The organism is Nocardia rhizosphaerae, from assembly GCF_042650365.1.
GTDB classification, from domain to species: Bacteria; Actinomycetota; Actinomycetes; order Mycobacteriales; family Mycobacteriaceae; genus Nocardia; species Nocardia rhizosphaerae.
Map to the genome: position 1 here is coordinate 115,344 of NZ_JBHSBA010000003.1, position 57,671 is coordinate 173,014.

The 57,671-nt window shown below is 69.2% G+C and carries 48 protein-coding genes and 1 pseudogene (2 of these 49 cut by a window edge); 21 read left to right on the forward strand and 28 right to left on the reverse strand.

What is annotated here, in order from left to right; translation table 11 throughout:
- From ACFOW8_RS02085 to ACFOW8_RS02095, 3 genes are all read right to left on the reverse strand, one after another.
- Positions 1-3, reverse strand: the 5' portion of a protein-coding gene (locus ACFOW8_RS02085) for a PE-PPE domain-containing protein (RefSeq protein WP_378544565.1). The gene continues 777 nt to the left of window position 1, outside the view; 3 of the gene's 780 nt are visible here — the first part of the coding sequence; its start codon is at positions 1-3; its stop codon lies off the left edge, out of view.
- 280 nt (positions 4-283) lie between these two features.
- Entirely contained in the window at positions 284-883 is a 600-nt protein-coding gene (locus tag ACFOW8_RS02090) for a hypothetical protein (RefSeq protein ID WP_378544568.1), read from the reverse strand.
- A gap of 703 nt (positions 884-1,586) precedes the next feature.
- Positions 1,587-2,336: a hypothetical protein gene (locus tag ACFOW8_RS02095; RefSeq protein ID WP_378544571.1), complete on the reverse strand. Its 750-nt coding sequence runs from the start codon at positions 2,334-2,336 to the stop codon at positions 1,587-1,589.
- Positions 2,337-2,638: 302 nt separating this feature from the next.
- Between ACFOW8_RS02095 and ACFOW8_RS02100 the strand changes: the two genes are divergently transcribed.
- Positions 2,639-3,028 carry a helix-turn-helix domain-containing protein gene (locus tag ACFOW8_RS02100; protein ID WP_378544574.1) on the forward strand — a complete coding sequence of 130 codons (390 nt, stop codon included), beginning with the start codon at positions 2,639-2,641 and terminating at the stop codon, positions 3,026-3,028.
- Positions 3,029-3,091: 63 nt separating this feature from the next.
- On the opposite strand, the gene ACFOW8_RS02105 is transcribed toward ACFOW8_RS02100, so the two are convergent.
- From ACFOW8_RS02105 to ACFOW8_RS02115, 3 genes are all read right to left on the reverse strand, one after another.
- Positions 3,092-3,478, reverse strand: coding sequence for a hypothetical protein (locus ACFOW8_RS02105; RefSeq protein WP_378544577.1), 387 nt, complete (start codon positions 3,476-3,478; stop codon positions 3,092-3,094).
- A gap of 607 nt (positions 3,479-4,085) precedes the next feature.
- A complete protein-coding gene (locus ACFOW8_RS02110; RefSeq protein WP_378544580.1) occupies positions 4,086-4,955 on the reverse strand; it encodes a MaoC family dehydratase in 870 nt (289 codons plus the stop codon).
- Positions 4,955-6,310: a 3-oxoacyl-ACP reductase gene (locus tag ACFOW8_RS02115; protein ID WP_378544583.1), complete on the reverse strand. Its 1,356-nt coding sequence runs from the start codon at positions 6,308-6,310 to the stop codon at positions 4,955-4,957. Before ACFOW8_RS02115 ends, ACFOW8_RS02110 begins: the two co-directional genes overlap by 1 nt.
- 241 nt (positions 6,311-6,551) lie before the next feature.
- On the opposite strand from ACFOW8_RS02115, the gene ACFOW8_RS02120 reads away from it, so the two are divergent.
- On the forward strand, positions 6,552-7,883 hold the full coding sequence (locus tag ACFOW8_RS02120; protein ID WP_378544586.1) for an acetyl-CoA C-acetyltransferase: 1,332 nt from the start codon (positions 6,552-6,554) through the stop codon (positions 7,881-7,883).
- Between the two features lie 67 nt (positions 7,884-7,950).
- On the opposite strand, the gene ACFOW8_RS02125 is transcribed toward ACFOW8_RS02120, so the two are convergent.
- A complete protein-coding gene (locus tag ACFOW8_RS02125; RefSeq protein ID WP_378544589.1) occupies positions 7,951-9,147 on the reverse strand; it encodes a type II toxin-antitoxin system HipA family toxin in 1,197 nt (398 codons plus the stop codon).
- Complete coding sequence (locus ACFOW8_RS02130; protein WP_378544592.1) at positions 9,144-9,344, reverse strand: helix-turn-helix domain-containing protein; 201 nt, start codon at positions 9,342-9,344, stop codon at positions 9,144-9,146. Before ACFOW8_RS02130 ends, ACFOW8_RS02125 begins: the two co-directional genes overlap by 4 nt.
- 399 nt (positions 9,345-9,743) lie before the next feature.
- Between ACFOW8_RS02130 and ACFOW8_RS02135 the strand changes: the two genes are divergently transcribed.
- Together ACFOW8_RS02135 and ACFOW8_RS02140 are read left to right on the forward strand one after the other, a co-directional pair.
- Positions 9,744-10,043, forward strand: a complete 300-nt coding sequence (locus ACFOW8_RS02135) for a hypothetical protein (RefSeq protein WP_378544595.1) — start codon at positions 9,744-9,746, stop codon at positions 10,041-10,043.
- A complete protein-coding gene (locus tag ACFOW8_RS02140) occupies positions 10,037-10,459 on the forward strand; it encodes a hypothetical protein (RefSeq protein ID WP_378544598.1) in 423 nt (140 codons plus the stop codon). The genes ACFOW8_RS02135 and ACFOW8_RS02140 overlap by 7 nt, the downstream gene beginning before the upstream one ends.
- Positions 10,460-10,846: 387 nt before the next feature.
- Here the strand turns inward: ACFOW8_RS02140 and ACFOW8_RS02145 are convergent, their stop codons facing one another.
- From ACFOW8_RS02145 to gnd, 3 genes are all read right to left on the reverse strand, one after another.
- A complete protein-coding gene (locus ACFOW8_RS02145) occupies positions 10,847-11,833 on the reverse strand; it encodes an alpha/beta hydrolase (protein ID WP_378544601.1) in 987 nt (328 codons plus the stop codon).
- Between the two features lie 117 nt (positions 11,834-11,950).
- Positions 11,951-12,652, reverse strand: a complete 702-nt coding sequence (locus tag ACFOW8_RS02150) for a hypothetical protein (protein WP_378544604.1) — start codon at positions 12,650-12,652, stop codon at positions 11,951-11,953.
- 277 nt (positions 12,653-12,929) lie between these two features.
- A complete protein-coding gene (gene gnd / locus ACFOW8_RS02155; protein WP_378544607.1) occupies positions 12,930-13,961 on the reverse strand; it encodes a phosphogluconate dehydrogenase (NAD(+)-dependent, decarboxylating) in 1,032 nt (343 codons plus the stop codon).
- Between the two features lie 336 nt (positions 13,962-14,297).
- On the opposite strand from gnd, the gene ACFOW8_RS02160 reads away from it, so the two are divergent.
- Positions 14,298-16,166 (forward strand): VanW family protein, encoded by a 1,869-nt coding sequence (locus ACFOW8_RS02160; RefSeq protein ID WP_378544610.1) that lies wholly within the window; start codon positions 14,298-14,300, stop codon positions 16,164-16,166.
- A 7-nt stretch (positions 16,167-16,173) separates the two neighbouring features.
- Here the strand turns inward: ACFOW8_RS02160 and ACFOW8_RS02165 are convergent, their stop codons facing one another.
- The 3 genes from ACFOW8_RS02165 to ACFOW8_RS02175 form a co-directional block, all read right to left on the reverse strand.
- Complete coding sequence (locus tag ACFOW8_RS02165) at positions 16,174-17,442, reverse strand: DUF5685 family protein (protein WP_378544613.1); 1,269 nt, start codon at positions 17,440-17,442, stop codon at positions 16,174-16,176.
- 75 nt (positions 17,443-17,517) lie between these two features.
- Entirely contained in the window at positions 17,518-18,117 is a 600-nt protein-coding gene (locus tag ACFOW8_RS02170) for a TetR/AcrR family transcriptional regulator (protein ID WP_110037727.1), read from the reverse strand.
- 86 nt (positions 18,118-18,203) lie between these two features.
- On the reverse strand, positions 18,204-19,379 hold the full coding sequence (locus ACFOW8_RS02175; protein ID WP_378544616.1) for a glycoside hydrolase family 3 N-terminal domain-containing protein: 1,176 nt from the start codon (positions 19,377-19,379) through the stop codon (positions 18,204-18,206).
- Positions 19,380-19,492: 113 nt separating this feature from the next.
- Here ACFOW8_RS02175 and ACFOW8_RS02180 point away from each other — a divergent pair, with 113 nt between their 5' ends.
- The 4 genes from ACFOW8_RS02180 (at position 19,493) to ACFOW8_RS02195 (ending at position 25,708) form a co-directional block, all read left to right on the forward strand.
- Complete coding sequence (locus ACFOW8_RS02180; protein ID WP_378544619.1) at positions 19,493-19,960, forward strand: universal stress protein; 468 nt, start codon at positions 19,493-19,495, stop codon at positions 19,958-19,960.
- Between the two features lie 205 nt (positions 19,961-20,165).
- Positions 20,166-21,278 carry an isochorismate synthase gene (locus tag ACFOW8_RS02185; protein ID WP_378544622.1) on the forward strand — a complete coding sequence of 371 codons (1,113 nt, stop codon included), beginning with the start codon at positions 20,166-20,168 and terminating at the stop codon, positions 21,276-21,278.
- Between the two features lie 67 nt (positions 21,279-21,345).
- Positions 21,346-21,516: a DUF2613 domain-containing protein gene (locus ACFOW8_RS02190; protein ID WP_022566695.1), complete on the forward strand. Its 171-nt coding sequence runs from the start codon at positions 21,346-21,348 to the stop codon at positions 21,514-21,516.
- Positions 21,476-25,708, forward strand: a complete 4,233-nt coding sequence (locus tag ACFOW8_RS02195) for an alpha-(1->3)-arabinofuranosyltransferase (RefSeq protein ID WP_378548383.1) — start codon at positions 21,476-21,478, stop codon at positions 25,706-25,708. The genes ACFOW8_RS02190 and ACFOW8_RS02195 overlap by 41 nt, the downstream gene beginning before the upstream one ends.
- Positions 25,709-25,839: 131 nt before the next feature.
- Here the strand turns inward: ACFOW8_RS02195 and ACFOW8_RS02200 are convergent, their stop codons facing one another.
- Positions 25,840-27,006: an acyltransferase family protein gene (locus tag ACFOW8_RS02200; RefSeq protein WP_378544626.1), complete on the reverse strand. Its 1,167-nt coding sequence runs from the start codon at positions 27,004-27,006 to the stop codon at positions 25,840-25,842.
- Positions 27,007-27,153: 147 nt separating this feature from the next.
- Between ACFOW8_RS02200 and ACFOW8_RS02205 the strand changes: the two genes are divergently transcribed.
- Together ACFOW8_RS02205 and ACFOW8_RS02210 are read left to right on the forward strand one after the other, a co-directional pair.
- On the forward strand, positions 27,154-28,350 hold the full coding sequence (locus ACFOW8_RS02205; protein ID WP_378544628.1) for a DUF3068 domain-containing protein: 1,197 nt from the start codon (positions 27,154-27,156) through the stop codon (positions 28,348-28,350).
- 107 nt (positions 28,351-28,457) lie between these two features.
- Positions 28,458-29,039 (forward strand): TetR/AcrR family transcriptional regulator, encoded by a 582-nt coding sequence (locus tag ACFOW8_RS02210; protein ID WP_378544630.1) that lies wholly within the window; start codon positions 28,458-28,460, stop codon positions 29,037-29,039.
- Between the two features lie 12 nt (positions 29,040-29,051).
- Here ACFOW8_RS02210 and ACFOW8_RS02215 read toward each other — a convergent pair whose 3' ends face one another.
- Positions 29,052-30,476: a polysaccharide biosynthesis protein gene (locus ACFOW8_RS02215; protein ID WP_378544632.1), complete on the reverse strand. Its 1,425-nt coding sequence runs from the start codon at positions 30,474-30,476 to the stop codon at positions 29,052-29,054.
- Between the two features lie 119 nt (positions 30,477-30,595).
- Between ACFOW8_RS02215 and ACFOW8_RS02220 the strand changes: the two genes are divergently transcribed.
- Both ACFOW8_RS02220 and ACFOW8_RS02225 read left to right on the forward strand, forming a co-directional pair.
- Complete coding sequence (locus ACFOW8_RS02220) at positions 30,596-32,830, forward strand: hypothetical protein (RefSeq protein WP_378548386.1); 2,235 nt, start codon at positions 30,596-30,598, stop codon at positions 32,828-32,830.
- A gap of 35 nt (positions 32,831-32,865) precedes the next feature.
- A complete protein-coding gene (locus ACFOW8_RS02225; RefSeq protein ID WP_378544634.1) occupies positions 32,866-33,747 on the forward strand; it encodes a hypothetical protein in 882 nt (293 codons plus the stop codon).
- On the opposite strand, the gene ACFOW8_RS02230 is transcribed toward ACFOW8_RS02225, so the two are convergent.
- The gene (locus ACFOW8_RS02230) at positions 33,737-34,918 is read right to left on the reverse strand and encodes a glycosyltransferase family 4 protein (protein ID WP_378548389.1); all 1,182 of its coding nucleotides are present in this window, start codon (positions 34,916-34,918) and stop codon (positions 33,737-33,739) included. The two genes, ACFOW8_RS02225 and ACFOW8_RS02230, sit on opposite strands and share 11 nt — an antisense overlap.
- Before the next feature lie 99 nt (positions 34,919-35,017).
- On the opposite strand from ACFOW8_RS02230, the gene ACFOW8_RS02235 reads away from it, so the two are divergent.
- Positions 35,018-35,818, forward strand: coding sequence for a class I SAM-dependent methyltransferase (locus ACFOW8_RS02235; RefSeq protein WP_378544636.1), 801 nt, complete (start codon positions 35,018-35,020; stop codon positions 35,816-35,818).
- 1 nt (position 35,819) lies between these two features.
- Here ACFOW8_RS02235 and ACFOW8_RS02240 read toward each other — a convergent pair whose 3' ends face one another.
- Positions 35,820-36,116, reverse strand: a complete 297-nt coding sequence (locus ACFOW8_RS02240) for a hypothetical protein (RefSeq protein ID WP_378544639.1) — start codon at positions 36,114-36,116, stop codon at positions 35,820-35,822.
- Between the two features lie 212 nt (positions 36,117-36,328).
- On the opposite strand from ACFOW8_RS02240, the gene ACFOW8_RS02245 reads away from it, so the two are divergent.
- Entirely contained in the window at positions 36,329-37,777 is a 1,449-nt protein-coding gene (locus tag ACFOW8_RS02245) for an aldehyde dehydrogenase (protein WP_378544642.1), read from the forward strand.
- Between the two features lie 70 nt (positions 37,778-37,847).
- On the opposite strand, the gene ACFOW8_RS02250 is transcribed toward ACFOW8_RS02245, so the two are convergent.
- Positions 37,848-38,027: a hypothetical protein gene (locus ACFOW8_RS02250; RefSeq protein WP_378544645.1), complete on the reverse strand. Its 180-nt coding sequence runs from the start codon at positions 38,025-38,027 to the stop codon at positions 37,848-37,850.
- Positions 38,028-38,457: 430 nt separating this feature from the next.
- On the opposite strand from ACFOW8_RS02250, the gene ACFOW8_RS02255 reads away from it, so the two are divergent.
- Positions 38,458-39,201, forward strand: a complete 744-nt coding sequence (locus ACFOW8_RS02255) for an HD domain-containing protein (protein WP_378544648.1) — start codon at positions 38,458-38,460, stop codon at positions 39,199-39,201.
- A gap of 51 nt (positions 39,202-39,252) precedes the next feature.
- Here ACFOW8_RS02255 and ACFOW8_RS02260 read toward each other — a convergent pair whose 3' ends face one another.
- The 3 genes from ACFOW8_RS02260 to ACFOW8_RS02270 form a co-directional block, all read right to left on the reverse strand.
- Positions 39,253-41,085, reverse strand: a complete 1,833-nt coding sequence (locus ACFOW8_RS02260; protein ID WP_378544651.1) for a phosphoenolpyruvate carboxykinase (GTP) — start codon at positions 41,083-41,085, stop codon at positions 39,253-39,255.
- 225 nt (positions 41,086-41,310) lie between these two features.
- Complete coding sequence (locus ACFOW8_RS02265; protein WP_378544654.1) at positions 41,311-43,119, reverse strand: hypothetical protein; 1,809 nt, start codon at positions 43,117-43,119, stop codon at positions 41,311-41,313.
- The gene (locus ACFOW8_RS02270) at positions 43,106-44,206 is read right to left on the reverse strand and encodes a hypothetical protein (RefSeq protein ID WP_378544657.1); all 1,101 of its coding nucleotides are present in this window, start codon (positions 44,204-44,206) and stop codon (positions 43,106-43,108) included. Before ACFOW8_RS02270 ends, ACFOW8_RS02265 begins: the two co-directional genes overlap by 14 nt.
- A 166-nt stretch (positions 44,207-44,372) precedes the next feature.
- On the opposite strand from ACFOW8_RS02270, the gene trmB reads away from it, so the two are divergent.
- The 3 genes and pseudogenes from trmB to ACFOW8_RS29125 form a co-directional block, all read left to right on the forward strand.
- The gene (gene trmB / locus ACFOW8_RS02275) at positions 44,373-45,206 is read left to right on the forward strand and encodes a tRNA (guanosine(46)-N7)-methyltransferase TrmB (protein ID WP_378544660.1); all 834 of its coding nucleotides are present in this window, start codon (positions 44,373-44,375) and stop codon (positions 45,204-45,206) included.
- 23 nt (positions 45,207-45,229) lie between these two features.
- Entirely contained in the window at positions 45,230-45,925 is a 696-nt protein-coding gene (locus tag ACFOW8_RS02280; protein ID WP_378548392.1) for an NYN domain-containing protein, read from the forward strand.
- Positions 45,926-48,577, forward strand: a pseudogene (locus tag ACFOW8_RS29125) (MMPL family transporter); the annotation flags it as partial.
- 1,695 nt (positions 48,578-50,272) lie between these two features.
- On the opposite strand, the gene ACFOW8_RS02290 reads toward ACFOW8_RS29125, so the two are convergent.
- Positions 50,273-50,773, reverse strand: a complete 501-nt coding sequence (locus tag ACFOW8_RS02290; RefSeq protein WP_378544666.1) for a MarR family winged helix-turn-helix transcriptional regulator — start codon at positions 50,771-50,773, stop codon at positions 50,273-50,275.
- A gap of 101 nt (positions 50,774-50,874) precedes the next feature.
- Here ACFOW8_RS02290 and ACFOW8_RS02295 point away from each other — a divergent pair, with 101 nt between their 5' ends.
- Both ACFOW8_RS02295 and ACFOW8_RS02300 read left to right on the forward strand, forming a co-directional pair.
- Complete coding sequence (locus ACFOW8_RS02295) at positions 50,875-51,849, forward strand: EamA family transporter (RefSeq protein ID WP_378544669.1); 975 nt, start codon at positions 50,875-50,877, stop codon at positions 51,847-51,849.
- A 56-nt stretch (positions 51,850-51,905) separates the two neighbouring features.
- On the forward strand, positions 51,906-52,547 hold the full coding sequence (locus ACFOW8_RS02300; RefSeq protein WP_378544672.1) for an NAD(P)-dependent oxidoreductase: 642 nt from the start codon (positions 51,906-51,908) through the stop codon (positions 52,545-52,547).
- A 111-nt stretch (positions 52,548-52,658) separates the two neighbouring features.
- On the opposite strand, the gene ACFOW8_RS02305 is transcribed toward ACFOW8_RS02300, so the two are convergent.
- From ACFOW8_RS02305 to ACFOW8_RS02325, 5 genes are all read right to left on the reverse strand, one after another.
- The gene (locus ACFOW8_RS02305; RefSeq protein WP_378544675.1) at positions 52,659-54,992 is read right to left on the reverse strand and encodes a DUF2339 domain-containing protein; all 2,334 of its coding nucleotides are present in this window, start codon (positions 54,990-54,992) and stop codon (positions 52,659-52,661) included.
- 81 nt (positions 54,993-55,073) lie between these two features.
- Entirely contained in the window at positions 55,074-55,739 is a 666-nt protein-coding gene (locus ACFOW8_RS02310; RefSeq protein ID WP_378544678.1) for a DUF1707 SHOCT-like domain-containing protein, read from the reverse strand.
- A gap of 72 nt (positions 55,740-55,811) precedes the next feature.
- Positions 55,812-56,465, reverse strand: a complete 654-nt coding sequence (locus tag ACFOW8_RS02315) for a response regulator (protein ID WP_378544681.1) — start codon at positions 56,463-56,465, stop codon at positions 55,812-55,814.
- 13 nt (positions 56,466-56,478) lie between these two features.
- Positions 56,479-57,654, reverse strand: coding sequence for a MacS family sensor histidine kinase (gene macS, locus ACFOW8_RS02320; RefSeq protein WP_378544683.1), 1,176 nt, complete (start codon positions 57,652-57,654; stop codon positions 56,479-56,481).
- Positions 57,635-57,671, reverse strand: the final stretch of a protein-coding gene (locus ACFOW8_RS02325) for an AI-2E family transporter (RefSeq protein WP_378544687.1). 1,208 nt of this gene lie beyond the right edge of the window; only the last 37 of its 1,245 coding nucleotides appear in the window; its start codon lies beyond the right edge, outside the window; its stop codon occupies positions 57,635-57,637. Before ACFOW8_RS02325 ends, macS begins: the two co-directional genes overlap by 20 nt.

Sequence of the window (57,671 nt, forward strand, 5' to 3'; positions counted from 1 at the left end):
CATGGGAGTACCTCTCTCGGGTGTGACGTGGTGGTCCCGCCCCGGACGTCCGGGTCCGGGGCGGGACCGATTCGCCCCCGCGCGGCGTCGACGTCGTGCACCAGCCGCTGTGGCGGGGAGACGGGCGCGTCAGGGGCGGGCATGCGGCGAGCTCTGAACCCGCGGGTGTTCGTGTGTTCTTCGGGGGCCGACCGCATGTGTTCACAGGCCGGCGCTGGGTGCGCCGACGGAACAGCCCCCGTTTCGCTGCTGCGAAACGGGGGCTGAAAGTATTGCTGACCTGCTATTTACGATGTCTTCCCGGCGCGATCCTGCGGAGGAGTGCGCCCGAACTGGCCGTCGGCCACAGGCAGCGGTAGGGATAGGGGGAGCCCATGCCCGGCGCCCAGCCGAGCCGATCGAGCAGAGCAACCGGAATCGCGTCGAGTTCCGTGTCGGTGAGGTGCTGTAGTCGCCAACCGAGCAGGAACTCGGTCACGCCGAGAGCGGCGGCCACACCGCCGAATTCCTTGGCGAACTCCAGGGCATCACGCAGGTCGCTGAGCTCCACGAGGCGGTGCGCGACCACATCGTGCACCTGCGATTCGATCCTGCCCCGCCATACTTCACCGTCGAGAGCAGCGGCCAGTTCAGGCGAACCGTCCATCTCGATATGGGCGACCGAGTGCATGATCACCTCATTCCTGATGTGCCCCGGCAAGTCCGCTTGGACCAGCATCGCACGATCCGCGACGGACCAGTACGACGTGAAGCTCGCGGTCACCGCGAACTCCACCCGGATACGCCGCTGAAACGCGTACTCCTGAGCGTTGAACCTGCTGCTCTGCAGGGGAATACCGAGCCGTTCCAGCTCTAACGCATCAGGATCGTCATCAACATCCATAGGGGAACACAACTCTCACAACTCGCCACTGATCATGCGCTGTTGCGTCCGCACCCCGACAGTGTTGGACGCAGGTATTCAGGCCACCCGCTAGATGTGTTGCGTCACAGTGACAGATGACCGCAGCGAGTGCCAGCGATCCATCGCGGCCGCTACTACCCGAAGGTCCTCCAAGCAGATATCCGCCATGTCGAGGTGACCGGCATGAAAACGCACCGCCGACGTCGCCACAAGGCCTCGGGTGGATTCGTTCCCGTCGCGGCTCGACTCGTCGGTCGGGTTGCTTGGGTCGTCGGAGTCGTACGATCCGAAATCACCTGACACGAAAACCTCACCCAACAGCAGAAAGCGCGACTCTCGGACGAGAGCGCCCAACCACTCTACCGAGGGCATCTACCCCCGGCTCTACCAGGACCCTCCGGAGCGACGCCTGAGTGGGAAGTCGAAGTCCCGTGTGTGCCACTGATTTTGGGCACAAGAATTCCCGCTGCCACTATCTTGCAACAGCTTTCGCCGCATGTCAACCATTGCGGCGAACTTTCACAAACCCGCAGGTCGAAGCGCTTGGGCGAGGTGCGACTGCAGGGCATAGGGGGCGAAACAAGGCTTGGCGTAAGGGCTTTCGAGTCGGGTTCGGCCGCCGAAACGGCGGTGGGGGCGCCGGCCGCATCGGCCGACGCCCCCACCGGGACCGCGAGAATCTCTAAGCTTCTTTGACGCGCTGGCGCGATGGTAGGGCGCGGTGCGCATCGAGCACCTCGCCGACGACGAACAACTCGGGCCAGTCGGGCGACCACGGGCCTGGCACCGGACGGACCAGGCCGGCCTCACGCAAGGTGCGCAGTCGCCTGGCGTTGAGATTGAGATAGCCCTCCCCCAGCTTCACCGCCAGTTTGGCGATGCCGGACGCGTTGAGCCGGACCGCCCTGGCCCGAACTACCAGATCGGCATCGGCGGCGAACACGTCGACCGGCGGACACACCACCGCGATCGCCGTCTCGATCGCGGCCGCGATGTCGGCGGGCGCCGCATCGACACCCTCGGTCATGGCGAAGGCGACGATATTGCGTTGCAACCATTCGGCCATGCCCGCGATGCTCGCCGCACCGTCATAGGCGTACGCGCGCTGCTCGCAGACCACTCGAACCCACGACACCAGGACAACGCGCAGGTGATCCTCGGCCTGGGCTGCGGCCGTATTGAACGGAAGCCGCCGCTCCCCCGCTCCGTTGCGGGTGCGGTAGTCGACCGCGCCGAACCGGGTCTGCCGTGTTCGAGCGTCTTCCAGGTCTTCGGCGAGGTCGGGGATATCGCCGAGCATTCGCGCCAGCTCCCACGCGGCGTCGCGATCCAGGTACAGGTGGGTGTCATCGGGCCACCTGTCCAACGGGGTGACGCCGCACGAATCCTCCCGCGTGCGGTTCGACGCCGTTGGGGCATCGCTCGTGACCATGTACATGCTCCTTCAGTCGATGGCAGGCCGTTGCCTCATCACGCCCACTCCCAGGGCGCCGGCAGCGTCGACTGGATCCTCTGGCGAGTCCCCCAAATCAACACTGATTGTATGCAACGTTGTTGGAGCGCACATGTCAAGCCGAGGCCGCTCCGGCGGCGTTCCGATTATGTTTCCGCACAGTTTTGGCGCTCCGCCACCGTCAGGACTCACCGCCATGGCCACCCACCCCCAGCTGCGAGTCACCCATTCTGCTACATACACTTAAGGCTTCGGTGCAAACAATCTGCTAGCCTGACTACATGGTGAGACAACGGAGCGCGGTGGTCCCGCCCGAGGTCAGCGCCACCCTGCGGCTTGCTCGCAAGGAGCGCGAGATGTCGATGGACCGTGCCGCCAAAGCAGCACAGATCAGTACCAGCCTGTGGACGCAGGTGGAGAACGGGACTCAGTACAAGCGCGGAGAGAAGGTGCGGGCCAGCACCACGGCGGAAACGCTGCAGGCCATGGCGGCGGCGGTGGGGCTCGATGCCGAGCCGCTGCTGCGGCAGGCCGGGCTGGAGCCGGTGGAAGTGAACCGCGCGGCGACGCAGGCGCAGAGCGGGATCGTCGACCTCTCCGGACTGTCGGAGGGTGATCTGCAGATGGTCGCGGCCTACGTCAACGGGATTCGGGCAGCTCGGCGCGGTTGAGGCCGACCGGAAACGACGAATGCCCTGCCTGGTGGCAGGGCATTCGTCGAGAGAACGGAATTCTCAGCTGGTGGCGTCGGCCGGATCCTCGGCGGCGGCCGAACCGGTGACCAGCGCCTCGAGAGCGGCGGCCAGACCTTCGGCCGAACCGGTGTCAGCACCACCCTCCTCCGGCTCCGGATCCACCTCGGCAACCGTGGTCGCACCGGCATCAGCGTCACCATCACCCGGATCAGCGGCACCAGCCGAACCCGTCACCAGCGCCTCCAGCGCAGCGGCCAGACCCTCGGCCGAACCGGTGTCAGCACCACCCTCCTCCGGCTCCGGATCCATCTCGTTGATGGCGATGGCCGGCGCCGGGACGGGCGCCGCGGTGGCGATGCCCGCGCCGAACATGGCCATTCCGGCCGCGATGACAATACCGAATCCGACGGTCCGGATCTTCTTCATGAAGTAATTCCCCTTGCTGGAAAGCATGATCGCTGACGTATTCGTCGAGCCGCATCCGTTCTAACACGCAGGGCGTTTCCCGCCCTAGCCCGATGTTTTCGGGGCATTCGCGATGCGGTAGCTGTGAAGTTGCCCGACAAATCGGTGTGAACTCCTCGCACCGAGGGTTTCACATCGATTCATCATCGAGCAGCGTGATTCGGCCTCTCCGGCGGGGCTGTCGTCGAGGTATTTTCGCTGGACGAGCGCCCAGCACGGCAAGAACGCCCGTCTCGCCCTCCGTCATGCCATGGACATAGAGCCGCATACTGTCCGTTAACTATGGCGATACTCAGCTAACGCCTGGTTGAAAACATGAGACACATCACTGTAACGCGACAATTCCATCGGACGATTACCTCACATGCATCTGGAACATGTATGACTCAAATTGTTCGATGATGTTGCGGAGCACGGTACTTCATTACGCGGGTAGTGAACTACCCCAGCGTAGCGGGCGCAGTGCGGATCGCATCCGGCTATCGACATCCGCAGATCACGATCGAGCCGCGCCACAATGCGACAGGGCCGCACATCCGGCGGATGTGCGGCCCTGTTCCGAAACGGCTCAGCGCAAGGTGGCGGTGAGGTGGGGGTAGCCCTTCTTGGGGTGCAGCATGGCGAGATCCCAACCGGTGCCCTGGTGGTCGGCATAGATATTGACCGCGGACGGGAGGAAGACCGGCTTGCCGAATTTCACCGTGTAGGTGGTTTTCTCGGGAATGCGGCCCTCGATGGTGGCGAGGATATTGGCCGCCGACCACATGCCGTGGGCGATGGTCTTCGGGAAGCCCATCGCCTTGGCGCCGAGACCGGAGACGTGGATGGGGTTGTGGTCGCCGGAGGCGGCGGCGTAGCGGTTGATCGTCTTCTGATCCACACGCTGCACGCGCAGCGGCGGCGGGGGGACCTCATCCGGCGGGGGTGCCGACTTCGGGCCGCCCGACAGCGAGGTGCGCTGCTGGTGCAGGAAAGTGGTGACCTGACGCCACACCAGTTCCCGACCGACGTGGATCTCCGTGATCGCGTCCACCAGCAGGCCTTTCGGATGCTCGCGGAGATTCTCGATATGCGCGGTGAAATCGAGCGGCTCGGCGACCGAGATTTCCCTGGTGCGTTCGATGATGTTCTCGAAATGCACCGCGCCGACCGCGCTGAACGGGAAGTCCCTGGCCACCACCAGCTGCATCATCAGCGGGAAGCTGAGGATGAACGGGTAGGTGAGCGGCAGGGTGTCGCTGAACCGCAGGCCGGTGGCGTGGCAGTACGCGGCCAGATGATCGGGGTCGACCTGGAATCCGTCCAGGACCACCCGACGGTCGGGCAGGGTGGGCTTGCGGCTCGACAGCGGGCCGGGCAGCGGGATGGCGCCCAGCGCCGCCTTCGCGTACAGGCCGCCGTTCTTGGGAACCTCGGTGAGGGTGATCGTCTGGCTCATCAGGCGCCGATCAGGCTCTGCCCGCAGACGCGAACCACGTTGCCGCTCACTGCGTTCGACGCCGGGCTGGCGAAGTAGGCGATGGCCTCGGCGACGTCGACGGTCTGGCCGCCCTGCAGCAGCGAGCTCATCAGGCGGCCCGCCTCACGGGTGCCCATGGGGATGGCGGCGGTCATCGCGGTCTCGATGAAGCCGGGGGCCACCGCGTTGATGGTGACACCCTTCTCGGCCAGCAGCGGGGCCTCCGCGTCGACCATGCCGATGACGCCGGCCTTGGACGCGCCGTAGTTGGTCTGGCCGCGGTTGCCCGCGATGCCGGCGATGGAGGACACGTCGATCACGCGGCCGCCCTCCTTCAGCACGCCCTTCGCGACCAGAGCCGAGGTGATGCGGTGCGGGGCAGCGAGATTGACGTTGATGACCGAGTTCCAGCGACCCTCGTCCATATTGGCGAGCAGCTTGTCGCGGGTGATGCCTGCGTTGTGCACGACGATGTCGATGCCGCCGAAACGTTCGGTGGCGAACTCGGCGAGGCGCTCGGCGGCGTCGGGGGCGGTGACATCGAGGGCCAGGGCGGTGCCGCCGATCTTGTTCGCGGTCTCGGACAGTGCCTCGCCCGCGGCGGGGATGTCGGCGACGATCACGGTGGCGCCGTCGCGGGCGAAGACCTCGGCGATGGTGGCGCCGATGCCGCGGGCGGCACCGGTGACCACGGCGACCTTGCCGTCCAGCGGCTTGTCCCAGCTGGCCGGGGCGACCGAATCGGCCTTACCGACGCGGATCACCTGACCGTCGACGAACGCCGACTTACCGGAGAGCAGGAAGCGCAGGGTGGACTCCAGGCCGGTCGCCGCGGCGCCCGCCTCGGGGTGCACATAGACGAGCTGGGCGGTCGCGCCGCGCAGCAGCTCCTTGGCGACCGAACGGCTGAAGCCCTCCAACGCGCGCTGGGCGATCTGCTCGTCTACCGAGCCGACCAGCTCGGGGGTGCTGCCGAGCACGACGACACGCCCCGAAGGTGCGAGACTACGCATCGCGGGCTGGAAGAATTCGAACAGCTGGGACAGCTTGTCGATGGAGTCGATGCCGGTGGCGTCGAAGACCAGGGCGCCGTACTTGGTGCCGGAATCGAGCGAGTCCGCGACGGTGTAGTCGGAGAGCAGCGCGCGCACCGGCTCGGCGAGGCGGCCCTTGCCGCCAAGCAGGACCGGGCCGGGCAGGGCGGGCTCGCCCGCCTTGTAGCGGCGCAGCTCCGCCGGCTGGGGCAGGCCCAGCTTGCTCGCGAGGAACGCGCCGGGGGCGGAGTGGATGAAGGATCCGTAGAGGTTGGGTGCACCCTTGCTCTTGGCTGCCACTGTTCCTACCTTCTCTGTTTCGACTGGATGCCGGTGGTCGTCACCCAGTGTTTCGCACGGTCGGCGCGGCGCCCTGCGGGACAGGGCCGCGAGTCCGCGTGAAGCACATTTTGCGGGTACGGTGTCGACAACGAACTTACTCCAGAGTAAGTTTAATGTAAACCGATCCGATATGGCGCCGGTACCGCAGGGGAACCAGAGCACCGGCGCATCCGGAACCGACGAGACCATGGAGACTCGAGTGACAAGCAAAGCCCGTTCGGCGAAGCCGGCTGCCAAGGCCACCCCGACCGGAAAGTCCGCGCGTCCGGTCGCGATCGTGGGCGGAAACCGTATCCCGTTCGCTCGCTCCGACAAGGCCTACGCCAAGGCCTCCAACCAGGATATGTTCACCGCCACGCTGGACGGACTGGTCAGCCGGTTCGGCCTGCAGGGCGAGCGCCTCGGCATGGTCGTCGGCGGCGCGGTGCTCAAGAAGGTCGGCGAGCACAGCCTGATCCGCGAGAGCGTGCTCGGCTCCAAGCTCTCGCCCTACACCCCCGCCCACGACCTGCAGCTCGCCTGCGGCACCGGCCTGCAGTCGGTGGTCACCGTCGGCGACGCGATCGCCATGGGCCGCATCGACTCGGGCATCGGCGGCGGCGCCGACACCACCTCCGACGCGCCGATCGGCGTCAGCGAGGACATGCGGGAGTGGATGCTCACCGCCAACCGCGCCAAGACCAACAAGGACCGGCTCAAGCTGGTCGGCCAGCTGCGGCCCTCGATGCTCGGCATCGAGATCCCGCGCAACGCCGAGCCGCGCACCGGCCTGTCGATGGGTGAGCACGCCGCCATCACCGCCAAGGAGTTCGGCATCGCGCGCGAGGCGCAGGACGAGCTGGCCTACCTCTCGCACAAGAACATGGCCGCCGCCTACGACCGTGGCTTCTTCGACGACCTGATCACCCCGTTCCTCGGCCTGACCCGCGACGACAACCTGCGTCCCGGCTCCACGGTGGAGAAGCTGGCCACGCTGAAGCCGGTGTTCGGCACCAAGCTGGGCGAGGCCACCATGACCGCGGGCAACTCCACCCCGCTCACCGACGGCGCGTCGGCGGTGCTGCTGTCCAGCGACGAGTGGGCCGCGCAGCGCAACCTGCCGGTGCTGGCGCACCTGGTGGACTCCGAGGTCGCCTCGGTCGACTACATCCACGGCCCCGACGGCCTGCTGATGGCGCCCACCTACGCGGTGCCGCGCATGCTGGCCCGCAACGGCCTGACCCTGCAGGACTTCGACTACTACGAGATCCACGAGGCCTTCGCCTCCGTGGTGCTGGCCACCCTGGCCGCGTGGGAGTCCGACGCGTACTGCAAGGAGCGCCTCGGCCTCGACGGCGCGCTCGGCTCGATCGACCGCAGCAAGCTCAACGTCAACGGCTCCTCCCTCGCCGCGGGCCACCCGTTCGCCGCCACCGGCGGCCGCATCGTCGCCTCCACCGCGAAGATGCTGGCGGAGAAGGGTTCCGGGCGTGCGCTGATCTCCATCTGCGCGGCGGGTGGACAGGGCGTGGTCGCCATCATCGAACGGTAGTCGACACCGATCCGTGCCGACGGCGGGTGCTCTGGCGATCGCTGGAGACCACCCGCCGTCATCGTTCTCAGCGGGATTCGAACGACTGTTCCAGTTCAGCGCGACGCAACCGCAATTCGCGCACTGTCCGGTTCTTCGGTGAACCTGTGAATGGAAGATTCTCGAAATCAACTGCGGTAGCAGCACGTAGAGCCAACCGCTGCGCCGAGACTGCGGCTTTGCGGGGCAGTCCGATCTCCCCCGCGAAGTCCAGCCAATGCCTCACCCTCAGGTTCTTCGTTCGCCCTGCGATCGGCAGTGCCATCGATTCGTCGCCATAGATCAGCGTGCAGGGTATGTCGTACATCGGTGCGATCACCCAGCGCCCGGCGCTGTTTCGCAGCACGCCAACGTTCTTTCCGTGTAGATCGCCGTTACCTGTCAGCCAGGCAAAGAGAAACTGCAGGTAGAGGTTTCGGACAGCGACCAGTGGTGCTCCAGCCAGCCCCGACAGGGCTGCAACAGCTTCAACAGCATCAATGTTGTATTTGGCTGACGGCGGCAATCCGAGAACCTGCGTAGCGTCCTCGAATGCTAGTCGCTGCCACACACCATTCTCGTAGGCGCGATCGAATCGGTGGACAAGGAGACCGGGTAGGCCAACCCGGTCATGCACGAGATCCGCCTTCGCGATCGGGAGCTTCATCACCCGCGCGGCAGTCAAATGTGCCGCCTCGTTCTCGATCAGGTAGGGATAGCTCGCCTGCGACAACTTCAGGATGAATCGACCGAATCCAGCTGCAAGTGGCGTGCTGATCATCGAAGCACTCGCCTTGTTCTGCACTCCGGGAATCGCCTGCCGGTCGACATCGTCGACCAGCTGGTTGAAATCCAAGTCCTCGGCCGATGCGCAATTTACCAGCGCGGGAACATCAGCTAGCTCTTCACCTGCCGGAATGACCTGAACATCGCCCGGCACGTCCGATCCGACGGCGAGCAGCAGACTGAGTTCGTCGTCAGCGCTGGTTTTCACCGCCCGGCGCAGAACCGTCAGGCGGTGCCCCTCTGGGAGCAGACCCGCGAAGAATGGCGGTAGCGAGCCCGATCCACTCCTGACCGCCGCCATACCGATCGGGAGAGTGGATGCCACTGGCTCTCCTGCATAACCAGGTCGATACGCGAACTCGGTCCCCCCGGTGCTTGTTCGATTGATCGAGGCCGCGAGGTGGCCCGCCTTGTAGACATCGGCACCACCGACGCGACGCAACGATTCGAGGTCCGTCATCGTGCCACCTGCAGCGTCAGTCCCACCGCACGAGCAACGGCAGCTACCGTCCCGATGCCGGTCGAGCCCGTACCGTGCTCGATGTCGCGTATGGTCCGCGTGGAGGTGTCGGCGATCTCCGCGAGCTGTTCCTGCGTCAGCTCGAGGCTGCGACGCTCAGCACGAATGCGGGCGCCGATTTCGCTCAATACCTCCACCAGACCTCCCATTATCGGCAGAATCCTGCCGAACCATCCCCTAGACCCATGAAGGCTACGTCAGGATCTGCGATTCGGCAATATTCTGCCGATGAATGTCTCCGAAGTTGGAGGAGCAGAAGCCTCAACGCCAGTTCGGCAGAATCCTGCCGAACGCAATGACGGCGGAGTTCTGCTGCAGCCGACACCGAGGCTGGTCGCCATCATCGATGACCCACGCCGAGCTGGGGATGGGCGGCACACAGGGCCAACCGCTGCGCCAGACTGCGGCTTGACGAGGGCGCTCCGATCTATGATTGCGCTGTGGGCCGGGGACAGCGGGGAGTCGGGTGGCTCTATCGGGGTGGGTACGGCGATGTGCTTGCTGGGGCGTCGTTCGTGGCGCTCGGGGTTGGGGTAGTGTTCGTCGTGGTCGGGTTTCTGGTGGGGGATTCGATCTTCGCGCGGGTGAGTTCGTTGCTCATTCCGTGCGGGCTCGTCGGGGTGGCCCACTACTACGCGGACAAGGCTGAAGGCTCGCCGGTGGTGTGGCGGCAGGCCGGGGAACCCGGGACGGTGGTGTTGCGGCATCGGCCGTACCGTGCGCTGCCGATGACGGTCGGGTTGGGGAGCTTCGGTGGGGTTATCACGCTGTTCGGTGCGCAGCAGGGTGCTTGGTATCCGTCTTTCACGGTGCTGTGCTCTGCGCGATCGTGTTGATACTGACCGTGTTGGCGGTCGCGGCACGCCGGTCGGCCTACCTTGTGCTTTCGCCGGCAGCGCTGCGCCAGCGGAACTTCCTGCGCGACCGCGAATTCGACTGGCACATGATCTCGGATATCAGCGCCGCGGAGGAGGATCACGGCGATGTCATCACGATTACCTGCGACCGATCCGGTGTGCGTCAGTACCGCCGGGTCAAGTTCTCCGGGTGGCGGCGCGACACTGGCAGACCCGATGGCACGTTGAAACTTCCGGCCCTCAGCCTGGGGGTGGAATCGGTGGGCCTGTACGAGGCATTGATTTGCCTGCAGCGAGATCCAGCTCTCCGCGAGCGGCTATCGCCCGAACTGATGACCGAATTGTTGATCGACGGATTCGAGTCACCGGTTCTGGTCTCGCGCTCGGACGGCTGAAGGGGTGACTTCGGATCTCGAAGCCACCCCGCTTCGTGATCGTCAGCGGCACATCGGCATCGGGTGTGGCTCCGGGGAGGCCCAAGGGCCGCAGACGATGAGCTTCAGGAAGCCGAGCGGGAGGTCTACAAGGGCGGAACCCGTTCCTGCGGAACCTGTTTCGGCGATGACGTCGGCGGTGTTGGTCGGGGCGGCGACGGCGGGGGATGCGCCTGCGGCCAGGCCGGCGACGGCAGCGGAGGCAATGAGGATTCGGGCGAGACGACGGTGCATGGGGTGCCTTTCGTTAGCACTTTGCGAAGCTAACAATCACATCGGGCGCCTCAGATGTGGTGTTACGACTGTTTCGGATTCGCGGTGCCCCCAATTCCTTTGTCATCCAATCTTTTAGCTCGCGCCTATCGCCTCGGCGAGCAGCGGCCACGACTGGTGGAGATCCTCCTCCCAGTAGTCCCAGGTGTGGGTGCCCGCGGGGCGGAAGACGGTGTGGGCGGGGATGCGCAATTCCTGTAGGCGGGCCGCCAGGCGCTGGGTGCAGATATTGGCGGCGGCTTCGATGACGCCGCCGAGCAGGATCTGGTCGGTCATGCCGATGACCTTGCCGGGGGTCGCGCCGGCCGGAATGGCCTCGGCGGGCCCCGGGAGGCCGGTGGCGCTGGAAAGGTAGATCGCCTTGCCGCGCAGGCGTTCGGCGTTGCGATACGGGTCGTTGAGCCGCCAGGCGGGGGCGCCGGGGTCGCCCCACATATTCACGGGGTCGGCGCCGGCGCGGGCCAGCACCAGTTCGACGGCGGTGCGGCCGAGTGGATCGTCGACCGAGGCGCAGCCGCTGTAGGCGCCGACGGCGCGGTAGCGGTCGGGGGCCGCGATCGCGAGGTTGAGCACGGCAGTGGCCGCCATCGACAGTCCCGCAATGGCGTTGACGCCGGTGGTGTTGAGGGTGTCGTCGATGATCGGGGGCAGCTCCTCGGTGAGGAAGGTCTGCCACTTGTTGCGGCCGAGTTTCGGATCGTCGCGCAGCCAGTCGGTGTAGTACGAGAACTTGCCTGCCGCCGGGGTGATCACGTTGACGTTCTTGTCGGCGAAGAACTGGACGATGTCGGTCTGGTTGTACCAGTTCGCCACGTCCTCGCCACCGCCCGCGCCGTTGAGCAGGTACAGGGTGGGTCGCGGAGCGCTGGTGTCGTGCGGCGTGATCACTTGGAGCGGGATCACCCGGTCCATGGCCGCCGAGTAGACATGCAGTATCTGCTGCCGCTGCCCGGGGCGTTCGATCCGGTCGAGCCGCGAGCCGTCGGCACCCGCCGCGCCGGGCGCGGTCACCGACATGAGCAGGGCCAGCAGGGACGCCGCGACGGCCCGCACAGTGAACATCACGACGTTTCCTTCAGCGAGTCGGCAACCGGAAGCGGCTGCGGAGAAAAGACTTTCGAGAATCCAGACCGCCGGGACGGCAGCGCGAGACCGTCCCGGCGACCAGATGCTGGGCGATCAGCTACCGATCAGATTGCCCAGCACGTCGGTGAGGATGTCGGTGACCGAACCGGTGGAGCTGAGCTGCCCGTCGGAGGAGCCGAGGCCGTTGTCGCCGAGGCTGCCGAGCAGGGACTCACCCGCGTTGGCGCCGCGTGCGGTGAAACAGGCGGTGAGACCGGGCATCTCGTTGCTGACGCCGACCGTGCCGGCGACGCCGACGCCACCGCTGGTGACCTGCTGGCCGACGGAGAGGTTGCTCGGCACCGGGTAGGTGATGGTCAGGGTGACCGGGTTGCCGGAGTTGACGAACCAGCCGGTGCTGGTGACCTTCCAGCCGCCCGCGTTCGGCTCGGGCGTGACCTCTTCGGTGACCTGGCCGCCGACCGCGTGGTATGCGGTGATGGTGGTCTTGGTGGGGGCCCCGAAACCGACGGGCGGGAAGTCGGTGATGGTGTTGACGTACGGGTTGCCGATGCCGGTGGTGCCGACGACGACCTTGTAGGTCACCGAGGTGCCTACGCCGATCTGTTCGGCGCTGGCGGTCTTGTCGTAGACGTGGGTGACACCCCACGTGCTGGCATCCTTCTTCTCGGCGTGACTGCTCACCGCGCAGGTGGGCGCGGCGGTGGCGACGCCGGTGCCGAGCCCGACACCGACTCCGGCGACGACCAGAGCGGTGGTGGCGACGCCTGCGGCGATACGCGAAGTCCGGAACATTTTTCCTCCAATGTCACGGCCGGTCCGGCCGGGACGAGTCCTCATCAAGCGATCTACCCCCTCTGACCTCGAAGGTATCCGGCGGACTGGACAGTTGTCCTGGAAAACAAGAACATGTTCTCATCTATGTGGAACATTCACGTTTTACTCTCCGGCGCGGGTCGTCCGGCGTAAGATCTGAGAGTTTTCGGTGCGGTCCGATCGCCCCGAAAGTCAGCGAATCGGCCTCCCCCTGAACAGCGGAAGGCCGATTCGGTCCGTCAATCCACCTTTACGGCTAGTTCCCCGGCAGCTCGTTGTGCCCGCCGAACGCCTTGCGCATCGCCGAGAGCATCTTGTCGGCATAGAGCGCCTCGCCCCGTGAGGAGAAGCGCTGGAACAACGCCGCCGAGAGCACCGGGACCGGCACCGCGGTATCGATCGCGGCGTCGATGGTCCAGCGACCCTCGCCGGAATCGGAGACCCGGCCGCTGTAACTGTCCAGATTCGGGTCGGCGTAGAGCGCGCCCGCGGTGAGATCGAGCAGCCAGGAGGCCACGACCGAGCCGCGGCGCCACACCTCGGTGATGTCGGGCAGGTTCAGGTCGTACTGGTAGTACTCGGGGTGCTCCAGCGGGGTTTCCTCGGCGGAGTGCTCGCCGCCGTCGTGCCCGGCGCCCATATCGGCGTGCTCGAGGATGTTGAGCCCCTCGGCGTAGGCCGCCATGGCGCCGTACTCGATGCCGTTGTGCACCATCTTCACGAAGTGGCCCGCGCCGGCGGGGCCACAGTGCAGCCAACCCTGCTCGGCTGGGGACGGCTCGCCGGTGCGGCCAGGCGTGCGCGGCGCCGCGTCGACACCCGGCGCGATCGACTTGAACAGCGGTTCGAGGTACTTCACCTGCTCGGCCGCACCGCCGATCATCAGGCAGAAGCCGCGCTCGAGGCCGAACACGCCGCCCGAGGTGCCCACATCCAGGTAGTGGATACCCTTGGGCGCCAATGCCTTCGACCGCTTGATGTCCTCGTGGTAGCGGCTGTTGCCGCCGTCGATGACGATGTCGCCCGGCTCGAGCAGCTCGGCGAGTTCGTCGATGACGGCGCCGGTCGCCCCGGCCGGGATCATCACCCAGACCACGCGGGGCGCGTCGAGCATGCCGAGGAATTCCTTCAGGTCGGTGCTGCCGGTGAAGCTGTCACCGAGCTCGGCCGACAGCTCGTCGATGTGGCCCTGATGGCGTTCGTGACCGACAGCGGTGTTCCCGTCCCGCACGATGCGGCGCACGATATTGGCGCCCATCCGGCCCAGGCCGATCATTCCCAGCTGCATCAGTTCTCCCTCGTTGTCCGGTGCCTGGTGTCGAGTCTCACCTCCGATTGTCCCGGTTGGCTGGACCGGCGCGCTCGGCAGCGTCACCTGGGCGCGGAAAATAATCTGCGGACAGGGTGTAACACCCCGGTAGGAGGGGCGATAAACAGGTTGGCTCCGTGTAGTTGCCAGACCCCCGACCCGGCAACTACGCGGAGCCTTCCTGCTGTCCACCCACTCCTCGCCGGGCTGCCGGGACCGACCGACCCCGCTACCCTTGGCCGGGGGCCCGCGAATATCCGGGGCCAGGCGCACCTGATCCAGGACGACGCCATCACTCACGACGGAAGGACCTCCGTGCCCAGCGAGTCGAACGCCGGACACCCGGCAGGCCGGCAACAGGGCGAGGTCGGACTACGCAAGCTGCTCGAAGCTAACCGCACGTTCGATGCCGACACCACTGTTCTGCCCGTCCAGCCGATCAGCAACCCCTCCGGTGACCGCTGGTCGGCCGCGCGCGCATCGCAGCCGCCGACCGGTTCGGGCAACCAGCAGCTGGCCAAGCGGATCGGCATCGCCGTCGGCGCCGCCTTCGCGGTCGGTACCGCCGCCTACCTGGCCGACCTGGCGCTGACCAGCGGCGAGGTGCCGCGCGGTGTCGTCGTCGCCGGGGTGGAGATCGGCGGCATGGACAAAGCGGGCGCCGACGCCCTGCTGCGCGCCGAACTCGACCCGAAGGCCGCGCAGGTGCTCCCGGTGCACATCGGCGATGTGGCCGACACCATGATCCCCGCCGAAGCCGGACTCCAGGTGGACTACGACGGCACCTGGACCGCGATCGGCGACCAGCCGCTCAACCCGGTACGCCGTCTGATCTCGCTGTTCGGCACCAGGGAGGTGCCGGTGGTGAGCACCGTCGACGCCGCGGCGCTCGACCGGCAGGTGGCCGAGTTCCAGACCCACGACGACCCGACCGTCGAGGGCACCGTGCGGTTCGAGAACGGTACGCCGGTCGCCGTACCGCCGGTGCCGGGCCGGGTGCTCGACACCGCCACCGCGCGCACCGTCATCACCGAGCGCTGGGCCGCGAGCAGCGAGCTGCACCTGCCGGTGGTCGCGGCGCCCGTCGCGGTCCGCACCGAGGCGGTGCAGGCGGCGCTGCGTGATATCGCCGCCCCCGCCGTCGCCGCGCCGGTCACGGTGACCGGGAAGGACGCGGAGGGCAAGGACGTCGCGGGCGTGCTCGCCCCGGAACAGATCGCGACCGTGCTCGGCTTCGTCCCGGACGGGAACGGTGGCCTCGCGCCGCGGATCGACAACGACGCTGCCATCGCCCTGCTCGCCCCGCAGCTGGCCGCCGCGGAGATCGAGCCGAAGGACGCCACCTTCGCCGTCGGCGCGGGCAAGCCGACCGTGGTGCCCGCCGTGGTCGGGAACAAGATCGACTGGCCCAAGACGCTGGAACAACTGCCCGCGCTGCTCACGCAGCAGGGCGACCGGACCGTCGAGGCCGTGTTCACCCGGGTGGAGCCCGAGCTCACCACCGAGGCGGCCGAGGGACTCGGCGTCAACGAGGTGGTCGGCGAGTTCACCACCGGTGGGTTCAGCGGGCCGTCCGGGGTGAACATCCGCACCGTCGCCGCCAAGGTGAACGGCGCGGTGGTGAAGCCGGGAGATACGTTCTCGCTCAACGGCTTCACCGGTCCGCGCACCGCCGCGGAGGGCTACGTCGAATCCGGCATCATCGACAAGGGCAGGCCGAGCACCGCGGTCGGCGGCGGCATCAGCCAGTTCGCCACCACCCTCTACAACGCCGCCTACTTCGCCGGCATGGAGGACGCGGGCCACACCGAGCACAGCTACTACATCTCGCGCTATCCCGCGGCGCGCGAGGCCACCGTGTTCGACGGCGCGATCGACCTGGCGTTCCGCAATACGTCCGCCAGCGGTATCTACATCGAGACCATCACGACCAGTTCGAACATCACGGTGCGGCTGTGGGGCACCAAGACCGTGAACGTGGAGTCGATCACCGGCGAGAAGTCGAAACCGACCGAGCCGGAGGAGATCACGCTGCCCGAGGGCCCCGACTGCATCGCCACCGAGGGCGCACCCGGCTTCACCATCTCCGACACGAGAGTCATCACCGATCTGACCGGCGCGCAGGTGTCGCGCCACACCAGGACCGTCAAGTACGACCCGATCCCGGTGGTGAAGTGCGAGTGAGGATTTCCTAGCAGTCGCAGCCGCAGCAGCCGTCCTCGCCGCAGCAGCTGCAGCAGTCACCGCAACTGCCGCAGTCGCAGCCGCAACGCTGTGCCCAGGACGGCTTGCGCTCGCCGGTGCACGGGTTGGTGTGCTCGGCGCAGCAGGCGACGCCGGTGCAGTAGACGCCGAGCACGAGCCCGCCCGCCTGCAGCGGACCTGGCCTGGTCGGCCGCCGCGACGGACGCGAAGTGCGCTGGGCGACAGGCGAAGTGCGGCATGCGCGCCCGACCGCGAAGCCGAGACCGTGCCCGATGCGGTGCAACAGGGCGGTCAGCGGGTCGAGCAGGGCCCAGCGGACCGCGGGCAGCCGGTCGAGTTCGGCCGCCTTCGCCGCGTACCGGATCTTGGATTCGCTCTCGCGCAACAGGTCGAAGGCGCGCGGCAGCGTGGTCCCGGTGGCGTCGAGCGGATTGAAGCGGCCGCGCTCGCGGTCGCGGTCGAGGTCTTCGACGGCGTCGGCCAGGTGCGCGATCCGGCCGATCTGGCTGCCGATTTCCCGCAGTGCCGCAACGTTTTCCGGGCGACCGGCCAGGACGGCGGTGTGACCGAACAGGGTCGCGGCGCAGAGCTGGCTCGGGGCGGTCAGGTTGTCGAGTGTCACCGAGGTGCGATCCGTGGCTGGAAGCGCCGGGGGCCGAACCACCGAGGACACCGGCCTCGGATGGCCCGCCGGCGCCATCGCCCCCGCGCCGACCGTGTCGGCGGTCGTCCCGGTGGCGGGCATCGGGGCGGATCTTGCACTCGGGCCGAGCGTCCTGGCCTCGATCTCCGCCTGACTCGCGATGGCGGTGCGCAAGGGACCGATGTCGAGTCCGATGCGGTCGGCCTGCGCCTGCGCGGCGGCCGACCAGCGCCCGGCTAGCCCGCGCATCGGCCTGCGCGCGAATCGCCCTGCGTCGCCGTCGTCGACGTGATCGCCGACCGCGGCCGCGCCGAGCAGCAGCGATGCCGTCGCGGCGAGCTGGATGCCCGGAGCGTCCCCCGCGACCACCGTTGCGCGCCGCATGCCGCGCAGTGGGCACGGGCCTGCGGCCGTGCGCGAGCCGGTCGCGCCGGACTGGGCTTCGGTGAGCACGCTGAGAACGATCGCGTCGGTATTTGTCGCCGCGCGGGCCAGCTGACCGTGCCCGTCACGCAGGCCGAGACACAGCCCGCACATGTGCGCCTGCCACTGCCCCGGATCGATGCCGTACTTCGCCGCACCGTGCGCACACGGCCTCAACACACCGAACACTGCCACCCCGTCTGCCGTGCGAGATCCAACGGTGCAGCTTCGCACCTGGGGCAGAGCTCGGCAACAGCTGGCGGGCTACTCGGTCTTCTTGCGACCGGCCAGACCACGCCAGGCCAGGTCGTCGAGCAGATCGACGGCCTCGGCCACCTCGATCCGGCCGCCCGCGACCCGGTCGGCGATCGCCTCGCCTGCCCCGATCACCGCGGCCGCGACCACCTCGAAATTGGTGCCTGGATCGGCGTGCTTGGCGCTGGATTCCAGCAGCTTCGCGGTGAGCTCGATGACCCGCTCGCGCGCGTTGTCGATTTCCGAGGCGAACGCTTGCTGCCCGATTGCCTGCCGGTAGAGCACCTGCCAGGACTGCCGGTTGCGGTCGACGAAATCGAGGAACCCCTCGAGGGCGGTGCGGACCTGCTCGTGCGGGGTGAGCTGTGGATTGCCCGCGGGCGCCACGGCTTCGATGAACCGCAGGCCCTCGCGCTGGATGCACGCGCGGAACAGCTCGTCCTTCGAGCCGTAATACAGGTAGAGCATGGGCTTGGAGATCTTGGCCTCGGCCGCGATGGCGTCCATGGACGTATCGTGGAAGCCCTTGCGTGCGAACACCTCGACCGCGGCATCGAGCATCTGTTGCTCACGAACCGCCCGGGGAAGTCGCTTCGTTCCGCCCGCCATCCACTCTCCTACCGCAGGGTGAAACACCTATCTTACTCCAAGGTAAGTTCACCCGTACCCATTTGCCGCGGAGTCGCCGGACGACCTCAGCAGCCCAGCGGCACGCCCTTGTAGCGCGCCATCCGCAGAACCGAGGCATCGACCCGGTCGGCGGGCAGTTTGCCACCAGCCACCGACTGTTCCAAACGGTCGAGCACCTGCGGCACCGCGTCGGTGCTGATCCACAGGGCATTGTCGGCGCCTGCGACGAGCGCGGCCTCGACCGCCTCGGCGATGGACATCCGGGCCGTGATGGCGGCCATACCACCCAGATCGTCGGTGAAGATCGGACCGTCGAACGGCGGTGCGCCGTAGCCGGTGCCCTCGCGCAGCAACGTCATCGCGGCGGGGCTGATGCTGGCGGGGGTGTCGGGTTCGGTCAGGCCGGGCACGTCGAGGTGACCGACCATCACCGCGGCACCCGAGTTCACCAGGTTGCGGAACGGGACGAGGTCGGAGTCCTGCAGTTCCGACAGCGAGGGCGTGCGGACCGCGCCGGTGTGCGAATCGCCGGAGCCGGAGCCGTGACCGGGGAAATGCTTGATCACCGAGCCGAGCCCGACCTCGTTGGACGCGCGGATGTAGGCGTCGGCGTAGGTGGTGACGACCTGCGGATCGTCGCTGTAGGAGCGGTCGCCGATCACGCTGTTGGCGGGCTGGCTGCTCACATCGGTGTCCGGCGCGAAGTCGACGGTGATGCCGAGGTCCTTCAGCGCCTGCGAGCGAGTGAGCGTGTTCTGGTAGTGCTCCTCCGGCGTCTGGGTCTGGGCGACCACCCGGGCCGACGGCGCGGCGCCGATCAGGTTCTTCGCCCGCGAGACCCGGCCGCCCTCTTCGTCGATGGTGACCATCAACGGCGCCTTGGCCAGCGCCTGCACCCCATCCAGCGCGGCCTTGTTCATCAGGGCCGGATCGGTCCAGCTGCCGATGAAGATGCCACCGACCTGTTCGGTGCTCACCACATTCGACGCGTCCGCCGCGCCGGTGATGCCGACGGTCAGCAGTTGGGCCAGCTTCTCGCGCTGCGTGAATCGCGCGAGATAGTCCGCGCCGCACGGGCTTTGGACCGGCGTGGCGGTGGCGGGCGAACCCGGCTCGCCGGACGCCGACGCGGGCACACCGGTGCCGCTCGCCGCGGGCGTCGGCTCGGTGGACGAGCCACCCGAGCAGGCCGTGGCGACGGCTGCCAGGACTGCGAACACGACCACAGGCGATTTCCGCATGCGCTCCACGGTAGCCCGATCCCGCGGCGAACCGCCGCACGGATACCGATTGGAACCGCTCGCGCGCGGGTAATCTGTGCAGCACAGACGCTGTACCAGCGCAGGAGGTCGTCATGGCTTGCGATCGGATGCTCATCGCCTACGACGGTTCCGAACATGCCAAACGCGCCATCGAGTACGCGGGTCGTTTCCTCACCGCCGAGCGCGCCATCCTGCTCACCGCCTGGGAGCCGATGGTGCGTCAGGCCGCCCGCATCTCCGGGCTGGCCGGGGTGATGCAACCGGAATGGGTGCCCGACGAGGAGATCGAGGACATCGCCTACACCGATGCCCGCCGGATCAACGCCGAGGGCGCGCACCTGGCCCACCTGGCAGGCATCACCACCGAGGCGCGCACCGTCGAGTGCACGACGACGATCTGGAACGCGATCGTCGACACCGCCGACGAGCTCGACGTAGACATCATCGTCGCGGGCACCCGCGGGGCGAGCGGACTGCGCGCGCTGCTGCACAGCAGTGTCGCCGAGGCGGTGCTCAAGCACGGACACCGGCCGGTCTTCCTGGTGCCGCCCGACCACTGAGAGTTCGATCGCTGTCCGGCCGCGCTCGCCCGTCGCGGCGCTATGGTCGAGACATGGAACGGACCGCCCGCTCGACGTCGAGATCGCGCTTCACCAGCGCCGGAGCCGTGTCCGGCGCGACGACCGCGCGCCGGCTGAGACGATCCGGGCCGGAACGCCCCGGCCCCGCGGTGTCCCCCGGTACCGGACGGGCGGTCGTGGCGAGGTGAACCGTTTCCTGCTCGCCCGCCCCGACTCGGTCCTGCGCGCCACCGGTGAACGCACGAGGTTCCCCGACCCGGAGCAGGCGGTCGCCGCGTTGCGCAAACGGCGGTCCGGCGCGGGTGCCGGGCCGCGACTGGTGGTCGGCGCGCTGCCGTTCGACCCGACCGAACCCGCCGCGCTCTGGCAGCCGGAGACCGCGCTGCACACGGCAGGTCCGTGGCGGCCCGCCGCGCTACCCCCGTTACCCGACGTGCGGGTGATCGCGCAGGTGCCGAGCCCGGCGGATCATCTGGCTCGAGTCGAAAAACTGGTGCGCACGCTCGGTGAACCCGGCGCCGACCTGCGCAAGGTGGTCGCGGCGCGGACGATGCTGATCGAGGCCGACGCGGTGCTGGAACCGGAAGTGGTGGCCGGTCAGCTGCTGACCAGGTATCCGGGCGCGAACGTGTACGCGGTCGACCTGACCGCGGCGGGCAGGCCGGGCGAGACGCTGCTCGGCGCGACCCCCGAGGTACTCCTCGCGCGGCACGGCGCCCGCGTGAGCCTGCATCCGCTGGCGGGCACGCTGCCCCGGCTCGCCGATCCGGCCGCCGATGCCGAGCAGGCAAGGCAGCTGCTCGCCAGCGGCAAGAATCACGACGAACACCGCTACGTCGTCGAGTGGATCCGGGAGCGGCTCACCCCGGAGTGCGCCGAACTACACATCCCCGCCGTCCCCGAACTGCTGAGCACCGAGCAGGTCTGGCACCTGGCCACCCCGATCCACGGCGTACTGCGCGACCCGGCGCGCACCGCGCTCGAGCTGGCGCTGCTGCTGCATCCGACGCCCGCCGTGAACGGCACGCCGTTCGCCGCCGCGCTCGCCGCCATCACCGCCGACGAACCGCGCCGCGGCTTCTACGGCGGCGCTGTCGGCTGGTGCGCCGAGGACGGCGACGGCGAATGGGTGGTCGCCATCCGGGGCGCCGAGCTCGCCGCCGACCGGCGCACGCTGCGGGCCAGCGCCGGTGGCGGCCTCGTCGCCGCCTCGGAACCCGAGGCCGAACTGGCCGAGACCACGGCCAAGTTCCGCACCCTGCTCGGCGCGCTGGGATGCCACGTCCCCGAAGACTGACCAACGGGGGCGGACCTGCTAGGTTGACCGGAGTACCACCCGACGTCGAGCGGAATTGGAGTGCGCGATGAAGTTTGCTGTTCCGGCTGTTGCCAGCGCGGTCGGCGGCGCCCTGCTGAGCGCCATCGCCGTCTTCGCGATCACGGCCGCGGTACAGCAGAACACTGCGCCCTCGATCGACCGCAGCGGTGACAAGGATTCCTCGCTGCTCAACGCTCCTGAATACGGCAGCCGCTGAGTCGCGGGGCCGCGCGGCTCCCCTGGGTTGGCGCTGGTTCGTCGGCTCGGTTCTCGCCGCTTTCGTCCTGACCTTCGCGCAGGCCCCCGGCCTGACCGTCGCGGACACCAAGTACGACCTCGCCGAGAATCCGCTCGGCTTTCTCGCGCGCGCCGCACACCTGTGGAGCAGTCAGGCCCCGATGGGCCAGGTGCAGAATCAGGCCTACGGCTACTTCTTCCCGCACGGCGCGTTCTTCTCCGCCGGTGACCTCCTGCACATCCCCGCCTGGGTGACCCAGCGCGTCTGGTGGGCGCTGCTGCTGCTCGCCGGGTTCTGGGGTGTGGTGAAGCTGTGCGAGACGCTGGGGATCGGCGCGCGCGGATCACGGGTGATCGCCGGCATCGCCTTCGCGCTGTCGCCGCGGGTACTCACCACGCTCGGTTCGATCTCCTCGGAGACGCTGCCGATGATGCTGGCGCCGTGGGTACTGCTCGCCCCTGCCGCGCTCGGGATGACGTTGCGGCGCGGTTCGAATGACGTTGCGGCGCAATCGGATACTGTCCGCCGTGGCGGCGCGCGTTCCCCCGCGGGCAGCGCGCTGGCCCTGGCGCTGATGGGGTCGGTGAACGCCGTCGCGACCGTGGCCGCCTTCCTGCCCGCCGCGCTGTGGTGGGCCTCGTACCGGCCCAACCGGCGGTGGTGGCGGTTCACCGCGGCCTGGATTCCGCTGCTGGTACTCGCCACCTTCTGGTGGGTGGTGCCGCTGCTGCTGCTCGGCCGGGTGAGCCCGCCGTTCCTGGACTACATCGAGTCGTCTGGTGTGACCACGCAGTGGGCTTCGCTGGCCGAAGTGCTGCGCGGCACCGACAGCTGGACACCCTTCGTCTCCCCCGAGCGGATCGCGGGCGCGGTGCTGGTGACCCAGCCCGCCGCGGTGCTCGCCACCGGGCTGCTCGCGGCCGCCGGTATGGCCGGGCTGGCGAGATCGTCGATGCCGTACCGCGGGCGGTTCACGCTGATCCTGTGTGTCGGGCTGGCCGGCATCTGCGCCGGGTACGTCGGCACGCTCGGCGGCCCTTTCGCCGACGCGGTGCGGGTGTTCCTGGATTCTGGTGGCGCGCCGCTGCGCAACGTGCACAAGCTCGAGCCGCTGATCCGCCTGCCGCTGGTGGTCGGCCTCGCCCATCTGCTCGGGCGGGTGGCGTTGCCGGCCTCGGTACCGATGCGCCAGTGGCGCGACGCCTTCGCCCATCCCGAACGGGATCGGCTCGTCGCCGTCGCCGCGCTGATCCTGGCCGCGCTCACGCTGGCCACCTCGCTGGCATGGACCGGCAGGCTCGCCCCGCGCGGCGCCTACGACCGGGTGCCCGCGTACTGGACCGATACCGCCGACTGGCTGGCCGACAACGCCGCCGATACCCGCGCGCTCGTGGTGCCCGGCGCCCCGTTCGGCAGCCAGATCTGGGGACTCACCCGCGACGAACCGCTCCAAGCGCTGGCGAGCACGCCGTGGGCGGTGCGCGACGCGGTGCCGCTGAATCCGCCCGGCACCATCCGCGCGATGGATTCGGTGCAGCGGCTGATCGCCGACGGCAGGCCGTCGGCCGGACTCGCCGCGACCCTCGCCGACCAGGGCATCGGGGTGCTGGTCCTGCGCAACGACCTCGACCAGGAGACCTCGAGATCCACCCGGCCGATGCTGGCGCATCGGGCGATCGAGGGTTCGCCGGGACTGACCAAGGTGGCCGAGTTCGGCGCGCTGATCGGACCGAAGGCCGCCGACGCCGGGCTGGTGGTCGACAACGATCTGCAACCGTCGTATCCGGCGATCGAGATCTACCGGGTCGAGGTGCCGCCACCCGGAACACCGGTCGAGGTGCGGTCCGGCACCGGCGCACCCCCGGAATTCCCCGGCGCGTACACGGTTCCGCTCGACGCGGTGCCGGTCGTGCACGGCGGCCCAGAAGTGCTCGAGCGCGTCCGGCGCGGCACCGCGGACCCCGCCGTCCCGATGCTGCTCACCGCCGACGCCGCGCGTGCCGGACTACCGGCGGAGCCGATGCTGGTGACCGACACGCCGATGGACCGGGAAACCGACTTCGGCCGGGTCGACAACCACAATTCGGCGGTGCGCGCCGCCGACGACGCGCGGCGCACCCACAATCTGGTGCCCGACTACCCGGTCGACGGCATTCCGCTGGTGCGCGGGGAATGGTCGGGCGCGAAGGTGACCGCGTCGAGTTCGGCCGCCGACGCCACCCAGATCGGTGGCAGCGCGCCTGGCAGTTCCACCGCCGCCGCTGTCGACGGCGATCCGAGCACGGCGTGGATCAGCAACGGTGCCGAATCCGCACTCGGACAGTGGCTCCGGCTCGATCTGGACCAGCCGATCAGCACCGGTTCGCTGCGCTTCACCACCACCGCGGCCGCGCTCGGCGACCCGGTGAAGTGGGTCGAGGTGCGTACCGCGCGCGGCACAGTGTCGGTGCGAATCACCAGACCCGGTGCGCCCGTGAGCGTCCCGCTCCCCGCGGGCAGTACCGACTGGGTGCAGATCACCGCCGCCCGTACCGAAACCGGTACCCGCGGTGGCCAATTCGGGATCAGCGAACTCACCCTCGACGACTACACCGTGCGCGACGCGCCGATCCGGGTCGATATCCGGCATCGCGTGGTGCTGCCCGATCTCCCGGCGGGGACCACAATCACCGGGTGGGACCTCGGCCAGGAATTCCCCGGTCGCAGCGCCTGTTTCGACGGACCGCTCCGGGTGCACTGCAGCAAGGGGCTCGGGCTGCCCGCCGAGGAACCCGGAGTGTTCGGCCGCACGCTCGCGGTGCCGGAACCGCTCACCGTCGCCACCGACCTGACCGTCCGCACCAGACCGGGACCGGCGCTGGAAGCCCTGCTCACCGACCACGCAAGGCCGGTGGCGCGCGGCAACGCCGATGTCGCCGATCTGCGCGGTGCCGCCTTCGCCGCCACCGACGGCGACCCGAGGACGACATGGACCGCGCCGGAATCGACCGTCCGCGAGCTGGCGGGCGCCAAACCGACGCTGGTACTGGAACTTCCGGAACCAGCGGAGGTCAACGGGCTCGACCTCACCACCGCGCTCGGCGGCCTGCCCGCGACCGCTACCTCGGTGGCGGTCGATCTCGGCAACGGACCGCAGGTACGCGAGCTGCCCGAACGCGAGCACGGCGAACCCGCCCGGATCTCCCTGCGCCCCACCGTCACCGACCGCATCGAGCTCAGCATCCTGACCTGGAACGAGGTGCTCGACCGCACCGCGCTCGGCTTCGTGCTCACCCAGCCCGCCGGACTCGCCGAGGTGGAAGTGCTCGGACCGGAGTATCCGGCGCCGGCGCCCGGCGACCGGCTCGTCACCATCGGTTGCGCGGACGGCCCGGTGATCGCCGTCGGTGGGCGCACCGTGCACACCACGGTCACCGCCACGGTCGACGAACTCCGCTCGGGCGCACCGGTTTCCGCGCGGGCCTGCACCGAGGACACGGCCGATGTCGAGCTGCTGCCCGGCCATCCCGACCTCACCGTGGCGCCCACCGAACTGTTCACCGTCGACCGGCTGCGACTCGTCCGCACCGATCCGGTCGCGCCGGCTCCCGCCAGCCCGGATACCGAGCTGCTGGTCCTGCCGCTGAGCACCAATGTCGGCTGGCAGGCGCACACCGGCGACGGGCGGGAATTGACGCCGGTCGTGGTCGGCGGCTGGCAGCAGGGCTGGCTGGTGCCAGCCGGTTCGACCGGGGACATCACCGTGTCGTTCCCCGCCGACCGCTGGTACCGGCTGGCGATCTTCGGCGGTCTGCTGCTGCTGATCCCGCTGGTACTACTGGCGATTCCGCGGCGGGGCCCGATCCGTCAGGTCGGCCCGGCACCTGGGACCTGGGGCGCGCGGTGGACCGGCGCCGTCGGCCTGACCGGGGTGGTCACGGTGGTGGCCGGACCGATCGGAGCGGCGCTCACGCTGATCACGCTGGGGTGCAGCCACTTCCGCTCGGCACTCACGGCGCGGGTGCTGCCGTACGTGGCCGGACTCGGGACCATGCTGTCGGCGGCCGCGCTGTCGACGGGGCCCTGGCGATCCGGGACACCGTATATGGGCGGCTCGATCTGGGCGCAGGCGCCGGCCGTCATCGCGGTCGTCGCCGTCGGCGTCGCGGCCCTGCCGCCCCGTCGGCGCTGACTCGTCGGTGGTCGAGCCGTCGCGACCCCTTCACCGTCCGGCGCCGGTCCCGCGCCGGCCACACACTTTCCGTCGAACTCGCGCGAATCACGACAACAATCGAGATAAGTGGACGCGCAGCGCGGCGCGGATCACCGAGCCGCGCCGACCCCCCGTTCGGCGGCGGCTTTGTCCCACCGCCGGGCCAGCTTGCGAGCTGGTTCCTCGATCAGCGCGAAGCTCGCGGCCGCGAGCGGCATCGTCAGGCCGACGGTCAGTACCAGGACATAGAGGAACCGGCCGCTGAACGGGAGCACGCTGAACACCGGGAAGACCATGGTGAGCACCACCAGATGCCAGAGGAAGATGCCGTAGGACCAGCGGCCGAGCGTGGCGGCGGTCGGCGACTCCAGCCAGCGGTGTGGCGCGGCGTCGGCTGGACGCAGCACCAGCGGGGCGAGCAGGCCGAAGCCCATGATCATGCCGAGCAGCATCTTCATCGCGTACTGCCACGGCTCGGCACGCTCCAGCCCGGCCGGCCCACCGAACTCGGTCGCCGAGACGAGGAAGGCCAGCAGGGCCACCGCCCACATCAGCGGCTGCGAGGAACACAGCCGGACCCACCACATCCCGGCACGGCCCTGATAGATCAGCTCGGCGAGCACCATGCCCGCGGCGAACCACGGCAGATATCCGGGTAGCCAGTTGTCGGAGTGGATCGCGTCCGGGGTCGGCACCGGCCACAGATTCCAGGTCAGGCTGACCACGATCAGCCCGCCGAGCGCGGGTACCCGCCACCGTGCCAGGGGACCGCGCAACCACATCACCGTCACCGCGAGCAGCGGCAACACCAGGTAGAAGGCCATCTCCACCGACAGGCTCCACATCTGGGTGAGCCCCTCGGTGAGTGTCAGCGGCACGAAGACCTGCAACAACAGCAGATTCGACACCCATACCCGCAGGTTCGCGGTCTGCGCCGCGCCGGGCAGCAGCACCAGTACGAACACCACCACCGCCCAGTACGCGGGCATGATCCGCAGCAGCCGGTGCCGCAGGTAGCGCCGGGCCGACGGCGCGGTACCCAGCCCGCGCGCGGCCGCCGCGTGCGGGCGCCACAGCAGGAATCCCGACAGCGCGAAGAACACGGCGACGGCCATATCGAAGCGTTCCAGGATCGGGCCGAGCACCGGAACGTCACCGGTGCCGGTCTGGAACGCGACATGGGTGACCACGACGCCGAGTGCCGCCATCCCGCGCATGCCTTCCAGGGCCGGGATGAAGGCGCGCGGCGGCGAAACGGGGGCGGTCACGGTCGTCATCACGGTCCAGTTTGCCCTGTCGGCGATTTCCGGGGCGCAGCACGGCCCTACGCGCGGTCGGGCTGTTAGTGTCGGGTCTCACGAGGGCCTAGGGTGCAATACCAGACCACCGCAAGGATCCGGGTTCGAACGACGAGGAGAGTTTGCATGGCACTGAGTGCCGGTACCAGAAGGACGGTTGCCTGCGTGCTCGTGGGTCTGGGCGCGGCATTACTCGTCGCCGCGCTGATGATCCCCACCTACACCGTGAGCAAGGTGGCCAAGACTCCGCTCGACCTCGAGATCACCACCATCGCGCAGAATCAGCCGGGCGAGGACAGCCTCGTGCTCGATTCCAAGTCGCTCACCACCGGTGACGGTCCCGCCGTCGTGAACACCGACGTGCCGCTGATCTCGCAGCGCTTCCTCACCGTCGAAGAGCCCTCCGACGCCGACCAGATGACGGTGCAGGCCGGTTCGACCCTGCGCCGCACCGATGTCCAGGGCGACACCGGGCTGCTCACCGCCAATGTCGACCGGGTCACCATCGACCGCGTCGACGGCATGCCGGTGGACACCGAGCCGAACGGGTCGATCGCCGTCACGGTGAACCAGGAGGGCGGCAGCGTGATGGAGCCGGTGCAGCACACCGGCCTCGGCTACCGCTTCCCGATCGGCACCGAGAAGAAGACCTACCCCTACTTCGACATCAATGTGCGCAAGGCGTTCGACGCCAAGTTCATCGAAGAGACCGAGATCAACAGCACCAAGGTCTATCACTTCCAGATGACGGTGCCGGTCACCAGCACCTGGGACGTCGTGCAGTCGCCCACCAACCGGCTCACCCTGCCCGCGGGCAAGTGGGGCGTCACCGACGTGCCCGCCGACGAACCGGTCACCATGACCAGGTACTACACCAATGTGCGTGACCTGTGGATCGAGCCGCAGACGGGCACCGTGGTCAAGGGCGGTGAGTCGATCCACCTGTTCTACGCCCGTGCGGCCGACAAGCCGGAGGTGACCGCGCTCAAGTCGCACATCGTGTTCAACGAGGAGACCGTCGAATCGCAGCTCGCAGTGGCCAAGGAGAACATCGACAAGCTGTCGCTGTTCGGCCGTATCGTGCCGATCGTGCTCGGTGTGCTCGGTGTGCTCGCGCTGATCGCCGGGCTGTTCCTCGGCCTGCGCGGCGGGAGCAGCTCCGCGCATGCGGGCCCGCGCGGCAACCGTCCGACCCCGGCTCCGGCGGCGGCCCCGAACGATGCCGGGTCGAGCTGGGGCGGCGACGACGCGCCGACCACCCAGTTCACCCGCGGTGACTACGACGCTCCGACCGAGCAGATCGACATCGAGAAACGTCCCTGACCGTAGGAGACACCAACGGCCCCGGTCATGCGACCGGGGCCGTTCGATGTTTCAGGCCTGGTAGAGCATCCACGCTCGGCCGATATCGCGGTTGATACTCTCGAGAAGTGCCGCGCACCAAGGAATTCGACCCCGAGGTGGTGCTCGACCGCGCGCTCGACCTGTTCTGGCAGCGCGGGTACGAGTCCACCTCGATCGCCGATCTGATCGAGCATCTCGGCATCGCCAGAGCCTGCATCTACGCGACCTACGGAAACAAGCACGACCTGTTCACGCAGGCGCTGCGACGGCATCTGGAGATTGTCGACGCGCGGATCACCGGGGCACTGTCGCAACCAGGTCCGGCGCTGCCCGCGGTCAAGGCGCTGATCGAGCAGTTCGTCACGGATTCCTGCACCGAGAACCGGTTCCTCGGCTGCCTGGTCACGACGGCCGCGGTCGAGCTGGCCGCCCGCGATGCCGATGTCGCCCGGCTGGTCGAATCCAGCTGGGCCCGTACCGAAACCGCGTTCGCCGCCGCGCTCACCCGCGCCGAGGCGCAGGGCGAGCTCGGGCCTGCGGCCGACCCGTCCGCCATGGCACGGTTCCTGCTGGTGTTCCTGCAAGGGGTCTGGGTACTGGAGCGCGCGCCCGATTCCGCGGCCCGCCTCCGGGACGCGACGCGCGTCGCACTGGCCGCACTGGACTGAGTACTCCGGTATTTACGGGAGCACGGCACTCGGCACCGGGCGGGCGGCGGTCCGCAGCACCACCAGCGCGACGAGCACGGTGGTCACCGCGGCCACCGAGACCGCGGTGGCGATCAGGGTGCCTATCGAATCGGCGAGGGTGAGCATCGAGATCACCTCCACCGCGAGACCGATCCAGGTGACGGCGGCCAGCGCCGTGCGTTCGACGGCGATCGCCGACAGCAGCGCGCCCTGCAGCACCGCGAGGATCGCACCGTGCAGCGCGAACACCCACAGCAGGTTCTGGATCGGCGCGTAATCCTGACCGGCGAACAGCGGCGCGAGCGGGGCGGCGACCGCGGCACCGAGCACCGCGAAGACACCGAGCACCGACAGCACCGCGAGCGCGTCCCTGATCGCCCTGCTCGACTGCGCGACCTGCGCCATCCGCGGATACAGCACGACGCCGACCGCCTGCGGCAGCCAGAACGCGATCTTGGTCGCCACGGTGCCGAGGGAATACTGGCTGGCCGCGGTGTCGTCGAGGACGATCCGGACGACGATCAGATCCGCCGAGGACAGCGCCATGAGCGCCGCTTGGACCTGGACCGCGCGCAGCACCGGAAGGACACCGATCGCGGATCGGCCGGCACGCGCTCGGCCGGCGACCACCGACCGGAACGGCCGCCACCGTGCCCGGCGGTCAGGCACAGCCGCGACGTCGGAGGGCACAGCCGTGACGTCGGAGGGTCCGGCCGTCGACCCCCGCATCGAATCCGCTGTGTGCTCCCCCATCCGCTGGCGCGGGTCCGCTACCGAGCCGGATATCGAAGACGTGTCGCTCCCGGGCACAGTCCCGCCGCCGCTTGCCACGCTACCCAGCGCCGACCTGGCGATCCGGCCCGCGATGATCGCCGCGCAGATGATGCCCGCCGCCGCGGCGAACAGCGCCCCGGTGGCGCCCCCGCCCAGTGCCAGCGCGATCAGCGCGGGCGCGACCCGCGCCGTGCCCGCCAGCCCGAGGACAGCGGCCAGCGCGCGGAAGTGGTTGCTGCCCTGCAGAATTCCCTGCTCACCCGACAGGATCACCAGCGCGGGTGCCGCGCCGAGCGCCGCGGCCGCCGCCCACACACCCACATGCAGCACCGCGGCGACCACCGGCACCAGCACCACGGCGACGGCGGCGACCAGCGCCGCACACCGCCACTGCATGCCGCGGACCGCCCCGATCTCCGCGCCACGCACCACCTCGCGCGCCACCACGTTCTGCATGGCCAGCGCGGGCACGGCGCACAGCAGCTGCACCGCGAGCAGGCTCGCGAACTCGCTGAAACCCGCGACACCGAGCCAGCGACTGGCCAGCAGTTGCAGCAGGTACCCGGCGACGTTGGCGGTCATCGCGCCTGCCGTCACCCAGGTCAGGTCGGCGATGACGGGGGGGCGACGGACCGAGGACACGCCTCATCGTCGCACCTCGCCACCGCGGGCTTCAGCACAACCCCGAAAATGTGAGTCCGAGCGGACTCACCTTGCCGCACGCGGGACCACGGACCCGGCACGTAAGGTGCAGTGGCGTGATGGGAATCGGGCGGGCGCGAGCCTGGGTGGCGGGATACTGCGCGGTACTCGCGCTGATCATCGTCGGCCCCCTGGCCGGGTCCGGCTACCTGCTGCTCCGCGATGCCGTCAGCACGCCACGGTCCTATCTCACCGATTCCGCCCTCGGCCTCGGCGCCGCCGCACCGCGCGCTGTGCCCCAGGACGCGATGCTGGCCGTGCTCTCCCCCTTCGTCGACGGCGGCCTGCTGGTGAAGACGATCCTGCTAGTCGCGCTGTGGGCGGCGGGCTACGGCGCCGCTGTCCTCGTCCGGGATGTCCTCCACGCGCCGGCCGCCGCCCAACTCGTCGCCGCGACCATCGCGCTGTGGAATCCCTTCGTCGCCGAACGACTGCTGCAGGGGCACTGGAGTCTGCTCGCCGGGTATGCCGCGCTGCCGTGGACGGCGGTGGCAGCGGCACGCCTGCGGCGGCGGCCACCGGCATTCCGGCACCGCGAACCCACCACTCGAGTCGATTCCGCGCACGCCACCGTGGCGGACGACGACATCCGCGACTCGGCATCGGCCGCAACCGATCCGACCGTCCCTGCGATCCCCCCGACGAGGCCGTCCCAGTCGAAGGAGACCGGTCAGCGCGCAGCGTCACGTGGCGCGGCGAGCGCGCGCCCACTCGCAGACTCGGCGCCACCGAGACACGGCACCGGCGCATCCGCACCAGCGACGACCACGGTGCCACCACAGGACGGCACATCGACGCGCATCGATGGGCCGTCGCGCCGTGGCACGGTCGGCGCATGGGCGGCGCTTGTCGCGAGCTTCGCCGCTGCCGGACTCACACCGACCGGATCGCTACTGGCCGCCGTCATCGGGCTCGCGCTGGTCGGATGGCGCAGGTTCCCGGCCGCGCTGCTGCTGTGGTTCGCCACCTGCGCGCCCTGGTTGACCGCGACGGCGCTCGGCTCCGGCGCCGAACCGTCGGACCCGGCCGGGGTCACCGCGTTCGCGGCGCGTGCCGAACCGTGGCTCGGCACGCTGGGCAGCCTGGCCGGACTAGGCGGGATCTGGAACAGCGAGGCCGTTCCCGCAAGCCGGACCACGCCCCTCGCCTTCCTCGGCACCCTGCTGCTGCTCGTGATCGTGGCGCTCGGGGCGCGGACGGTGTGGGCGAGCGGGCGCGACGGGCGGACGCTGCTGGTGATCGCCTGCGTTGCCGTCGTGCTGCCCGCGCTCGGCGCGACCGGCGCCGGGATCGCGGTCGGCGAATGGCTGGTGGTGCACGTTCCCGGAGCCGGACTGCTCCGCGACACCCAGAAGTACGTGGCCCTCGCCTTGCCCGCCTACGCGCTGTGCGCCGGTGCCGCCTGCCTCGCCGTGACCGGACGGCTTCGCCGCGAACGTACCGGTTCCGGCGGCCGCGTCGCGGGTGACGACCGCGCCTGGTCGCCACCCGCGACTTCGTCCCCGACCGACGACCACGGCCCCGACTCGCGCGCCCGGCATGCTGCGACGGCAGACCCGTTCGTCCCCGCATCGGATCGCGAGGTCGAAGCCGGTCAGCCGATGGACATGACCAGCGACGCCGACCGCCGCGCGACCGGAGTTTCGGTAGCGGCAGCACTTCTCATCGCACTACTGGTACTTCCGCTGGCCGATCTGGCCTGGGGTGTCGGCGGGCAGATGCGGGCGGTGCATTACCCGGCCGGGTGGGGGCAGGTGGCCGCGCGAATCGACGGACCTGGCGATGTCGCCGTGCTCCCCACCGGCATGTTCCGCGTATTCCCCTACAGCGGAACAGCTCCCGTTCTCGATCCGGCCCCACGCATCCTCCCCAACGACGTCCTGCAGACCGGCGAACTCCTCGTACGCGGCCACGCCGTCACCGGCGAGGGCAACCGCGCCCGCACCATCGAGGAAGCCCTGCTCCGCGGGGCCGACCCCACGGCCATCGCAGACCTCGGCGTCGGCTGGATCCTCCTCGAACGCACCACCCCCGGCCCTCACGGCGACTCCGAGAGAACACTCGCCGCAACCGAACTGGTCTACGAAGACCAACACCTCGCCCTCTACCGGATAGCGTCTCCGACTAGCACGGACACCGCCACACCCACCCAACGCCGTCTCTCCACCGCCGCCCACACCCTCTGGGCCGCCCTACTCCTCGGCAGCCTCATCGCCGCCACCCTCCTGAGCCCCTACTCCAGGCGCGTCTCCCGGTGTGTCATCGGCGAGTTACAAGACACACCGAGCAAATGAAACAGAATAGCCATTAGCAACCATACTCGTTCGCTATGGTCAGCTCAGAGCACGAGGCGATGCACCGGATCTTCCGGCACAACCCAGCCACCTTCGCCCGCATCTTCCATGCACTCGGACTACCATTCGCCGACCCACAGGAAGTGGAACACCTCTCGGTCGACCTGACCGAGATAGAACCGATCGAGCGCCGCGCCGACACGGTCTTGCGGATCACCACGGCCGAATCCCAGTTTCTGCTGATCGTCGAGTCACAGCGCAAGAAGGAACCGACGCGCCCCGCAGCATGGGCGTATTACCTGGCATTCCTGCAGGCCAAGTACGGCATTCCGGTGGTGCTCGTTGTCGTGTGCCGTAACTGGGCAACTGCCCGATGGGCACAGGGTCCGTTCGCACTCGGCCACGAAGCATGGCCGTGCACTGTGCTGTATCCGCTGGTACTCGGACCACATAACGTCCCCGCTGTGACCGATCCGGCGAAAGCGCTCGCCGACCTCCCACTGGCCGCCCTGTCTGCGATTACACATGCCAACCAGCCCCGAATCGGTGCCATACTGAAGGCGCTGTCCACCGCATTGCACGTCGCGGGCGACCGGGATGAGGCACAGATCTATACCGAACTCGTCGAGCTCGGCCTCGGACGCACCCGAGGCGCCAGGATTTGGAGGAATCTCATGTCGATCGATCTGTCGTTCTTCCGTTCGGAGACATCTCAGCGTCTCCGCGAGGAAGGGCGCGAAGAAGGCCGTGAGCAAGGTGTGGCCGATAGCATTCTGCGTATCCTCCGGCGGCGCGGCGTGACGGTCACCGCGGCGGCGGAAGCCAAGATCGGCTCATGCCATGATCAGGCGCAGCTGGTCGATTGGCTGGACCGGTCGATCACGGTGCGCACTATCGACGAGATGTTCAGCGATTGAGCCTGCTGCCCGGCATCGGCGCGACGAGCCCGGCGACGAATCGCCGGTGAGCAGCGGCGGCGAGCACTTCATAGACACCGGATCCGGTTTGTTCCCAGGAGAATTCGTGCGCTCGCGCGCGGGCCTTCTCGCCCATGACCAGGCGGGTGTCAGGGTCGGCGAGTAGTTCGGCGGCGGCGTCGGCGAGAGCGGTTGCGTCATCGACGAGCAGGCCGGTGACACCGTCGACGATGGAGTCGGTGAGGCCGCGGGAACTGCGGTAGCCGATGGTCGGGACGCCGTGCTGGGCGGCCTCGATGACGGCCAGACCCCACCCTTCCTTCCGCGACGGCATCACATGCACCCAGGCGGCGGACAGGATCTCGTGCTTGCGGCGTTCCTCGACATGGCCGTGGAAGGTGACCGCGTCGGTGATGCCGAGGTCGTCGGCGTGCGCGCGCAGGTTGGGCGCCCACCAGCCGTCGCCGATCACGTCGAGATGGATATCGGGAAAGCGGGTGCGCAGCGCGGCGACCGCGGCAAGCGCGTCCTCGATCTGCTTGTGCGGGACAAGCCGGGACAGCACGGCGAGTCGGGGATGGGTGGCGCGGGTGCCCTCGGCACCGGGCACGACACCGGCCGGGACGGGTTCGGCGCCATTGCGGACCACCGCGATGCGCTCCCGATCGACCCCGAGCAGGGCCAGTTCCTCGGCCGACGGCAGCGACACCGTGAGGTACTGATTGTCGCGATGGACCCGCGGCGACAGCCTGGATTCGATCCACCAGCCGATCCGCCCGACCAGCTTGCCCGCGACCGGCCACTGCTCCCGGTGCCCGTGGTGCACCAGCACCACCGACGGCACTCCGGTCGCCGCGGCGAAGAAGGGGATGCCGTTCTGGGTGTCGATGACTACGTCGGGTCGCAGCCCGCGCAGCGGACCGAAACCCATCCTGCCCGCGACGATGGCGGCCAGTGCCCGGGGATACACCGTGAAGCGGCCGCCCGCCCTGCTGATATCGATCCCGTCGATCCGCTCCCGGCGCGGCGCGCCGGGATAGCCCGCCGTCCGCAGCGTGACCTTGATGCCACGCGCGGCCAACTGGGCCCCGACCTGCTCGAGATAGCGCTCGCTGCCGCCGCCCTGCGGGTGCCCCGTGTCACGCCAGCACAACAGGAGGACTTCACGCACGGTCTGGGCTCGCAATCGCATCGGTCGAGGACAAAGGTCGCCACCACACTAGCGGGTGTGGTCTGCGCTACACAGCGCACTGCCCATAAACTCCTCGCCGTGCCGACCGCATCCCCGCCGACCATCGAGCGGCCCGTCCTGCGTCGCGACCGCAGCAGGTTCGCGCGCCGCGCCACGCTGCGCCGCTCATTGCGCCTGCTCACCAGCTTCCGGTTCGAGCAGTCCGATCCGGCCAGGTTCTACGGCGGCATCGCCACCGACAGCGCCGATCTGATCGGCGACTTCTACGCCGACATCGCCGGCACCGACCTCACCGGCACGTTCGTACTCGACGTCGGTGGCGGGCCGGGGTACTTCGCCGACGAGTTCGCCGAAGCAGGAGCGCGCTACGTCTCGGTGGAACCCGACCCGTCGGAGATGCATGCCGCGGGGCTGCGGGTGTCGGGCTCGGTCCGCGGCTCCGGGATGGCACTACCGTTCCGCGACAACGCCTTCGACGTCTGCTTCTCCTCCAATGTGGCCGAGCACGTACCGCACCCTTGGGTGATGGCCGAGGAGATGGTGCGGGTGACCAAACCCGGCGGCCTCATCGTGTACTCCTACACCGTGTGGCACGGCCCCTTCGGCGGACACGAGACCGGCCTGTGGCACTACCTCGGCGGCGAGTACGCCGCCAGGCGGTACTTCCGCAAGCACGGACGTGAACCGAAGAACCGGTTCGGCAGATCACTGTTCGCCGTCACCGCTGCCGACGGACTGCGCTGGGCAGCGACGACCTCCGCGGACGTACGGACGATCTTTCCCCGCTACCACCCGCGCTGGGCGTGGTGGCTGGTCAGGATTCCGGTGGTACGCGAGCTACTGGTCAGCAATCTGGTTGTCGTCGCGACCAAGCGCTGACTCAGGCCATCCAGCTCAGTCGGCGCGACCGGCGAACCGGCTCGGCGAGCGCGCTCGCCCACGGCGATTCCTGGATCGCGAGGCCCACGGTCTCCAGCGTTGTCAACCCGACCTGATCGGCTAACGCTCCGACCATCGCGACCGCCTCAGCGGCCTGGATGGCGGCAGTTGCCTGCTCGATCGTCAGCGTGCGCCCCGGCAGGAATGACACAACCCATCCCCCACTGCCCACACTCTTCGCTTGATGGTCGGTCTGGTCGCTGGTCATCAACGATCGGCCGATCACTTGCACAGCCATGAGTCGGTCTCCCCAATTCCCTTACGAAGGTCGGATGAATCGAGCGAGCTGATCAGTAGCTAAAGCATCCTCTTTCAATCAAAAGAACGCAATAGTGCGTTTACCCGTAAAGCGAACCGACGGGTTGGAATTCGACCTGTTCACAGTGTCCACGAGCAGGGAAAGTAGAACATGTTGCAGACAATCGGGCCGCAAAACTGTAACGTGTTCTCATGCACTACGACAGTCTGTTCATCGGCGGGAAGTGGACCACCCCTGCCGGTAGTGACCGCATCTCCGTGGTCTCGCCCGCGACCGAGGAGACCGTCGGCAGCGTGCCAGCGGTAACCAAGGCCGATGTCGACGCCGCGGTCGCCGCCGCCCGCACCGCGTTCGACAGCGGGCCGTGGCCATCGACGAGCCCACTGGAACGAGCCGAGGTGCTCAGCAAGGCCGCCCGGCTCATCGAACAGCGCTCACCCGAGTTGCTCGCCGCGCTCACCGCGGAGATGGGCGCACCTTCGTTAGCCGCCTTGACACTCAACCAGATTCCGGCCGTCGCCGCGCTCGATGCATGGGCAGCCTTGGCTGAGACGTTCCAGTGGAACGATACTCGCGTCGGTCAGTTCGGAACCACCCGTGTGTCACGGGAACCGCGCGGCGTCGTCGCCGCGATCACCGCGTGGAACGTACCGATGTTCCTGGCCGCCAACAAGCTCGGACCCGCGCTGCTCGCCGGCTGCACCGTCGTGCTCAAGCCGTCGCCCTTGACGCCTCTCACCGCCAACCTGCTCGCCGACATCTTCACCGAGGCCGGCCTGCCCGACGGCGTGCTGTCCGTGCTGCCCGCCGACGCGGCGGAGAGCGAGTACCTCGCCGGTCACCCCGGCGTCGACAAGGTGACCTTCACCGGAAGCACCGCCGTCGGCCGCAAGCTGGCCGCGATCGCGGGCGAGCAGCTCAAGACGGTCTCGCTGGAGCTCGGCGGCAAGTCGGCCGCCATCGTGCTGCCCGATGTCGACCTCGCCGCCTGCATCCCCGTCCTCGCGTTCTCCGGCCTGATGAACAGCGGACAGGGCTGTGTCGCGCAGACCCGCATCCTCGCGCCGCGCAGCCGCTACGACGAGATCGTCGACGCGCTGGTCGCGCACGTGCGGACCATGCAGACCGGCGACCCGACCGATCCGGCCACCCAGCTCGGCCCGCTGATCAGTGCGAAGCAGCGCGACCGGGTGGAGAGCTACATCGCCAAGGGCAAACAGGATGGCGCGCGGCTCGTGCTCGGCGGCGGCAGGCCCGCGGGCGTGGAGCGCGGCTGGTTCGTGGAGCCGACGATCTTCGCCGATGTGGACAACTCGAGCACCATCGCGCAGGAAGAGATCTTCGGCCCCGTGCTCTCGGTGATCCCCTACGACACCGAGGACGAGGCCATCGCCATCGCCAACGATTCCGACTACGGCCTCGCCGGTTCGGTGTGGACCACCGATATCGAGCACGGTGTCGAGGTGGCGGCGAAGGTGCGCACCGGCACCTACGCGATCAACTGGTACGCCTTCGACCCCACCGCGCCGTTCGGCGGGTACAAGAACTCGGGCATCGGCCGCGAGAACGGCCCGGAGGGGCTCGACGCGTTCTGCGAGCAGAAATCCGTGCTGATGCCGATGGGCTGGACGCCCGCGTGATCGGTCAGCGCCAGGAGGCGGCAGCCTTCGTAACCACGTAGGGCGCCCGAGCACGCGGATCGGGCACTGCTCAGTTCTCCGGCATCTGCACCCGCAGCACCGGCTGCCCTGACACCTGGCCCCGGGGTGGCAGGTCGACCACGTCGACTCGCCATCCCGGCGGCAGTGCGCGTTGCAGGCGGCCTGCCACCCGCTGCAGGGGCGTGCTCGAGTGGATGTCGGCTTCGTATCCGGTCACCAGATCGGTCATGCGTCAACCACCTCTCAGCGTCGATCTCATCGCCGACCGCGGCTGCGGCTGGAGTCTCGAAGGGGGAGTTAGCTCGGATGGTGCGACGTGCGGCGGAGCCCGATCAGAAATATAGGTGACGACCCGCCCTCCCGGCCAGCGACTCTCTGACATCGAGAAATGTACCCAGAATCAAGCCGGGGAAATCATCCGCGATGCAGCTCACGAGGAAACCTGGAGTTCGCTTGGTGCGCCTCACAGCATCGGACGCCCCGGAAATACGCTGTAGCGCAGGCTCACTGCAGGATGAGCACGATTCGCCGACAACGCCGCGGTACCCGCGCGGAGCCGGTCCACGGCGACCACCCGTCAGCCGATGTCCGAGGCTAGACTGACAGCGACGCTGACCACTCGATCCGCCGAGGATCGCAGCGCGCGAAGGACCTCGACGATGCCAACTCTCGACTGGGAATGGGCCACCCGCTCCGGCGGCAACCTGACCGCCGCCCAGCGCCGTGCTCTCACCGTCGGCCTGTTACGCACCGTCCCCCGCATGGTGCCCGGCCGGATCCGGCTGGCGATGGGCCGCCGCGGATCGGGGCGACTCGATCTCGACGGCATCCGCCTGCCCGACACCGCACTCGCCAGAGCCGCGGAAATCGAAGCGCGCGAATCCCTTTCGGATGCGATGCTCGCGCATTCCTATCGCACCTATTTTTTCGCCCGCACACTGACCGAACTCGACGGCGTCGACTACGACGACGAAATCGCTTACGTCGCAAGCTTGTTGCACGACCTGGAACTCGAAACACCGACACCGGGCCGCTGTTTCGCGGTGGTCAGTGGCGAAACAGCGCGGGAATTCGCCGTGCGCCACGGCGCGCAAGCCGGTCGCGCGGAAGCGATCGGGGCGGCGATCGCGACACACCTCAACCCCGACGCGGCGGAAAACCTTGGTGACCCAGGCGGTTTCGTCTCCGCGGGCGCCTCGGTGGATGTGCTCGGCCGCCGCCTCGACGAACTGGCCACGGACTGGGTCGACGACCTGATCACCCGGTACCCACGGCACGATTTCAAGCGCCACCTCGTCGCCTGCTTCACCGGCGAGGCCGCCGCGGTCCCGCACGGCCGTATCCACTGGCTCAACGGCACCGGCTTCCTGCAGCTGATCAAGCTCGCGCCGTTCGCCGAATAGACGAAAACCGCCCGTACCGGATCGATCCGGTACGGGCGGTTCACCAACGAATCAGCCCAGGCGCTCCTTGAGCGCCTCGAACTCGTCGCGCACGCCGGAGGGCAGCTTGTCGCCGACGAACTCGAACCACTCCTCGATCGAGGGGATCTCGTTGCGCCATTCATCGACGTTCACCGCGAGCGCCTCGTCGACATCGGCCACGACCACGTCGAGGCCTTCCAGGTCGAGGTCGGCGGCCGAGGGGACATTGCCGACCGCGGTGGCGGCGGCACCGGAACGACCCTCGATGCGGCCGACGATCCACTCGAGCACGCGGGAGTTCTCGCCGAAGCCGGGCCACAGGAAGCGACCGTCCTCGCCGCGACGGAACCAGTTGACGTAGAAGATCTTCGGCAGCTTGTTCGCGTCGGCGTTCTTGCCGAGGTTGATCCAGTGGTCGAGGTAGTCGCCCACGTGGTAGCCGAGGAACGGCAGCATGGCCATCGGGTCGCGGCGGACGGTGCCGACCTTGCCCTCGGCGGCGGCGGTCTGCTCCGAGCCCATGGTGGCACCCATGAACACGCCGTGCTCCCAGCCGAAGGACTCGGTGACCAGCGGCACGGTGGTCTTGCGGCGGCCGCCGAACAGGATCGCCGAGATCGGCACACCCTGCGGGTCGTCCCACTCGGGGGCCAGGATCGGGCACTGCGACATCGGGGTGCAGTAGCGCGAGTTCGGGTGCGCGGCCAGGGTCTCGGTCTCGCGCTCGAACCAGTCGTTGCCCTTCCAGTCGATCAGATGCTCGTGCGAGCCTTCCAGGCCCTCCCACCACACATCGTTGTCGTCGGTCTGGGCGACGTTGGTGTAGACGGTGTTGCCCGCCTCGATGGTGGCCATCGCGTTGGGGTTGGAGCTGCGGTTGGTGCCCGGCGCGACGCCGAAGAAGCCGAACTCCGGGTTCACCGCGTACAGTCGGCCGTCCTTGCCGAATCGCATCCAGGCGATGTCGTCACCGAGGGTCTCGGCCCGCCAGCCGGGAATCGTCGGCTGGATCATCGCGAGGTTGGTCTTACCGCAGGCGCTCGGGAACGCGGCGGCGACGTAGTAGTTCTTGTTCTCCGGCGAGATCAGCTTGAGGATCAGCATGTGCTCGGCCAGCCAGCCCTCGTCGTGTGCCATCGCCGAGGCGATCCGCAGCGAGTAGCACTTCTTGCCGAGCAGCGCGTTGCCGCCGTAGCCCGAGCCGTAGGACCAGATCTCGCGGTCCTCCGGGAAGTGGGTGATGTACTTGGTGTCGTTGCACGGCCACGGCACATCGGCCTCGCCATCGGCCAGCGGGGCGCCGACCGAGTGCAGCGCCTTCACGAACGGCTTGTCGGTGCCCAGCTTGTCCAGGGCGGCCTGGCCCATGCGGGTCATCACGCGCATCGAGACCACCACGTACTCGGAATCGGTGATCTCCACGCCCAGCTTCGGGTCGTCGGCACCGAGCGGGCCCATGCAGAACGGCACCACGTACATGGTGCGGCCCTTCATCGAGCCGCGGTACAGCTCGGTCATGGTGGCGCGCATCTCGGTGGGGTCGACCCAGTTGTTGGTCGGACCGGCCTCGGCCGCGGTCTTGGAGCAGATGTAGGTGCGCGACTCGACGCGGGCGACATCGGAGGGGTCCGACAGCGCCAGGAACGAGTTCGGCTTCTTCTTCTCGTCGAGCTTCTTGAAGGTGCCCGCCTCGACCAGCTGGGTGGTCAGGCGATCCCATTCCGCATCGGAGCCGTCGGCCCACACGACGCGGTCCGGCTGGGTGAGCTCTGCGACTTCCTGTACCCAGGCGAGCAGTTCACTGTGCTCGGTCGGCGCGGTGCCGTCGGATCCACGAAGACCAGGAATGGTCGCTGAGGTCATGAAAACTCTCCTGAGATGGGCGGTTCTTCGATGCGAGTCCATCGATCGCCACCGGGCGGGAAGGCGTCCGCAGCGAACCAACCACCGCACAACCCCAAATGGACGACGTACGTGGCCGTCCATGGACGGAGGCCGCGCGTTCGACTGGCACGGAGCGGACGCCCAGGTTCCTGGTTAAAGGTTAACGCGATATGACGATCGATACGGAATCGGGTTCCCTCATAATTACCCACCGGTGGGTCGAACAATCGTGCTCGGGTGACGCGCGAGCACCGCGAGGTCTTTTTCGCACGCCGTCAGCTGTGCCGGACGTTCGGCGGCCAGCCGCCGCGCCCGCGCGTCCAGCTCGGCGACGCGCCGGTCCACCTCGACCGCCCGCGCCGTCGATTCGCGGACCACGTGCTCGGCCAATTCTGCCTCGACATCCACCAGAACCGCCGCGACACGCTGCTCCAGCAGGGCCTTCAGATTCACCAGCGCCTCGGCGACCCACTGCGCGAGGTGGTTGCGCTCGGCCAGCTGGGCCCGTGCCCGCACGACCCAGTAGGCCACGCCTGCGCCGAGCAGCAGCGTCACCGGGACGGTCGCGGCATCGAGCGCGGGCACCAGCGACAGCGGCGCGACGACCAATCGGCCGAGGCCGACCCCAGCCGACGCGCCGAGCGCGATCATGAGGTGATCTTCGACACCCCGGTGCCGCGGATCCGGGTCGGGGCCGAGGTTCGGCGCCGGATCGTGCCTGCGCGCGGCGGGCTCCGCGGTGCCGACACGGCGGGCCGTCTCGATCACGCGGTCGTCGATGGCGACGTCGACGGCGGTCGAGAGCTGGGCCGCGGCGTGGTGCAGCCTGCGCGGGTAGGCGCGCAGCTCGGCGCGGTCGCAGCGGTCCAGTTCGGTGCGCGAACGCGTGTGCAGCGCGCGGATCGACGCGCCGACCTCGGTGGTCAGGTCGACGCGCGCCAGCTGGACCTGACTGCGTACCGCGGCGAGGCCGGTCTGCCGGCCGCCGTCACGCTCGGCGAGCAGCGCGACCCGTTCCGCTCTGATCCCACTCGACTCGGTGCCCGCTCGCAGGGCGCCCAGCTGTTCGGTGATCCTGGCCTCGGTCTCGGCGAGCACCCTGGCCAGCACCGCGTCGCCGCGGTCGACCCGCACCGCGGGCGCACGCGCGGTCGCGGCGGCCAGCGCGGCGTGCAGGCCCGCCAGCCCGGAACGGTCGAGCAGGGCGGAGTCGTCGGCCGCGCGGGCAGCGGCGGCGAGGCGGGCCGAGACCGGGATGATGTCGAGGTCGGCGCAGCCGCGAGCGGCGAGCAGGGCCAGACTGCGCTCCCTGATCCGCTGCCAGTCGGCATAGGCGTGGAAGCCGTTCATGGCGAGCACGATCCGCCGGTCGGCGGCGCGTAGGCGATCGATCAGCGTGAGCAGGTCGGCGCCGAGCACGCTGCCCGCGTCGAAAAGGACGAGCGCGCAGGCAGGGGCGGCCGTGGCGGGGTCGAGCAGGTCGATCCGCGGTTCGAAGCGGGCCAGTTCGGTGCGCAGCAGGGTGGTGTTGGCGTCGTCGACGGCATAGAGCACGACCCCCGATCCGGTCCCCGGTGCCGGCTCGGGCTGAGCTACCGCGCGCAACAGTGCCGCACCCTGCGGATTCCAGCGGCCGATCACGGCAGTCAGCTCCGCGGGCAGCGTGTCGACCCGGTCCGGCACAGCCGGTGTCGCCACGGCGCCCGCCTGCTCGGACCGCATCCCGGAGTCGGCGCGACCGCTGGCCGCGGGCGCATAGCCGGAATCTGCCTCGCCGGTCGGGCCACCGTCGCGGGGCACGTCCGACGCACCCGCACCCCCGGAATCCGGCCCGACCGGCGGCCCGGCGCCCCGGCCGGGGACCGCGGTGGGCCGACCTACCGGGCCTGGCACCGCCCGGCGGAGTCCGGGCACGGTGGTGACGTCGGGTTCGCCCGTATCCGCCGGGGTGTCGGTGTCGGTCGCCGGGCCGTCCGGTGCGGTCGGGGGCGCCGGTCTGTCAGAGTCCGGCACTGCTCATCCGTTCCCAGGCGCGGATGTATCCGTTGTGGACGCGCAGGGCCGCGCGGCGTGCGGTCGGCGGCATGTCGCTGGAGACGACGGCGCGCCAGCGGGTGGCGCGGGCCAGCGCCTCGTCGGCGTCGGCGGGCGCGGGCGAGCGGTAACCCGCGGCGAGGTGGGCGACCTGCGGGCAGGCGAGGCCCGCGCACAGACCCATCCACAGCGCGTCGTCCCCGTCGAGGTAGTGCTCGATGAGTTCGCGGGCGCGGCCACCGTCTGCCTGCATGGCGCCGGCCGCCAGCCGGATCAGCTCGTCGAGCAGTTCACCGCCACGGACCGCCTCCACCTGTTCGTAGCGGCGGTGCACCAGCCGGTGCAGCGGATCGACACCGCTGGCCGCGTGCAGGAGCTGGATCAGCGCGGTCGAGCTCAGCTCGGGATCGGCGCGCAGCGCGGTGAGCGCGCAATCGACGCCGTAGAGATCCCAGTTGTCCAGCAGCCGCCTGCGGGCGTCCTGGTCGGAGCCGCTGCCGACGAACAGTTCGGCGGCCAGCACCGACGGCACATCCGGCCCGACGGCCAGCCTGCGCAGGTCGGTGCGATCAGCGGCGTCCACCGTGCCTGCCCTGGTCCGCGCCGCCAGCGAGGCGACCACCGGCACGATGGGCAGGCCGAGTTCGCGCCCGTATCGTTCGGCCGCGGCGACGGCCTCGCCCCAGCGCGACCCCACCGCGTCGGCCTTGTTGAGGACCACGACCCCACGCCCAGGCGGCAAGGTGGCGAGCAATCGCTGGTCGGCGGCCTGCGGCGCACCGGCGAGAACGTAGATCACGAGATCACCGTCGAGCACCGGATCCGGCTCGCCCGGCTGGTCCACCGGTGCCGTCTCCTGCGCGGACAGCAACGCCAGCGCGCGCAGGACCGTGCTGCGCCCGCTCGACGCCCGCCCGGCGACCTGGATCCGCAGCGGTCGCCGTCGGCGCGCGACCGCGGCGTCGAGCCGGTCGGCGATCGCCGGATCCGCGCCCCGGCCCGCGCGAAGCGTCGTGATCAGCTGATCGAGCTGGTCGGCCCGACCGATCTCGGTGGCTGTCGTCATGCCGCACACCCCCTTTTCGGAGGGCATTCTGTCAGATCGATGACGCGGCGGTCCGCGCGAACCGTCAGCCGACCTGGGGCAACACCGCCGCAACACGGACGCGCGCAGGCGCGCGCGACCCGCACGTGCGCACGCGCCTGCGACGTAGCTCGGCGCATGCTGGACAATGGGCGATGTGAACGACGCCGCCAACCACCAAGCCGAGTCGGTGCCGGGGCAGCCGTCCACCGCTGTCGCCCGCCCCGGCCTGTCCGAGCTCCCCTACGAGGCAGGTCGCCGCTCGACCACCGGGTCGCGCCTGTACCCGCGGGTCACCAGCTTCCGCTCGCGGCGCGGCGCGCTGACACCGAACCAGCAGGTCTCCTGGGCGCGGACCTGGCCGGTGATCGGCCGCGAGGTCGCCAACGAGCCGCTCGACGCCGATGCCTGGTTCGGGCGCAGCGCACCGCTGGTCATCGAGATCGGCTGTGGCACCGGTACCGCGACGGCGGCCATGGCCAAGGCCGAACCGCACCTGAATCTGGTCGGCATCGAGGTCTACCAGCCCGGCCTCGCCCAGCTGGTCCAGCAGATCGAGCGCGAGGAGATCGGTAATATCCGGTTGCTGCGCGGCGACGCCGTCGATGTGCTCGAGAACATGGTTGCCCCGGAGTCGCTGACCGGCGTCCGGGTGTTCTTCCCCGACCCGTGGCCCAAGGCGCGCCACCACAAGCGCAGACTGTTGCAGGCGCCGACCTTCGCGCTGATCGCCAGCAGGCTGCGGCCGGGCGGCGTATTGCACGTCGCGACCGACCATGCCGATTACGCCGAGCACATTCTCGAAGTAGGCTCGGCGGAACCGCTGCTCACCGGATTGAACGACACCACGGGCGGCGACAGCGAGGCAGCCCGCGTCACCGCGCCGATCGGTTTCGAACGGCCCGTCACCAAGTTCGAGGGCAAAGGTCTGCGCGCCGGTAGCGTCATCAACGAGTTCATATGGGGGAAGATCGACAGATGAGCGTGAGTGAGATCGCCACCGAGATGCCGGAAATCCCCCACGGAGCAGCCGGCGGCGAGGCGCTGGGCAGCTCCGGCTCCGATGTGCGGCGTGTCCTGCTCGTCTGGGACGCGCCGAACCTCGACATGGGCCTCGGCGCCATCCTCGGTGGCCGTCCCACCGCCGCCTACCGGCCCCGTTTCGACGCGCTCGGCCGCTGGTTGCTCGCCCGTACCGCCGAACTGTCGGTCGGTGCGAAGGGCCGGGTCGCGCCGGAGGCCACGGTCTTCACCAATATCGCCCCCGGTACCGCCGATGTGGTGCGGCCGTGGGTCGAGGCGCTACGGAACGTGGGTTTCGCGGTCTTCGCCAAACCGAAGATCGACGAGGACTCCGATGTCGACGCCGATATGCTCGCCCACATCGCGCTCCGCGAACAGTCCGGCGGATTGGCCGGGATCATGGTCGCCTCGGCCGACGGCCAAGCCTTCCGGGAACCGCTCGAGGCGATCGCGGCAAAGGGAATCCCAGCTCAGGTTCTCGGTTTCCGTGAGCACGCTAGTTGGGCTGTCGCTTCCGATACTCTCGAGTTCGTCGATCTCGAGGACATCCCCGGTGTATTCCGGGAACCGCTGCCGCGGGTGAGCCTCGATTCGCTGCCCGACGAGGGTGCCTGGCTGCAGCCGTTCCGGCCGCTGTCGGCACTGCTCACGTCTCGCCCTGGTCAAGGAGTCGCTTAAGTGTTCACCCGCTGGGGCGATCTGGTCTATCGGTTCCGCTTCGCCGTCATCGTCGTGGTCGGTGGCGCGCTGCTGGCGCTGGGCGCCTACGGCACCGGCCTCAACGAGCGTTTGACGCAGAGCGGCTGGTTCGATCCAGGCTCGGAGTCGGTGCAGGGCGCCGAGATCGCCGACGCCGCGTTCGGGCGCGACCACAACGCCGACGTCATCGTCGTGTACAACGCGCCCGAGGGCAAAACGATCGATGACCCGGAGTTCCAGCAGAAGATCGTCGACAATCTGAACTCGGTCGTCGCCGAGTACCCGGACCAGGTCGACAAGATCAACGGCACCTATTGGCGGGTGGGCGACGCACCCGCGGTGCCGTCGGCGTTCGGGTCCAAGGACAAGAAGCACGCCTTCGCCTCTATCGCCATCGTCGGTGACGACGACACCACCGTCATGGCCAACTACCGGGTGGTCGCCGACGCGTTCTACATTCCCGGCGTCGATGTGGAGGTCTCGGGCCTGCAGCCGCTCGGGGTCACGCTCAACGACACCATCGCGCACGACACCAAGCGCATGGAAGTCCTGGCACTGCCCGCCGTGGCGGTGCTGCTGTTCTTCATCTTCGGTGGCATCGTCGCGGCCGGCCTGCCGCTGATCATCGGCGGTCTGACGATCGTCGGTGCCACCGGCATCGTGATGACACTGACCAACTTCACCGAGGTCAACTCGTTCGTGACCGGTGTCGTCTCGATGATCGGTCTGGGTCTCGCGATCGACTACGGCCTGTTCATCGTCAGTCGGTTCCGCGAGGAGATGGCCGAAGGCTACGACACTCCGGCCGCCATCCGGCGAACGGTGGTGACGTCGGGTCGGACGGTGGTCTTCTCGGCGACCATGATTATCGCCAGCCTCGGCGGCGTCCTGCTGTTCCCGCAGGGCTTCCTGCGGTCGGTGGCCTACGGCACCATCGCGACCGTCTCGCTCGCCGCGCTGACCGCGGTGACGATTCTGCCCGCCATGCTCGGCGTCCTCGGCCCGCGCGTCGACATGCTCGGCCTCAAGCGGTTCCGCAAGGACAAGACCGCCGAGCAGATCGAGAACGGCTTCTGGGGCAAGCTCACCCGCTGGGTGATGCGGCATCCGCTCAAGGTCGCGATCCCGGTCACGGTCGGCCTGCTGCTGCTGATCATCCCGGTCAAGAACCTGGCCTTCGGCGGTATCAACGAGAAGTACCTGCCGCCCGACAACCCCACCCGAGTCGCGCTCGAGCACTTCTACGAGATCTTCCCGCAGAAGAAGACCGATCCGATCCAGCTGGTCTTCGTCGTCGAGAACGGCGACAAGGCCGACACCGACGCCATCGGTCTGGTGTGGAAGCAGGCCAACCAGGCCCCCGGGCTGGTCGAGCCGTTCGCGGTGCCGTCGAACCCGCCGGACGATCGCACCGTCTACCGTACCTCGGCGACCCTGATCGATCCGACAGGTGACGCCGAACCGACCATCGACTATCTACGGGCCATCGACGTGCCCGACAGCGTCACGATGTATGTCACCGGTCAGCCCGTCTTGATGGCCGACAGTATCGACACGCTGCTCGAACTGATGCCATGGATGATCCTGATCGTCCTGTTCTCCACCTTCGTGCTGATGTTCCTGACCTTCGGCTCGCTGGTGCTGCCGATCAAGGCGGCGTTGATGAGCGCGCTCGGGCTCGGCTCCACGCTTGGCATCCTGACCTGGATCTTCATCGACGGCAACGGTGCCGAGCTGCTCAACTTCACCCCGCAGCCGATCAGCGCGCCGGTGCTGATGCTGATCATCGCGATCATCTACGGCTTGTCGACCGACTACGAGGTCTTCCTGGTCTCACGCATGGTCGAGGCGCGAGCCCAGGGCGCCTCGACCACCGAGGCGGTGCGGATCGGCACCGCCCAGACCGGCCGCATCATCACCGCGGCCGCACTGATCCTGCTGGTGGTGACCGGCGCGTTCGCGTTCTCCGACATGGTGATGATGCAATACATCGCCTACGGCATGATCGCGGCGCTGTTCATCGACGCCACCGTGCTGCGCATGCTGCTCGTGCCCGCGATCATGAAGCTGCTCGGCGACGACTGCTGGTGGGCGCCCAAGTGGATGAAGCGGATTCAGGAGAAGATCGGGCTCGGCGAGCCGATCCTCGACGACGAGCGACCGCAGAAGGGCGCCGTTGTCGACCTGGTGAAGACCACCCCGATCACCGACCCGCCGACCATGCAGCTGGCCTCGGTCCCCGACAGCAAGCTGGCCAAGACGCCACGCAGGCCGCGCACCGTCGCCGAGATCGAGGCCGAGGCCCCGACCCAGCGCATGGACAAGATCGTGGAGGCCGCCGAGCCCGCGCGCCCGCGCGCGCAGATGTCGCCGGATCCGACGCGTCCACGCGCGCCGATGCTCTCCGGCGAGCTGCCGCGCAGGTCCGGTGGTGACACCACGGCAGGCCCGGTGGAAGCCGCGCAGCCCGGCGGCGAGCCGACCCAGGTGCTGCCGATCGTGAAACCCGATACACAGCTGCCCGATTCTGTTCCAGGACAGACGGATTCGGCGTCCGCCTCCGGCGGATCGGCGCACCGCGATAGTCCGATCCCGGAGCCGGGCAGGACGGCCGATGCGCCAGGTACGCCGGAAAGTCAGGCCGGTTCAAGGGATTCCGGCGTGGCTGGCGGTGCCGACTCCACAGCGACCGACACTCCCGGTGGACTCGGTGGCGGATTCGATGCCGCGCCGCCGCGTGGAGCCGCGCGGGTGCAGCCGCCTGCCGGATACACCCCACCCGCCGTCGACCTTCCGGTGACGCCGCGGGTGTCCACACCCGAAGACGCGCCCGGAACTCCCCCGGTGGATTCCGCGCGGCCGAGCATCGTCAACCCGACGCGACCGAATGTGCAGACTCCGCCGTCCGGCATCGTCCCCCCGCCCGCGCCGAGCATTGTCACGCCGCCGCCCGGCCTGGTTCCGCCGGTGCCGCGCAACCCCGCGCCGCGGCCACCGAGCATTGTCACGCCGATCCCACGATCGGTGGAACCGCCTGCGGGTGGCACCTTCAGCGGGTTCACCCCGGTCACCGACTCCGGACATGAGACCACGGAAGGGTCTGCGCCCGAATCGGATTCGCGGGGAATCGTGCCGCAGGCCGCCGATCCCGCGCCGCGGCCGACCGCCCACGGAGACCAGAACCATCCGGCGGCTGAGGAGCCAGCAGGCCGTCCAGCGCGGGATGCGGCAGCCGAGGAATCCTCGGCCCGAAGCGTATTCGGCACTCCGGTGCCGGTGGAGCCGCTTCCATCGACACCTCCCTGGCCCGCGCCCACCGCGCCGAACGGGTTCCGTGCGCCGGATTCCGATTCGGCACAGGTCGGCTCGCCCACCGGATTCGTCGGCGACGCGTCCACCGACGGCACAGCGAGCGGGTTCGACGGCCCCGCCACCGCGCACACGTTCGGAACCATCACGCCCACCACGGCCGATGAACTCGGCACCGGCGATGACGCCGCCGCTCACGGCAACGACAGTGCCGCCGTGGACCGATTCACCGCTGCCGCAGCCGGACACGGCGACCACAGCTCGGCCCACCGGCTCGATGACGCCGCCGTACCGGGCGCTGACGAAAACGACGGGGCCGCGCGCAACGGCGTCCACACTCCCGGACTCCGTCATGCCGAGCCGTCCGCGCCGGTGGACGGCCTCATCGCGCCAGGTGCGATCGGCGAGGGAACCGCTCCGGAGCCATCGCGCGGATTCCGTACACCGGAGGCCGAGGGGCATGACCGGTTCTCGGCCGGTGATCAGGGCGTGGTGCGGCCGCAGGTCGCCCCGCCGGGCTTCACCGCGGTGCCGACCGGCCCGTCCGAAGCCGAGACCGCCGAGATGCCTCGTGAGCCGCGAGCTCAGCAGGGCGATGGAACACCGGATGGCGCGGCCGGTCAGTGGCAGGCTCCGGCAGGGTTCACCGCCGTGCCCGCGCCGAGTGCGCAGCCGCCGGCTGCGCGCGACGACAGTGCCGCCGCCACACCGGAATCCGAAGACTCGAACGACAGCAGGAACGAGATCGAGAACTGGATGGCGCAGTTGCGGTCTTCGCGGCGCGGCACCACCGCCGCCGACGAGGGGCGGCATCACGGTGGCGACGGGCGCACGGTCAGCGTCAACGAGCTGCTGCGCCGCCGCGAGGACGACGCCGAATAGCAAAGTGGCTCGGTGCGTGGCCGGACTGCAGCACTGCCGGACGCACACTCGGCCGATACCGAGCGACGCGGTCGGTGCACGGCTCGCGCGCTCGCAAGCACGCAGCGATAAGGACAGAGGCGCGCACTCGCGAACCTAGGTGAGCGAGGTATCGCCGAGTGATTCGGCAAGCGCGCGAAGCAGATTCGCCAGCGCGGCGGAGTCACCCGCGGACAGCTCGCCGAGCAGCCGCCGCTCATTGGCCATGTGCAGGGGCAGCACCTCGTCCACCAGGGCGCGGCCCTTGTCGGTGAGCTGCACGCGGACCGAGCGACGGTCCACGGCGTCAGGCACCCGCACCACCAGGTCCTTGGCGGCCAGTCGGTCGATGCGGTTGGTGATGGCGCCCGAGGTGACCATGGCCGCTCGGTTGAGCGCTCCGGCGGTGAGTCCCTCCGGGCCGCCGGAACGGCGCAGGGTGGCGAGCACGTCGAACTCCCAGAACTCCATGCCGTGACCCTTGAAGAACTCGGTGAGGTCGCGTTCGAGCACCCGTGACAGGCGGGTGATCCGCCCGACCACCGCCATCGGGGCAACATCCACGTCGGGTCGCACCTCGCCCCACGCCGCAATGATCTGGTCGACCGCGTCACCCATCGTCACTCCTCCCGGAAATAATCTCAACATCAAGATACTTGACGTTGAAGTACTTGCCTGCTTTTATTTCAACATTGAGATTATCAATGAGGAGCGAAGCTATGACCACCGCGCGAGCCGGAGCGGCTACCTACCCCGGCACCCTCGCCCTGACCGCACTCGCCCCGCTGGTATGGGGCTCCACCTACGCCGTCACCACCGAGTTCCTGCCGCCCGACCGCCCGCTGTTCACCGCGCTCATGCGCGCGCTGCCCGCCGGACTGCTCCTGCTCGCCGCCACCAGGGTGCTGCCGCGCGGCACCTGGCTGTGGCGGGCGGGCGTGCTCGGCCTCCTCAATATCGGCGCGTTCTTCCCACTGATGTTCCTGGCCGCCTACCGGCTGCCCGGCGGTGTCGCCGCGGTGCTCGGCGCGGCCCAACCACTGTTCGCGCTCGGACTCGCCGCACTGCTCCTCGGCGAAAAGCCCACGGCCCACAAGGTTTCCGCCGGCGTGATCGGACTGTTCGGCGTGGCGCTGGTGGTATTGAAGGCCACCGCGGCCCTCGACACCGCCGGGGTACTCGCCGGTCTGGCCGGTGCGGTGTCCATGGGCGCCGGCACCGTGCTCACCAAACGCTGGGGCCGCCCGGAAGGTGTCGGGCCACTCACCATGGCGGGCTGGCAACTGGCGGCGGGCGGACTGTTGCTGCTGCCCGTCGCCCTCCTGCTCGAGGGTGCGCCGCCGGCACTGGACGGTCGCGCCATCGGCGGCTATCTCTACCTCGGCATCCTCGGCACGATCGCCGCATACGCCCTCTGGTTCCGCGGCCTCACCCGGATGCAGGCCGGTTCGGCGGCGCTGCTCGGCCTGCTGAGCCCTATCTCAGCCGCCGTCATCGGCTGGCTGGCCCTCGGTCAATCTCTCACTCCGATCCAGGTTCTCGGCATCTTCATCGCGCTCGGCGGCACGGTGCTCGGTCAACTCGGCGCCACCGAACAGTCGCGCAGGGCCGAACCCGTCGCAACGACGAAGCCGGTCCCGAGCCAGGTCGCGCGGCCGCGGTCGCCGAGCGACGAACCTTCGCCTGCCCGCTGACCACCGATCTCGCCGCTCCCGATGGAGCCCACATCTACTCATGAGAGGAAATCCCCATGCTCATCACGGTTTTCGGAGCAGCTGGCGATGTCGGCAGTCGCGTCGTCGCGGAGGCGCTGGCGCGCGGACACCGGGTGCGCGCCATATCCCGCGATCCCGAACGGCTACGTGGACTGCCGGACCGGGTCGAGCCGCGGGCCGGAGACGCGTCCAGCCCCGACCAGGTCATCGCGGCCGCCGCCGGGACCGACCTGGTGATCGGCGCGACGCGCCCGGTCCCCGGTCACGAGCACGAGCATGCCGAGGTCGCGGCCGCTCTGTTGGAAGGATTGTCCGGCAGTGGAATTCGGCTGCTCGTCGTCGGCGGTGCCGGCAGCCTCCGCGTCGCAGGGACCGGGAAGACGCTGCGCGAGCAGCCGGACTTTCCCGATCACCTCCAGCCGATCGCCACCGCCTGCGACCAGCAGCTCGCGGTGTTCCGTGCGGCACAGGATGTTTCGGTGGACTGGGCCTACCTCAGCCCGCCTGCCCTCCTCGAACCCGGCGAGCGGACTGGACGCTACCGCCTCGGCACCGACGAGCTCCTCGTCGACGCGGAAGGGAACTCCAGCATCTCGATAGCGGATCTCGCCGTCGTCCTGCTCGACGAAGCCGAACGCCCCGAACACCACCGCACCCGGTTCACCGCCGGATACTGACCGAACCATCGCGATCGGGCGCTCCGCACCGCCCACCGCCATCGGCCGAGCCCGAGTACAGCAACACCGCGTGGGCGCACGGTCTCTGCCGATTTCCGGAGGCGCCGTGATTCACTCACCGGCGGCCTCGCTCGATCGCGTGCCAGGGGCTGAATCGGCGAACGCACGGGCATACCGGGTTCCGGTGAGCAGCAGCAGGATTCCGACCACCAGGAAGGCCGCGACACGGACCAGGCCGGAGAGGGTGGCCAGGTCGAACAGGAACAGTTTGGCCAGTGCGGCGGCCGCCACCAGCAGTCCCGCGACCAGACACACCTTCGCCACCGCGGGCGCGTCACCGATCCGGCGCAGACCGTAGAACAGCGAAACGGTCGCCGCCGCCATCCAGACGATGGTCGCGATGCTGTGGCCGAGTACGAAACCGTCTGCCGCGCCGAGGGTCACTCCCAGCGATACCGCGGCGACGAGCACGGAGTACAGGCCGCCGACGCTCACCGCGATCCACACCACGGTGACCAGCGTCCGGTCCCGCCAGCCGGGAATGCGCGGCACGGTCCAGGCCACCATCGCCGCGACGCCGAGGCCGAGCACCGCGGCGACCGCCGTCGCCAGATCGAGTCGCTGATCGGCGAGGCGCTGCTGTGCCAGCGTTTCCGGGTCCGCCATGGCCATGAGCACACAGCCGCCGAGTGCCGCGAACGCGAGGCCGAGCCAGGCACCGACCTTGGTACCGGTTGTGGCGGCGACGGCGAGGAAGGCGAGGGCGACCGCGCCGAGCACCGTCGGCAGCAGACGCGGGGCGGCGCCGGTGCCGCTGACACAGGTCAGCAGCAGGGCGACCGCACCGGTGAGCGCCGCGACCAGCGTCGTATGCCCTGGCAGGCGGTACGCGAAGGCGGGGACGAGCGCGGTCGCGGCGATGCCGAGCAAGACAGCCGCAGGCACGCCGGTGATCGACGCGGCCGCCACTCGATCGAACAGAACCGCGACAGCGAGCACCGGCAGCGCGGTGAGCGCGATGGTGACGCTCGCGGTGATGTCGCCCGTGGTGCGCCGGACCGCGAGGACGGCACCCACCAGCCCGACCACCGCGCTCACGACCACCGCGGCGAGCAATCCGCCGCGCCCGACCACCTCGTCACCCGAGAGCGCGGCGGCGAGACCGTTCAGCGCGATCATGGCCAGCGCCGCCAGCACCACGGGCAGGGTGCGCGCCACATGCAGGACCGGCCAGTCCCGTCGTAGCTGCACGGGCACGCCCGCCGCCTGCAAGACCACCAGGAAGCCGAGCAGCAGGAGCTCGATCGTCAGCACCGGCGACAACACCGCGGCACCGAGCACCACCCCTACCGCCAGCGGCTGCGACTGCCACCGCATCGCCAGCCCGACCCCGCCGAGCGCTACCGCGAGGGCCGCGGCCAACCCGATCCCCGCGGGCACCCAGTGGTAGTACGCGGTCACCGCGACGACGTTCAGATAGCCACCCGCGATCCCGGTCGCCACCAGCGCGATACCACCGACCCGGCCACCCGGCCTGCCGAACACCCGCCACCCGGCCCCCACCAGAACCGCCGAGAAAACTCCCCCCGCAACCACTCTGGCCACCGGCCCGAAGAACCCGGCCTGCGCGGCGAGCACCAGCAACATCAGCACACCGATGAGCGTCACCCCGACCCCGGCCACCGCGAGCGCCCGCGAGATCACTCCTTCCCGCTGCCACCACGGAGTCCGCGGCGCACGAGTGGCCCGCGGGCCGGGACCCCCGCCCCAGGCCATCGGCTGCCCCGCGTAGCCGGGTCGATACGAACCGCCTTGCGGCACGGGACCCATCGGCTGCCGACCGTGCGCCGGCACGCCCGGTGCGATCGCGCCACCCCATCCGCCAGGAGCTATCGGCGCGCCACCAGACCAGGGCCCCTGCGGGGTCAGCCCAGCTGCCCCACCGGGCCCGAACGGCGCGCCTGCGGGCATCCCACTCGATGACCCGGCTCCACCAAGCCCCCCTACCGGCGGGCCCGTCACTACCGGACGCCCCGCACCCCCTTCCGGCACAACCTCATTCGGCAGCTGCCGCGCCTGACCGCTCGACATGTCCCGAGCACCGCTCTGGCCGCCGGTCACCAGCTGGGTCCCACCGGACGGAGGCTCCGGCGTCCCGCCTTGGGCGACCGTTCGGTCGCCGAGGCCGCTCGGAACGGCGGAATCGGTACGCTCCGGTTTCGTACGCGGGCCGGCCATCGCTCCCGAGGTGTCCACAGACCGTCGCGACGCGGGGTCGGCGGGTGCCGTCACATCGCCGAGACCGCCGTTGACCTGCGCTGTTTCCCCCTGAAGCTGGGCGCGCAGCAGATCCAGGTCGGCTCCGAGGCGGCCCATGCCTGCGCCGAGGGTGGTGAATTCACCCGAGAGGCGGGCGACGAGGTCGGGATCGATCGACGTACTCATGCCCCTATGGTCGGCGAGCGCGGGCGCCGTGACATGAGTAGAAACACCCGGTGGGGTGTGGGACTCCTACGCGAGAACTCCTCAGCCGCCCAGCAGCCGACGCCACTGCACCATCAGCGGATACTTCGCGGTGATCGAGCCGAAGCGGACACGGCCGTGCACGACCAGGTGCAGCGGGCCGATCGGCGGGCCGGTGCGGACCTTGTTGCTGATGCTGGAGCCGATGAGGTCGACACCGTTGAGATCGACGGTCGCGGCGGCGGGCACCACCAGGGTGATGCTGGTGCAGTAGTCGTCGACCTTGATCTCGACGACCTGGGTCTGCATGACCGCCTCGGTGAAGTCGAGGGTGACCCCGGACATGAGGTTGTTCAGGTGCAGCACCGGCGGTACCTGCCACGGACCGCGCCGGTGCACGCCGGACAGGCGGCTGCGGATCAGGCCAGGCACCGAACCGCCGGGCGGGACCGGGCGCGGACGTGGCATCGCGGCGGGCTGGGGCGCGCCCGCCACCCGCATACCTGGCAGGTCGACGAGCACGGCGTTGAGTTCACCGCGGGTCTTCGCGGCGAGCGCGGTGTCCATCCGTTCGGTGAACTCGCCGAGCGAGAGCATGCCGAGCCCGACGGCACGTTGCAGCAACTGGCCGACGTGCTCGCGCTCGGCGTCGGAGACGCGCAGGTCGCGGTCGCCGACGGGGCCGAAGGCCGTGGCGCCGGGTGGGGAGAGGGATTCGGGACCGCCCATGTCATCGAGGGTAGCGACGGGAGCGCGGGCGGCGCATCAGGGCAATCCCCTAATTCCCGCAGCCAACGCCCGCTATTCGAGCCCCTGTTCGATGGCGTATCTGGTGAGTTCGACCCGGTTGGCCAGCTGCAATTTGCGCAGCGTCGCCTGCACATGGTTCTCCACGGTGCGATGCGACAGGCTCAGCCGCGCGGCGATCTGCTTTGCCGACAGGCCCTTGGCGACCATTCGCAGCACCTCCGTCTCCCGCTCGGTCAGCGAAGGACGGTGTGGTTCGTCGGTGGCGGGCGCGGTCGCCATCCGCCGGTATTCGCCGAGCACGAGCCCGGCCAGGCCCGGCGTGAACACCGGCTGGCCTGCGGCGGTGGCCCGCACCGCGTCGACGAGCTCGGCGGCCGAGGCGCTCTTGACCAGATACCCGCTGGCCCCGGCCTTGATGGCGTCGAGCACGTCGTCGCGTTCGGCCGACGCCGACAGCACGAGCACCCGGCTGTTCGGCGACACCCGCAGCACCTCGGCGGTGGCGGTGGCCCCGTTGCCGTCGGTGAGCTGCATATCCATCAGCACCACATCGGGCCGCACGGCGGCGGCACGGCGGGTGGCGGTACCGACACCGTCCGCGGTGGCGGCCACGGCGAAGCCCGCCTCGGCGAGGTCACGGGAGACACCCTCGCGCCACATCGGGTGGTCGTCGACCACCATCACCGAGATCTCCTGGTCGGCCATGCCGCTCCTTCGCTCAGCGCGCCGGTTGGCGCGGAATGCGGAACTCCCATTCGGTGCCGAGGTCGTCGCCGGTCAGCAGGTCGGCGGTGCCGCCGAGTTCGCGGATCCGGCCGACGATCGACCGGGAAACCCCCATCCTGCCCTCGGCCTCCGCCGCGGCCAGCCTGCCCGCCGGGATCCCGGTGCCGTCGTCGCGCACGCTCACCACCAGCATGTCACCGGTGTCCTCCAGCAGCACATACGCTTTCGCGTCCGGTCCGGCGTGCAGCCCGACATTCGACAGCGCGGTGGCGACGGCCGCGGCGATCTCGTGCGCGACCACCCTGCCGACCGGTACCGGATCGCCCGGCGTCGCTACCGTCACCCGTGGCCTGGCTTGCGCGGTCAGCAGCGCACGCAGATCCACTTCGGCCGCACCGGAATCGGACCGCTGTCCCTGCTCGGAGAGCAATACCCGAAGAGCCACCTCCTGCTCCCCGGCCCGCTGCGCGAGTTCGGTTGCCGCGCCGCCGATCTCGGATCCGCGCCGTTTGATGAAGGCCAGCACCTGCAGTACCCCGTCGTGTACTTCGCGTGCGAGCCGTTCCCGTTCCTGCGCGGCGGCGGTGATCCGCAGCGCGCGTTCCAGCTGGCCCTGGGCCCGGCGGGCGGTATCGGCGGCGAGGCCGAGCGCGAGCCCGACCGACACCAGCACGGGCGCGGTCGCGTCGCCCCACACATCCTGTCCCCACTGGTCGCGCACCGTCACCACCACCGCCGACATGCCGAGCCCGGCGAATACCCCGGCCACCGGCCCGCGCAGAATCGCCATGGAGATCACCGCGTTCGCGATCCACAGGGTGGTCGGCAGGGTCTGGTGTCCGTGGTACCAGTCGTAGTCGGCGACCAGCCGGGTAGACGCGATCAGCAGCACGGTCACGATCTGGTCGCCGAGCACCACCCAGCCGCGGATCCGGCCGGTCGCGGCAGGGAAGTACCACTGCGACAGCAGCAACGCCGAGGTGCCCGACCAGATGGCCATCACCGCGATCAGGACCCAGCTCAGCCGGGGATGCTGGTAGTACGGCACCGAGGCGATCTGCTGGCCGATCGCGTACAGCAGGGTGACCAGCCGGAAGGCCTGGGCGGCCCGCCACAGGGGCGCGGTCGCCGCGTCGGCCGAACTCAGCTCAGCTGTGTGCGTCCGCATCGCCGGACTCCACCTTG

Bases quoted from the DNA above. Each gene is read 5' to 3' on its own strand.
- ACFOW8_RS02180 (WP_378544619.1), top strand. From the start codon at position 19,493: ATGGCTTGCGATCGGATGCTCATCGCCTACGACGGTTCCGAACATGCC.
- ACFOW8_RS02150 (WP_378544604.1), bottom strand. From the start codon at position 12,652: ATGTTCCGGACTTCGCGTATCGCCGCAGGCGTCGCCACCACCGCTCTG.
- ACFOW8_RS02250 (WP_378544645.1), bottom strand. From the start codon at position 38,027: ATGACCGATCTGGTGACCGGATACGAAGCCGACATCCACTCGAGCACG.
- ACFOW8_RS02145 (WP_378544601.1), bottom strand. From the start codon at position 11,833: ATGTTCACTGTGCGGGCCGTCGCGGCGTCCCTGCTGGCCCTGCTCATG.
- ACFOW8_RS02305 (WP_378544675.1), bottom strand. From the start codon at position 54,992: ATGAGTACGTCGATCGATCCCGACCTCGTCGCCCGCCTCTCGGGTGAA.
- ACFOW8_RS02225 (WP_378544634.1), top strand. From the start codon at position 32,866: ATGGTCAGCTCAGAGCACGAGGCGATGCACCGGATCTTCCGGCACAAC.
- ACFOW8_RS02095 (WP_378544571.1), bottom strand. From the start codon at position 2,336: ATGGTCACGAGCGATGCCCCAACGGCGTCGAACCGCACGCGGGAGGAT.
- ACFOW8_RS02290 (WP_378544666.1), bottom strand. From the start codon at position 50,773: ATGGGTGACGCGGTCGACCAGATCATTGCGGCGTGGGGCGAGGTGCGA.
- ACFOW8_RS02240 (WP_378544639.1), bottom strand. From the start codon at position 36,116: ATGGCTGTGCAAGTGATCGGCCGATCGTTGATGACCAGCGACCAGACC.
- ACFOW8_RS02110 (WP_378544580.1), bottom strand. From the start codon at position 4,955: ATGAGCCAGACGATCACCCTCACCGAGGTTCCCAAGAACGGCGGCCTG.
- ACFOW8_RS02270 (WP_378544657.1), bottom strand. From the start codon at position 44,206: ATGACGACAGCCACCGAGATCGGTCGGGCCGACCAGCTCGATCAGCTG.
- ACFOW8_RS02200 (WP_378544626.1), bottom strand. From the start codon at position 27,006: ATGACGACCGTGACCGCCCCCGTTTCGCCGCCGCGCGCCTTCATCCCG.
- trmB (WP_378544660.1), top strand. From the start codon at position 44,373: ATGGGCGATGTGAACGACGCCGCCAACCACCAAGCCGAGTCGGTGCCG.
- ACFOW8_RS02100 (WP_378544574.1), top strand. From the start codon at position 2,639: ATGGTGAGACAACGGAGCGCGGTGGTCCCGCCCGAGGTCAGCGCCACC.
- ACFOW8_RS02220 (WP_378548386.1), top strand. From the start codon at position 30,596: ATGGGAATCGGGCGGGCGCGAGCCTGGGTGGCGGGATACTGCGCGGTA.
- ACFOW8_RS02315 (WP_378544681.1), bottom strand. From the start codon at position 56,465: ATGGCCGACCAGGAGATCTCGGTGATGGTGGTCGACGACCACCCGATG.
- macS (WP_378544683.1), bottom strand. From the start codon at position 57,654: ATGCGGACGCACACAGCTGAGCTGAGTTCGGCCGACGCGGCGACCGCG.
- ACFOW8_RS02190 (WP_022566695.1), top strand. From the start codon at position 21,346: ATGAAGTTTGCTGTTCCGGCTGTTGCCAGCGCGGTCGGCGGCGCCCTG.
- ACFOW8_RS02245 (WP_378544642.1), top strand. From the start codon at position 36,329: ATGCACTACGACAGTCTGTTCATCGGCGGGAAGTGGACCACCCCTGCC.
- ACFOW8_RS02205 (WP_378544628.1), top strand. From the start codon at position 27,154: ATGGCACTGAGTGCCGGTACCAGAAGGACGGTTGCCTGCGTGCTCGTG.
- ACFOW8_RS02255 (WP_378544648.1), top strand. From the start codon at position 38,458: ATGCCAACTCTCGACTGGGAATGGGCCACCCGCTCCGGCGGCAACCTG.
- ACFOW8_RS02310 (WP_378544678.1), bottom strand. From the start codon at position 55,739: ATGGGCGGTCCCGAATCCCTCTCCCCACCCGGCGCCACGGCCTTCGGC.
- ACFOW8_RS02295 (WP_378544669.1), top strand. From the start codon at position 50,875: ATGACCACCGCGCGAGCCGGAGCGGCTACCTACCCCGGCACCCTCGCC.
- gnd (WP_378544607.1), bottom strand. From the start codon at position 13,961: ATGCAGCTGGGAATGATCGGCCTGGGCCGGATGGGCGCCAATATCGTG.
- ACFOW8_RS02175 (WP_378544616.1), bottom strand. From the start codon at position 19,379: ATGCGGAAATCGCCTGTGGTCGTGTTCGCAGTCCTGGCAGCCGTCGCC.
- ACFOW8_RS02260 (WP_378544651.1), bottom strand. From the start codon at position 41,085: ATGACCTCAGCGACCATTCCTGGTCTTCGTGGATCCGACGGCACCGCG.
- ACFOW8_RS02105 (WP_378544577.1), bottom strand. From the start codon at position 3,478: ATGAAGAAGATCCGGACCGTCGGATTCGGTATTGTCATCGCGGCCGGA.
- ACFOW8_RS02300 (WP_378544672.1), top strand. From the start codon at position 51,906: ATGCTCATCACGGTTTTCGGAGCAGCTGGCGATGTCGGCAGTCGCGTC.
- ACFOW8_RS02170 (WP_110037727.1), bottom strand. From the start codon at position 18,117: ATGGCGGGCGGAACGAAGCGACTTCCCCGGGCGGTTCGTGAGCAACAG.
- ACFOW8_RS02090 (WP_378544568.1), bottom strand. From the start codon at position 883: ATGGATGTTGATGACGATCCTGATGCGTTAGAGCTGGAACGGCTCGGT.
- ACFOW8_RS02280 (WP_378548392.1), top strand. From the start codon at position 45,230: ATGCCGGAAATCCCCCACGGAGCAGCCGGCGGCGAGGCGCTGGGCAGC.
- ACFOW8_RS02125 (WP_378544589.1), bottom strand. From the start codon at position 9,147: ATGACGGACCTCGAATCGTTGCGTCGCGTCGGTGGTGCCGATGTCTAC.